A 52,385-nucleotide genomic window follows, 5' to 3' on the forward strand; every position below is an offset into this window, starting at 1 on the left:
GCCTTCGCCAGTTTATTCACGTTAAAATTCATCTTCCTTCCTCTATGTCGTTCTTATTATGATTACATTCAAGATTGGCTCTTGATAGACGGACATATTAGTGAAGAACTCAAACTACATAACGTGATTAAACCCAAACAAAACCATTAAAAACAAACACATAAGAAGATAAAAGAATACGGTCACACATTGCAGGCATACAAAATATTATCGCACTCAATGTTTGTACGCTGAGTCGCTACGCCCCAAAAGTAGCGATGTACGCCCTCTTGTATACCCCGATTAGCATAATCATCATTGCCACCTCACACATTGTGCTTGAATGCTGTTTTTAACCCACAAAAAAACGGGAGCCTASTAGGCTCCCGTTTCTAATTTAAAGGTGACTGATGTGCTTACATCATGCCAGGCATACCGCCCATTCCACCCATGCCGCCCATATCAGGCATTGCTGGTGCATCGCCTTGTGGCTTATCAGTTACCATTGCTTCGGTAGTGATCATAAGACCAGCAACAGAGGCTGCAAACTGAAGTGCGCTACGAGTTACTTTAGTTGGGTCAAGGATACCCATCTCTAGCATGTCGCCGTATTCGCCAGTTGCTGCGTTGTAGCCGTAGCTACCTTCGCCTGCTTTAACGTTGTTTGCTACTACAGATTCTTCATCACCAGCATTTGCTGTAATTTGACGAATTGGTGATTCCATAGCACGTAGAGCAACGCGGATACCGACGTTTTGCTCTTCGTTGTCACCAGTAAGCTCTGTTAGCTTAGATGCAGCGCGAATTAGAGCAACACCACCACCAGCAACTACGCCTTCTTCAACCGCTGCGCGAGTTGCTTGTAGAGCATCTTCTACGCGGTCTTTTTTCTCTTTCATTTCAATTTCAGTTGCTGCGCCAACTTTGATAACAGCAACACCGCCAGCAAGTTTTGCTACGCGTTCTTGAAGTTTTTCTTTGTCGTAGTCAGAAGTTGCATCTTCAACTTGCTGACGAATCTGAGATACGCGAGCGTTGATTGCCACTTCATCACCAGCACCATCGATGATAGTCGATGTTTCTTTAGTGATAGATATGCGCTTAGCTTGACCTAGGTCTTCTAGAGTCACTTTTTCAAGATCTAGACCGATTTCTTCAGAAATCACAGTACCGCCAGTTAGGATAGCGATGTCTTGAAGCATTGCTTTACGACGGTCACCAAAACCAGGTGCTTTAACAGCAGCAACTTTAACGATACCACGCATGTTGTTTACAACCAGTGTTGCCAGTGCTTCACCTTCTACATCTTCAGCGATGATAAGCAGTGGACGTGATGCTTTAGCAACCGCTTCTAGGGTAGGAAGAAGCTCACGGATGTTTGATACTTTCTTATCGATAAGAAGAACAAATGGGCTTTCTAGATCAACAGAACCTGCTTCTTGGTTGTTGATGAAGTAAGGAGATAGGTAGCCACGATCAAACTGCATACCTTCAACTACGTCTAGCTCATCTTGTAGAGCCTGACCTTCTTCAACAGTGATAACACCGTCACGGCCAACTTTTTCCATTGCTTCAGCAATGATGTTACCGACAGTTGCATCAGAGTTTGCAGAGATAGTACCAACCTGAGCGATAGCTTTAGTATCTGCACATGGTTGAGACAGTGTTTTAAGCTCTTCAACTGCTGCAATTACTGCTTTGTCGATACCGCGCTTAAGATCCATTGGGTTCATGCCCGCAGCAACCGCTTTTAGGCCTTCAGTGATGATGGATTGTGCAAGTACTGTTGCAGTTGTTGTTCCGTCACCAGCAGCATCATTTGCTTGAGATGCTACTTCTTTAACCATTTGTGCGCCCATGTTTTGGAACTTGTCTTCAAGTTCAATTTCACGCGCTACAGATACACCATCTTTAGTGATCGTTGGTGCACCAAAAGATTTGTCTAGAACGACGTTACGGCCTTTAGGACCTAACGTTACTTTTACTGCGTCAGCTAGAACGTTGACACCTTCTAGCATTTTGATTCGTGCGTCGTTACCAAATTTAACGTCTTTAGCAGCCATTTTTTAATTCCTTTCTAAATTCGATTCTATTTTTAGTTGTTGATTCAGAGAATGGGGACTTATTCAACAATTGCCATGATGTCATTTTCAGACATGATAAGAACTTCTTTTCCATCAATCTTTTCAGTCTTAGTGCCGTAGCCTTCAGCGAAGATCACTGTGTCACCAACTTGAACGTCTAGAGCTTGAACAGTGCCGTTCTCTAGAATGCGACCTTTACCGACAGCAAGGATTTTACCGCGAGTAGATTTCTCAGCAGCAGAACCAGTTAACACGATGCCGCCAGCAGATTTTGATTCAACTTCTTGACGCTCAACGATAACTCGATCATGTAATGGACGGATATTCATCGATTGATTCTCCTAAATAATGTTTCTAACAAATGATTGCCGTTTCTTGGCTAGTGAAGAATATGTTGGGGGCAATCCGTGTGATCGCAAGGGCCTGAATAGAGTTTTTTATAAAAACTTAATATAAGTGTGCGCTTTGATAACCCACCGTCATTATTACTTCTCTGGTTGAATGTTATGTTACAGGTTATTCTAAGCGCCCATACAGAACAGCAGAATATCAATGCAGCGCGATAAACAAGGGCAAGATAAGCACGGACTACTCACCGCTCCCATAGACAAGGTATTGCGTCAAATGACTCTGCCTATGGTGCTAGGTATTGTTGCTATTTTAATGTTTAACCTTGTCGACACTTTCTTTATCTCACTGCTTGGAACTCAGGCCTTAGCCGCCATCAGTTTTACCTTCCCTGTTACCTTTGCCATGAATTGCATCACTATGGGCATAGGGATGGGGCTCTCCACTTTTGTTGGACGATTATTAGGTCAAAAGCAACCAGAGCAAGCGGCTAGATTTTCTAGTCATGGCATTTTATTGGCATTGGTATTGGTGTGTATTACATCATTTATCGGGCTACAAACTATCGATCCGCTATTTACACTGCTAGGTGCTAAAGCTGAGCTGCTGCCTCTCATCGACCAGTATATGTATATATGGTATCTAACCATTCCACTGCTGGTGATTCCGATGAGTGGCAATGCCGCTATCAGAGCTTGTGGTGACACTAAAACACCGGCAAAGATAATGATAATTGCCGGTGTTATTAATGGCATATTAGACCCATTATTAATCTTTGGTATTGGCCCCTTCCCGGAATTGGGCATCCAAGGGGCTGCCATTGCCAGTGGTATTAGCTGGTTTGGTGCAATGCTCTGTGCGTTTTATATATTAGTAGTTAAGGTTAAGCTGCTAGCCAAGCCGATACCAAAACAGCTATTAAGTGATTGGAAAAGCATATTACAAATAGGCACACCTGCGGCTCTATCTAATGCATTAAATCCTTTAAGCGCTGCCATTTTTATGACGATATTAGCCAAGCACGGAACAGAAGCTGTGGCTGCCTACGGAGCAGCACAACGCATCGAATCTCTGATGCTCATTGTCCTTATGGCGCTTACCTCAGTATTGACCCCTTTTATGTCACAAAACTTAGGGGCGAATAATCCCCAGCGAAGCTTCAAAGCACTGTTTATGTGTATGCGTTTCTCGCTATTTTTCCAGCTGCTGCTGTTTATTATGATGGTGCCACTGAGCAGTCATCTGGCAAACTTATTCAGCCAAGAACAAAGTGTGAATCATCTATTGTGGCTATATCTAGTCTGCGTGCCTGTAGGCTATGGATTTCAAGGGATTATCATGTTGTTGGTGAGCAGTTTAAATGCCATGCACAAACCGATATCGGCCTTTACTTGGAGTTGTTTACGCCTATTTGTATTCACCCTTCCTTGTGCATGGTTAGGCAGTCAATGGTTTGGTATTACCGGCCTATTTATTGGTATCGCATTGGGTAATGTCATTGGCGGAGTTGCGGGGTACTTGTATGCGTCAATGCTGTGTCGCAAAATCCTAAATGAAAAAAGCCCCGCTTAATCACTAAGCAGGGCGACTTGTTTAATCTAAGGATCAGTTCAAGGAAAGATTAAATCCCATCTCCACCGATAAATCGGTGTCCACGACCATTAAAATTTTGGTCCATATCTTCAGCTGGTTTATCGGATTTTGGCTTACCGGTAATTTTGGCAGGAACGCCAGCAACAGTGGTGTGTGGTAGTACTTCTTGCAATACCACAGAACAAGAGCCAATTTTCGCGCCCTCTCCCACTTCAATATTACCGAGAACCTTAGCGCCAGCACCAATCATAACCCCTTCACGAATCTTAGGGTGACGATCACCACCTTCCTTACCCGTACCGCCCAGAGTGACATCCTGCAAGATAGAAACGTCGTTTTCGACCACGGCTGTCTCACCAATCACAATGCCGGTGGCGTGGTCTAACATAATCGCTTTACCTATTTGCGCCGCAGGATGAATATCAACCTGACAAGCTACCGATATTTGGTTTTGCAGGTAAGTCGCCAGTGCAATCCGACCTTCCTTCCATAGCCAGTTAGCAATACGATAGCCCTGCAGTGCGTGATAGCCCTTTAAATACAATAAAGGAATAGAATACATCTCTACCGCAGGATCTCGATTAACCGTTGCACAAATATCACAAGCAGCCGAATCAGTAATGCTTGGGTCAGCGGCTAGGGCTTCATCAATAACATCACGAACCCCCATTGCTGGCATACTTGCTGTTTTTAATTTATTGGCAAGAATGTAACTCAGCGCAGCCGCAAAACTATCATGATTGATGATGGTTGCGTGATAAAAGCTAGCCAACATAGGCTCTTGTTCAGCTTGTTCGCGAGCCTCTTTAACGATGCATTGCCACACCGCATTAGATTCACACTCATCCATTGCAAAAATCCTTTTTAATTGTATTTATCGCTCTGATTTTTTATCACGGGCTAGTAGATCTTGAGCTGCTGCTCTGGCATCTTTACCCTGATAGAGAACTTGATAAATTTGATCAACGATTGGCATTTCTACCCCTTCGCGTCCCGCTAGCATCCATACTTCTTTAGTATTTCTGTAACCTTCGACAACCTGGCCGATCTCTTGTTGCGCAGTGTCTACATCTTGCCCTTTACCTAAGGCTAACCCAAAGCGACGGTTTCGAGACTGGTTATCAGTACAAGTTAAGACTAAATCGCCTAAGCCTGCCATCCCCATAAAGGTTTCAGGTTTTGCACCAAGGGCTGCGCCTAAACGCGTCATTTCAGCAAGGCCACGAGTAATAAGCGCGGTGCGAGCATTCGCGCCAAAGCCAATACCATCAGAGATGCCTGCACCAATCGCAATGACATTTTTCACTGCGCCGCCAAGCTGCATACCAATAAAGTCATCATTGGCGTACACACGGAACGATTTGCTACAGTGAATTTTTTCTTGTAAGTCAGTTGCAAAAGCAGGATCAGAAGAGGCAACCGCGATTGCAGTCGGTAAACCCATGGCTAATTCTTTGGCAAATGTAGGACCTGACAATACGGCTAAAGGATAGTCATCACCCAACTTTTCTTGAGCAACATCTTTTAGCAAACGGCCTGTTTCAGGCTCTAGCCCTTTTGTTGCCCAGCAAATACGAGCATCCGATTTTAAGTGTGGCTTCAAGCTATCGAGTACGATACCGAACACATGACTTGGCACAACCACTAAAAGATCACGATTTGCGGCAACCGCTTTTTCTAGATCACATTCAACAATCAGTGAATCAGGAAAGGGAACGTCGGGTAAAAACTCTTTATTCATACGGTCCGCTTGTAGCTTCTGCATATGTTGTTTTTCATGACCCCAGATCACCACTTTGGCGCCATTACGAGCGAGAGAGATCGCCAATGACGTACCATAAGAACCAGCACCAATGACGGTCATTGATACATCCTTTAGCTCACAATTTGATGATTCCATATTCCAATCCATAATACGTTGTGAAAGTTATTAGCTCAACTCAGCTAATTATTGAACGATAGTATAAATAAAAAATGCACAGCGCATCAGATAATTAGATGCAGTGTGCACTTATATTTCTAAGTAAATTCAATCGAGAAGACTGAATCTATCTCTAATTATGCGTCAGCTTGAGGCTGCTCTTCTTGTTGCTGTTGGCTTTGTAGGTAGTTCATGAACAACGCATCAAAGTTTACAGGTGCAAGGTTTAGCTGAGGGAAAGTACCTTTAACCACTAGGCTTGAGATAGTTTCACGAGCGTAAGGGAACAGGATGTTAGGGCAGAATGCACCTAGGCAATGTGCTAGTTGTCCTGGTTCCATTTCTTCTGCTGTGAAGATACCTGCTTGTTGGATTTCACAAAGGAAAGCAGTTTCTTCTGCGTTTTTAACTGTCACAGTTAGACGAAGAACAACTTCATATACGCCTTCACCTAGTTGAGCACTTTTAGTGTCTAGGTCTAGGTTTACATCTGGTTGCCATTCTTTTTGAAACATTGTTGGAGAGTTTGGCGCTTCAAAAGAAAGATCTTTTAAGAATACACGTTGAATAGTGAAGTTTTGTTGTGGATTTTGAGTTGCTGCTGCTTCAGACATTTTGTTATTCCTTAATTTGTATATCTTTGCATTGGGCACTTATGAGTTATGTGCCCAATCATTTAATTATTCAGTAAGAGCTTTTTGCTTTTTCTTTTTGCGTGGCTCTTTTTTAGCACGCACTAACGGTAGATTTGCATCACTCCAAGAAGATAAGCCGTGTTTCAAAATGAATACTTGTTCGAAACCAGCTTTAGCAAGTAAGTTAGCGTTTTCAACCGCAGTTTGACCTGTTTTACATACCACAATGATTGGGTCGCTTTTCTTATTTTCAAGCGAACCCCAAGTACCTTCTTTGATTTCAGACGGTAAAATGTGAACTGAGTCAGTAATATGACCTTTCTTAAACTCATCCTTGGTACGAATGTCGACTACCACACCATTTTCACGGTTGATTAGTAACGTCAAAGCCTGAGTATCAACTTCTTTATATCCAGCGGTTGTAGATTTGAAGATGTTCATCACCAAGGCCACAATAATACCAGCCCAAACTACACACAGAATCATGTTCTGGCGAACGAATTCGAATATTTCTTGCATCGTCGGATACTCTTTTTAATTCATAAAACAAAAATTTAACCGGCAGTATACCATTACAAACGCAGGATGCGAGATGAGCCCAAGTGTGATTGCTTTTTAAAAAGGAAACATAGATCACGAATACAGCACTATTCACGGTTTCTTTTTAAAGCCAAAAGCTAAGTTAAAGCGAATTTTCATAAACTGAAACCGTCTGTGAAATTTAGTTTCTTATAAAGAAGAGACTTCGGACTCAATCCTCCACCATCAACAACAAGAGCAAAATTAAATTGATCTTAAATGGCTTCAATTAAGGTATTCTGTAGTAAAATTACGTTAATTTAAGCTATTTAAAATTTAAATGAGGTCAAATTATGACAGCTAAGAAGCCTATGGCTCTTGTGATCCTTGATGGTTACGGACATCGCGAAGACAAAAACGACAACGCGATTGCTAATGCAAAAACACCCGTTTTAGACAGCCTTATCGCAAATCAACCAAATACTCTTATTGCCGCATCGGGCATTGAAGTGGGTTTACCTGATGGTCAAATGGGTAACTCTGAAGTAGGTCACACCAACATCGGTGCTGGTCGCGTTGTATATCAAGATCTTACTCGCATCACTAAGTCTATCGCTGACAAAGAGTTCCAACAAAATGAAACTCTTGTAAATGCTATGGATAAAGCGATCAAATCTGGTAACGCTGTTCATATCCTAGGTCTACTTTCTCCAGGTGGCGTTCACAGCCATGAAGACCACATCTATGCCGCTATCGAAATGGCAGCAGAACGTGGCGCAGAAAAGATTTACCTACACGGTTTCCTAGACGGACGCGACACACCACCTCGCTCAGCTGAAGGTTCTCTACAACGTTTCCAAGCGTTGTTTGCAAAACTAGGCAAAGGTCGCGTTGCTTCTCTTGTTGGTCGTTACTACTCAATGGATCGTGATAACAACTGGGATCGCGTTCAACAATCTTATGACCTTCTAACTGAAGCAAAATCAGAGTTTACTTTTGATGATGCAGTTGCAGGCCTAGAAGCGGCTTACGCTCGTGATGAAAACGATGAGTTTGTTAAACCAACAGAAATCAAAACAAGCACTGACGAATCAGCGGCTATCGTTGATGGCGATGCTGTTATCTTCATGAACTACCGTGCTGACCGTGCTCGTGAGATCACGCGTTGCTTCGTACCATCATTTGATGGTTTTGAGCGCAACACATTCCCAGCAGTTGATTTTGTTATGCTGACTCAATACGCAGCAGACATCCCTCTACTATGTGCGTTCCCACCAGCATCTTTAGAGAATACTTACGGCGAATGGCTTGCAAAAGAAGGCAAAACTCAGCTTCGTATCTCTGAAACTGAAAAATACGCTCACGTAACCTTCTTCTTTAATGGTGGCATTGAAGATGAATTTGCAGGTGAAGATCGTCAAATCGTTGCTTCTCCAAAAGTAGCAACTTACGACCTACAACCTGAAATGAGCTCAACAGAGCTAACTGACAAACTTGTTGTGGCAATTAAGTCAGGCAAATATGACGCGATTATTTGTAACTACCCTAACTGTGACATGGTTGGTCACACCGGTGTTTACAACGCTGCTGTAAAAGCAAGTGAAGCACTAGATGAGTGTGTAGGCCGTGTTGTTGACGCAATTAAAGAAGTTGATGGTCAACTGCTTATCACAGCAGACCACGGTAATGCAGAAATGATGGTTAACCCAGAAACAGGTGGTATCCATACTGCGCATACTAACCTTCCTGTTCCTTTGATCTACGTTGGTAATAAAGACCTAGAATTCAAAGAAAACGGTAAGCTTTCAGATCTTGCACCAACCATGCTAAAACTGACTGATATTGAGATCCCAGCAGAGATGTCTGGTCAGGTTCTTGTAAATCTGAAATAATTTTAGCTTAAATCACTTTGCTACAGTGTATGCTGTAGCAAAGAAGCCAAGATATAAGATTTAGGATGAATCTAATTCCTCAAAAAATATCACGATTAAAAAAATTCAACGCCAGTGTCGCATGCGCTGGCGTTTTGTTATGCCTGTCATCTTCCCTATTTACCGCCACAGTATCTGCTAATACAGAGCAACTGAAAGGGGTAAAAGGTGAAATTACTCGTCAACAAAAAAGCTTGTCGCAGCAGCAAAAAGAGCTGGATAAACTGCAAAAGCGATTAAAAAATGACGAGCTAGCCATTGCAAAAGCAAGTAAGAATCTCACTCAAACACGCTCTTCCTTAAAACGTTCTGAAGCTAATCTCAAAATTTATGATAAGCAGCATCAACAATTACTAGATAAGACAAAATCTCAAGCTGATGCTTTGCAAAAGCTAGTGAAGTCTTACTACATGATGCAAACCAACGCTAAAATCGAAAGCTTCTTAAGCCATGAGAGTACCGAAGAGAAAGATAGAATTAGCCAGTATTATCAATACTTAGCTAAGCAACGTGCGGCAACCATTACTGAACTGCAAAATACTAACAATCAGTTAGAACAAAAAAATCAGCAGTTAGTCGCAGAGCAAAAGCAGATAGAATCCTTACTCAATGAGCAAACCAAACTGCTCAGTAAATTAAGATCATCTCAAAATAATCGAAAAACCACGGTTAAAAAAATCAAACACGGCATTGCTGGCGATCATGCTTACCTCAATGAGCTCAAACGTAACGAAGCTCGATTGAAAGCAGAAATAGCCAAAGCGGCTAAACGTAATTCTGTGCCTATGGATGGTTTAGCAAAACAAAGAGGTAAGCTGCCTTGGCCGATTAAGGGCCGAATATTACACAATTACGGCACCAAACAAAGTGGTCAAGTGCACTGGAAAGGGCTGGTTATCAAGGCGCAGTATGAACAACCAGTTAAAGCTGTTTATCCAGGCACGGTAGTATTTGCTGATTACTTACGAGGCTACGGCTTAGTGCTACTTCTTGATCACGGTAAAGGCGATATGACCTTATACGGTTATAACCAAGTCCTCACTAAAAAAGAAGGGGATAAAGTGACAGCAGGAGAAACTATTGCCCTTGCTGGTGATACTGGTGGTCGCTCAACTCCTTCAGTTTACTTTGAATTAAGGCGAAATAGTAAAACCCAGAACCCGCGTTCTTGGTTAACTCGCTAAAGACAGAAACGCCAGCTTAAAAGCTGGCGTTTCTGTCTTTAGCAATTGGAAAGGTAGAAATTATTCTACTTCTTCCATTTTGCCTAGCATGTTGCGAATGCGCTCTTGCCACGCATCATGCTCAGCTTGAACTTGTTGTGCACGTTGTTCAGTTTCTACTTTCTCACCACGTAGCTGCTCAGTTTCATTAGCAAGTTGCTGCTTTTGTTCTTTCAGCTCGTCAACTTCCATTTGTAATAGAGTAATTGTATCTACTGCAGTTTGTACTTTGGCTTCTAATTTTTCTAACACTTCTAAAGACATCATGGCCTACCTAATTCGTTATCCATATATTAAAGACTGGCTTCCTAACCATTCTAACCACACCTATGTATATAAACACACCTAAAAATTTAATTCCGTTCTAAATGCCCAAAAAAAATACGATTCTAATCAAATCCTGACAATAGCAAACCATTTGGCTCGATTCACAAGCTTTGTTACAAAGCAAAATTAGCCAATATCAAATCATAGGCGGAAAGTTGAGCAAATTAAGCAAACGTTACCGTCAAGGTATGATAAGATCTCGGCGATTTTTTGAACCCTCTTAATTGGAGTCGATATGAAGCGCGATTTAGCGATAGCATTTTCTCGTGTAACAGAAGGCGCAGCTCTAGCTGGCTATAAATGGCTTGGGCGCGGAGACAAGAATGCGGCCGATGGTGCGGCTGTTGAAGTCATGCGAACCTTACTGAATAAAACAGAAATTAGCGGTGAGATTGTTATTGGTGAAGGCGAGATTGATGACGCGCCTATGCTATATATCGGCGAACATGTTGGTATTGGCGGTGATGCTGTAGATATCGCAGTCGACCCTATCGAGGGCACTCGCATGACAGCTATGGGGCAGTCAAATGCATTGGCTGTATTAGCCGCGGGTGAAAAAGGCAGCTTCCTGAAAGCTCCTGATATGTACATGGAAAAACTAGTTGTCGGCCCTGGCGCTAAAGGGGTTATTGATTTAACTAAGCCTCTTACTGAAAACTTAGTCAATGTTGCTAAGGCTTTAGGTAAAGAGCTGCATGAGCTAACGGTTATTACACTAGCTAAACCACGCCACGATCAAGTTATTACCGACATGCAAGCTATGGGTGTTCGCGTTTTTGCTGTGCCAGATGGTGATGTTGCAGCGTCTATCTTAACTTGTATGCCAGACAGTGAAGTCGACATGATGTACTGCATTGGCGGTGCACCAGAAGGCGTTGTTTCTGCCGCTGTTATTCGCGCACTTGATGGTGATATGCAAGCTCGTCTTCTACCTCGTAATGAAGTGAAAGGCGATACTGAAGAAAACCGCATCCACGGCAATGAAGAGCTAAAACGCTGTGCTGAGATGGGCGTAGAAGCTAATGTACTGCTCACCATGTCTGACATGGCTCGCAGTGATAATGTTGTATTTGCTGCTACCGGTATTACAAAAGGTGACTTACTAGAAGGTATTACTCGCCAAGGCAATATCGCGACAACTGAAACACTGTTGGTTCGTGGTCGTTGCCGTACTATCCGTCGCATCAAGTCGATTCATTATCTTGAGCGCAAGGATGACGAAATTAAAGAGCATATCCTTTAATTCAAGCATTAAAGAACGCAGCCATGGCTGCGTTCTTTTTAGTTTTTGAAAGGCTCACCGTAATCATTTTTAGTATCACTGCCTTTTAAGAAGCCACACTCTACTAATATCCACAGTCCACAAACTAAAGCTATCAACGATAAAACTCGTGACATCCCTTCCCCAGTTTCGGCCTGCGCAGAAAAAGGCACTAACAATCGTCCGATAATAAGCGGGATATTAAGAAGCAATAGTCGGTTTGACTTATTGCGATCATGCCAGCGTTTAGCTGTTACCGCTAAATCTGGGTATAGCAATAGCAGAGACATCACCGGTATAGCGTATAAAGCTGCGGTTGATGATATTTGTGCGAGCGCTGAACCTACCATCGACAAAAAAAGATAGTAGCTAATATTCCAAATCCAGAACTGCTTGCGGCCAATACGACCGTTAAATGAAAGTAATAAAAACCTAAAGTCCATGCTAGTACCTAAATATTGGTTTGCTTATAAAAACACTCTGCGTCCATCTCTCTAATATTAACGGTTAAGCTTCCAACCCAACTGGCTTGCTCTGTCAGTAATTGAAAAATACCGTGAGATAATAGTTTCTTCTGTTCTGTCGTTCTGCCACCAAGCAGCTCAACCGTGACATGAATAAAATCATGTTGGTCTTCACTATCTCCAATTAGCCATGAATGGCAACGTAAGGGTCTGGATTTTATAGAGTTAATTTCAAATAAATCACTTTCGATCATTACTTGATGCATATCTTGCAATAGAGAGTGGGTATTTAATCTGCCCTCTAAAGCATCTGTGTATTCCATTACTAAACTCGGCATTGTGAAGCCTCCTTGCATCATAGACCATACACTAACTGCATATTCATTCGCTAAGTTAAGCTTCGTTTTTGCCAATGAGATCACCCACGATTCATAGATTAAATTTTCGTGTGTAAGATTTGATTGCTTTCATGATCTCATAACTTTTATCTGTTATATTCTTTACATCTACAACGTATATTTTTTACTATTTTAGAAGGGAGTATTTTATGCGTCATCCTGTAGTTATGGGGAACTGGAAATTAAACGGCACTAAAGAAATGGTTGTCGACTTGCTAACTGGCTTAAATACTGAGCTAGAAGGTGTAACAGGTGTTGATGTGGCAGTTGCTCCACCAGCACTGTTTATTGACTTAACTGAGCGCACTCTTACCGATGCAGGTAGTGCTATCATTTTAGGTGCACAAAACACTGACGTGAATAATCAAGGTGCTTTTACTGGTGATCTATCACCAGCAATGTTGAAAGAGTTTGGGGCAACTCATATCATCATTGGTCACTCTGAGCGTCGTGAATACCATGAAGAATCAGATGAGTTTGTAGCTAAGAAATTCGCATTCCTAAAAGAAAACGGCTTAACTCCTGTTCTATGTATCGGTGAGTCTGACGCACAAAACGAAGCTGGCGAAACAGAAGCAGTATGTGCTCGTCAAATTGACGCAGTAATTAACCTATTAGGTGCTGAAGCACTTAATGGCGCAATCATCGCTTACGAACCAATCTGGGCTATCGGTACCGGTAAAGCGGCTACTGCTGATGATGCACAGCGCATCCACGCTTCTATTCGTGCTCACATCGCTGAGAAAAACGAAGAAGTGGCTAAAAATATTGTTATTCAATACGGCGGCTCAGTTAAACCAGAAAATGCAGCAGCATACTTTGCTCAACCAGACATCGATGGTGCTCTAGTGGGCGGCGCGGCTCTTGATGCGAAAAGCTTTGCAGCTATCGCAAAAGCAGCAGCTGAAGCAAAAGCTTAATCACAATTAAGTTGTGACAAGTTAATCAAAGGTCAGCCTAAGCTGACCTTTTTTATGTCGGTATAAAAACAAAAACCGCTACACATAGGCAGCGGTTTTCTTTATATAATTAACAGTATTTAGAATTGTTAATTAGAACAGCTCATCTGCAACGGTATAGAGGTCGCTACGAACAGGACGACGCATATTTTCAATTGCATCGATAATATCGTGGTGAACTAGCTCTTCTTTTTGAATACCAACACAGCGTCCGCCATGTCCTTCCAATAGAAGATGAACCGCATAGTTACCCATTCTAGAGGCTAATACACGGTCAAAAGCAGTTGGTCGGCCACCACGTTGAATGTGCCCAAGAACCGTGGCGCGAGTTTCACGACCTGTTGCTGCTTCAATATCTTTCGCAAGATCGTTGGCATCAAACATAAGTTCGGTTAAAGCCACAATTGCGTGCTTTTTACCTTTAGCAATGCCTTCTTCTATGCTCTGAATCAGCTCTTCTTTACTCCACTGACGCTCAGGAGTAATGATGTATTCACAGCCACCCGCAATCGCTGACATTAAGGTTAAATCACCACAGTGACGACCCATAATTTCAACAATCGAGATACGCTGATGCGAAGACGATGTATCACGTAGACGGTCAATCGCATCAATAACAGTGTTAAGAGCTGTTAAATAGCCGATAGTGTAGTCTGTACCCGCAATATCATTATCAATCGTGCCCGGTAGGCCGATACAAGGATAGCCCATTTCAGTAAGTTTCTTCGCACCCATGTACGAACCATCACCACCGACAACGACTAGTGCTTCAATACCATGCTCTTTAAGGTTTTCAATCGCTTTAGCACGTACAGCTTCATCTCTAAACTCAGGAAAACGTGCTGAACCTAAAAATGTACCGCCTTTGTTGATCACATCAGAGACACTTGAACGATCCAGTTTTTCGATGCGGTTTTCATACAAACCTTGGTAGCCATCATAAATACCAAAAACTTCAATCCCTTTTGATAATGCGGTGCGTACAACCCCTCGTACAGCAGCGTTCATTCCGGGTGCGTCACCACCACTTGTTAGTACACCAATTTTTTTAACCATGTTGCCCCTCAACTATTGGGATAGATCTAATTTATAATTTAAATTTGCCTTGTCATCGGCAGAAATACTGGCCACTCAGCTAAAGCTCCCTTCCTAGCTTTAGCAAGTAACACTAAATATTTTTCTTGATAAGAGTATTACAGTTTCCTTTATAGTTAAGATTGATTCAAATCAGAATCTGAAAACTTAGCTACCATCGAATAAAGACAGATGATCTGGCTAAATTTCACTCTATACTTGGTGTTTAACACTACCACCAAATGAGTTAACTATTATATTTGCTAATTACAGACATCGGATCTTGGTGTATCAGTACATCACACCCTTGAAAACGTTCCTGTAATTTACTTTCAACCTTATCAGCGATTATATGAGCTTCCATTAAAGGAAGAAGATCATCAAGTTCTAGATGTAACTGAATAAAACGAGTCGGCCCTGACATGCGTGTTCTCAAGTCATGAATGCCGTGCACTTCATCCACCGAAGTCGCAATCTCTTCTATCTCTACTAATTCAGAATCAGGAAGTTGTCGGTCAAGTAGCACTTGCACCGCTTCTGAGATCATTTTATAAGCGCTGAACAGAATAAACACACCGATACCGATAGCAAATACAGCATCAGCCTGCCCCATACCAAACATACTCAATACTAATGCCAATAAGATGGCAGCATTCATATAAAGGTCAGTTTGATAGTGCAGTGAATCGGCTGCTATCGCTTGGCTGCCTGTTTTTCTTACCACGTGCTTTTGGAAAGTTACCAAGGCAAATGTCACAGCCATGGCAAATAAACTAACGTAAATACCAAGCTCTGGCTGATTAAGTTCATGGGGACGGAAGAAACGATCAAAGCCATTTAGAATCAAAAAGAACGCCGACCCTGAAATAAACATGGATTGTGCCAGTGCGGCTAAAGATTCCGCCTTACCATGGCCAAAAGTATGCTCATCATCAGCAGGCTGCAGGGCGTATTTCAATACCACTAGGTTAATGGTTGATGCCGCAATATCTAGCAGTGAATCCACGACCGAGGCCAGTAAACTTACCGAACCTGTAATCCACCAAATAGCAATCTTCACGATTAGCAATAAAGTTGCAACCAATGTGGCTGACCACGCAGCAATGGTGACTAATTTTTTATACTCTGGGCTCATAATTTTTGACGAAATAAATTTGTACAAAGTATACACCGAAACATAACAGGGATGTAATACTCGGCAAAAGACAAGATCAAGGAAAGTGACATGAAGAAGTGGCTGAAAAATCTACTCAATCGATACGATGCTTGGTGCATCGAGTTGGGGTTAACGCCTGAGCATAAGCGTAGTTGCGTTGCTTATCGCTCCGAGCCTAACGACAAAAAGCGCAACCCTTGAGGGTTACGCTTGATATTTTTCACTAATTTAAATGCAGTAATGCCACTTTAATAAAAAATTACTGGCTGTCTTGTTTAGACATTTTCTTTTCCATCTTTTTGTCCATTTTGTTCTGCATTTTTTGTTCGCACTTAGCGGTTCGTTCCGCACCTTTATCTACAAGTTGCTGTTTTTGAGCATCCGTTAATACACTCATCATACGCTGTGTGGTACGCATTTTTTCAACATGCATTTGCGTGCGTTCTGCCACCATAGAAGCGGCTAGTTCATTGGCTTTTGCTTCATCAAAGTTAGGTGCAAGAACCAATTGCTGTTCTTGGGCTTTCATCTCTTTCTTCATTTCGCGGTTAGCATCACGCTTGCCTTTTTTAGACGCTTTCACTTCATCGCGAATTGTTTTTAATTCTGTTTTTTGTGCATCAGTAAGGTCTAAACCACGAAATGCACTTTTACCGTCCAAGTTCATTTCACAAGTTGGTCCGCCTTTATGGCCTCTGTCGCCACCTTTCTTGCCATTAGCAAGTACCGATGCACTACCTAAAGTCAATGGAACCATCATTGCTACTGCTAACCATTTTTTATTCATTGTCATGATACATACCTCGATAATTTAGACATTGCCTACTGTTTTCAGCAGATGCATTTAGAATAATAGCTAGGTTGTAAAGTGCGGTATGTAAAATGTAAAGATAAGTAAAGCCATTCCACGCTTTATACAATCCTCGTACAATCTAATTATCAAAGATAGCAGTAAAAGTGAGAGTTAATTGATGCCACATATATTATTGGTCGACGACGATACAGAACTAACCGCCCTATTAGAGGATATATTGACCTATGAGGGTTTTACTATTTCTATCGCGAACAATGGCATCGAAGGACTGAGTGCGGTCAGCGAAAGTATTGACCTAATTTTACTCGATATAATGATGCCAAAAATGAATGGCATGGAGATGCTGAAACTGCTCCGAGAAAACTGGCAAACACCGGTGCTCTTTCTTACTGCAAAAGGTGAAGAAATTGATCGAGTGATTGGATTAGAATTAGGGGCCGATGACTTTTTACCAAAGCCATTTAGTGACCGAGAACTACTGGCAAGAATTCGAGCTATATTACGCCGCACCCAACATGCCCCAGTATCCTCACAGCCAGAGAATAGCAGCACTACTGATATCAGCATCAATCCCAGCGCTCAAGAAGCTTATTGCCAAGATACTTTACTCGATTTAACCAGCACCGAATTTGCCCTTTTAGAATACTTCCTAAACCATCCAGGAACGATATTAACTAAAGAAAGCATTAGCCAAACTGTGCTTGGTAAACGCTTAGCCGCATTTGATAGAGCAGTCGATATGCACGTATCAAATCTACGCAAGAAATTACCAGAAAGAGAAGATGAGAAACCTCGCATTAAAACCCTGCGAGGCAAAGGTTACTTATTTGTCGAGACAAGCAAATGAACATCTTCAAATTCAATAGCCTTTATGGGCGTATTTTTGCCATTTTCTGGCTGACGATTCTCATCGTGCTACTGACAATGATCGGCTTTCAAAAACTCGATCCACGAGAACCACATGCTATTAATCAAGATTCACTCAATAAGATAAGCCATTTAGTACATCGTGTTGAAAATGATCTCAATGCCGACCCTGACCCCATCAATGCATTAAAATCTCTAGAAAAACGTCGATTTAGCGGCAAGAAATTTCGCCTTTACTTGGCTGATAGTGAAGGAAATTTAATTAGTAAAGAACATGGAATGCGACGCCAAGCGCTGCAATCTATGGCCGCGCAGTACAATGATGCCTTGCAACCTAGCCAAAAACTCTTTGATCGCTATATGGTGGCAGGACCATTTCCTATCTTAATCAATGAGGTTAACTATCGAGGCTATATAGGATTTATCGTCAAACGACCACCGCCATTACTATTATCTCTGTTAGACGCCCCGTTTAAATTAATGTTGTTTATCATGCTTATCAGTACACCATTACTGTTACTTTCTGCTTGGCGTTTAAGCCTACCAGCAAGACGACTTGAGCATGCGGCAAAACGTGTGACACAAGGTGTTTTTGAAGTCGACCCTAGCCTTGAACAAGGCACTAGTGAATTTAAACAAACAGGGGCAAGCTTTAACCAAATGGTGTTATCCGTTAATCAGATGGTCTCTGGGCAACAAAAGCTTCTATCCGATATCTCCCATGAACTTCGCTCTCCTCTTACTCGCTTAAGAATGGCCAACGCACTCGCCACCAGAAAACAAGGCGCTTCCAAAGAGCTAGAGCGCATTGAAACTGAGTCTGAAAGATTAGAGCAAATGATTAAAGACCTTTTAAATTTGTCTCGAATGCAAATCGACAGTCATCATAATCGGGTGCAAGTTAATGCACCTTTATTGTGGAATGAGATTTTATTAGATGCGAAATTTGAAGCAGAGCAAAATCAAATCAGCTTAAACTACCAAGCCATTCCTAATGTTTCATTATTCGGTAGCCAGAAGTTACTGGTCAGTGCTTTTGAAAATATCGTGCGCAATGCCATTCGCTATGGACAATCCAAAATCGAAGTATCATTTTCTGTCGCAGAAGGTCAATTAACCTTTGTGGTTGAAGACGATGGACAAGGTGTACCAGAAGATGAACTGAACAATATTTTCCGTCCCTTCTATCGCGTATCAACCGCAAGAGATCGAGAAAGTGGTGGTACGGGTTTAGGCTTGGCGATTACGGAAAATGCCGTTCTTCAGCATAACGGGACGATTAAAGCGGCATCAAGCCCTTCCCTTGGAGGCTTACAAATGACGGTACAGCTTCCTATCTCGGAATAAATTAAGCCAATATGGTCGGCAGTACATTCCAAATGTGTTTGGGTATATACTGCCTCCATTCAACTTACAGATAGTGATTGCTTAATGTTTGACATCGCCTTATACGAACCAGAAATCGCGCCTAATACAGGCAACATCATTCGACTTTGCGCAAATTGCGGCGCTAACTTACATCTTATTGAGCCGTTAGGGTTTGATTTAGACGAAAAGAAAGTAAGACGTGCAGGCCTAGATTATCATGATCTTGCTCGTGTAAAACTGCATAAAAACTATCAAGCTTTCATCGACTTTTTAAATGAGCGAGATGGTGAGTATCGTATCTTTGCTTGTACAACGAAAACCACTGGGCATCATGTCGACGCTCAATATCAGCAAGGTGATGTATTACTTTTTGGGCCAGAAACACGAGGCTTACCTGCAGACTTAATCGAAGCTTTACCTATGCAGCAAAGAGTTCGTATTCCTATGGTTGCAGATAGTCGCTCACTTAATCTATCTAATGCAGTGGCTATTATTGTATTTGAAGCGTGGCGTCAGATGGGATTTGAAGGCGCTGTATAAAACAGCCCCTTCTTCTTTTATATATTCTAGATTCTAATTTATATAGAAGCTAATTCAGACGGTCTTTATCTTGACCGTCTTTTTCCTCAAATTCACCTTCAAACACATTGCCATCATCTTTGCTTTTCTCTGCAAATGGGTTTTGCTGAAAGTTAGCATTTTGAAAACCAGAGTTCATACCATTCATTTTTACTTTCTTCATCAACTGCTGAGCAATGATTGCTCTAGGTTTTGGTAATAGCACCAACATACCTAAACAGTCAGTCATAAAGCCAGGGGTAAGCAGAAGTACACCTGCAATGGCTAACATCACTCCTTCAATAATTTGTTGAGCGGGCATTTCTCCTTGTTGAAGGCGAGACTGCACCGACAGCAGAGTCGCAAGACCTTGACTACGAACCAAGGATGCACCGATAAACGCGGTCAAGATGCACAAAAATATCGTCGGCCAAACACCCAGAAATCCACCTACATGAATAAATAGACTAATCTCGACTATTGGCACCAATATAAATAACAACAATAAAATAAGAAACACATATCCTCCTCAGAATCAGACGCTCAGTTTAAGCTCAAAAAGGGTACAAGCTCAATTAATATCTGGCGGATATTGAGCAAGCAGATGTAATTACACCTTGTTAATGAAAGAGTCAGAGATCCATCAACAAAATGAGCTATTTTTACATGACAAAAGTGATCTATTCATGAGTTTTTCTGGACGATTTTAGTATGATGAAACTTCATAAAATCTAGTCTGATTTTAAAAAAGTAGCTGAATGGACGCACGAACAGCATTGGTCTCACTCACAAGCACCAGCTGTCAATATAATCCCAAAATAAAGGTCCATACGATGACGACAACTCCTACTCTAGCAGCAACTCGTATAGAAGAAGATCTTCTTGGCCAACGTCATGTCCCAGCAGAAGCTTACTATGGCATTCATACTCTACGCGCAATAGAAAACTTCAACATTTCAACAATGACCATTTCTGATGTGCCAGAGTTTGTGCGTGGTATGGTCATGACCAAAAAAGCAGCTGCGATTGCCAATAAAGAACTGTGCGTAATTCAGCCAGATGTGGCCAAGCACATTATCCAAGCATGTGATTTAATCCTAGATACAGGCTGCTGTATGGATCAATTCCCTTCAGATGTATTTCAAGGCGGCGCAGGCACTTCAGTCAATATGAATGCCAATGAGGTCATTGCAAACCTAGCACTAGAATTAATGGGTAAAGAAAAAGGCCAATATGACATTATTAACCCTAATGATGATGTCAACAAAAGCCAATCAACAAACTGTGCCTACCCTACCGGATTTCGTATCGCCGTTTATAACAGCGTCAATAAACTGATTGAAGCCATCGAATACCTAAAAGGGGCTTTTGATGCGAAAAGTGAGAAATTTAACAAGATACTAAAAATGGGACGTACACAGCTACAAGATGCTGTGCCTATGACTGTCGGCCAAGAGTTTCGCGCATGGTCTGTGACCCTTTCAGAAGAAATTAGAAATCTACAATACACCGCAAAGCTATTATTAGAAGTTAACTTAGGTGCAACCGCAATTGGTACTGGTCTAAATGCTGCCGAAGGCTATCAAGATCTAGCGGTGAAAGCTTTAGCCGAAGTAACTGGGCTGGAATGTGTTGCAGCAGAAGATCTTATCGAAGCTACTTCAGATTGTGGCGCTTATGTCATGATGCATGGTGCATTAAAGCGTCTTGCGGTGAAGTTATCTAAAATTTGTAATGATTTACGTCTATTATCATCAGGACCTCGTGCAGGTTTTAATGAACTTAATTTGCCTGAACTTCAAGCTGGATCATCAATCATGCCAGCAAAAGTAAACCCTGTAGTGCCGGAAGTGGTCAATCAAGTTTGCTTTAAAGTTCTAGGTAACGATAATACGATTTCATTTGCAGCCGAAGGTGGTCAGTTACAGCTTAATGTTATGGAACCGGTTATCGCTCAAAGCATGTTTGAGTCACTAGAAATTCTAACTAATGCTTCGATTAACCTACGCGACAAATGCATTGATGGCATCACAGTAAATAAAGAAGTCTGTGAAAGTCATGTCTTCAATTCAATCGGTATCGTGACTTATTTAAATCCATACATTGGGCATCACGAAGGCGATATCGTTGGGAAAATCTGTGCTGAGACAGGCAAAAATGTACGCGAAGTTGTGCTAGAGAGAAACCTTCTTACAGAGGCTGAACTCGAAGAGATTTTCTCTGTTGAGAACCTAATGAAGCCTCAAGATAGGGCAAAACGCTTTTCCTAACTTTTTGCTATTAACTTAGCCAAATTTTAGTCATAGAAAAAACAATAAATGCATGCCTGATTTAACGATCAGGCATGCATTTCAATATTTAAAGCATCAGGCAATTTTTTATGTTTGAGCACAAATACTCACTTTAATTACGTAAGGAAATCCATCATGGTAATGATAGAACTGCTTGTTGTTCTAATGTTTATATACATAGGTGCCAGAATTGGCGGCATCGGTATCGGCTTAGCCGGTGGCCTCGGTGTCATTGCTCTGTCCCTCGTACTTGGCGTCCCAACTAGCCAGAGCTACATCCCCGTTGATGTTATCTTAATTATTATGTCGGTTATCACTGCAATTGCAGCAATGCAGGTTGCAGGCGGTATGGACTGGTTAGTGCAAATTGCCGAAAACTTTCTGCGCAAAAACCCAGAGAGAATTACTTTCTATGCGCCGATAGTGACTTTCTTAATGACACTAATGGCAGGTACTGGACATACTGCATTCTCAACACTGCCTGTAATTGCAGAAGTTGCAAAAGGCCAAGGTATTCGCCCTTCTAGACCCCTTTCTATTGCTGTAGTTGCTTCTCAAATTGCAATCACTGCATCTCCAATCTCTGCCGCTGTTGTGGCATTCTCGGCAATGCTAGAGCCTCTAGGTGTTGGCTATCTCACTCTTCTTGCGATTTGTATTCCGACCACATTTATCGCCTGTATGGTAGGTGCATTTGTTGCCAACTTCATCGGTTGCCCATTAAAAGACGATCCTGTTTATCAAGAGCGTTTAGAGCAAGGTCTTATCAAGCTGGATACCACTAGCAAGCGTGAGATCCTGCCAACGGCAAAACGTGCTACTTTCATTTTCCTAGGTGCCATTACATTTGTGGTTTTATACGCAGCCGCAATTTCACACTCTGTTGGTTTGATTGAGAACCCCGCTCTAGGTCGTAACGAAGCTATCATGACAGTGATGCTTGGTGCGGCGGCAATTATTGTTCTAACAACAAAAATTGATGCTTCACTTATTCCTGCCGCGGCAACTTTCCGCTCAGGTATGACCGCATGTGTGTGTGTACTTGGTGTGGCTTGGCTTGGCTCAACGTTTGTCAACGCACACGTTGATGGCATTAAAGAACTAGCAAGCTCACTGCTTACTGATTACCCATGGATGCTCGCACTTGTTTTATTCTGCGCTTCTATGTTGTTGTACTCTCAAGGCGCAACAACCGTTGCTCTTATGCCAGCAGCACTTGCAATTGGCGTTGCACCTTTAACTGCCGTTGCTTCTTTTGCAGCCGTAAGTGCTCTGTTTGTTCTACCAACCTACCCTACGCTTTTAGCCGCGGTAGAAATGGATGACACTGGCTCAACACGAATTGGTAAATATGTCTTCAACCACCCGTTCTTCCTTCCGGGTGTGGCGACAATCACAACATCAGTAACGTTAGGCTTTACCTTCGGTAGCTTCTTCATCTAAACATCTGTTTGTTGTCACGATAAAGTTCCCACCTTATTAAGGAGTGCCATAGTGCACTCCTTATTTTTTGAAAACCTGCCAAGCCACCCAGAAAAGTAATAAGCTCTTGATAGTCTGTAGGCTAACGAAACTTATTCCGCTACTATCAGGTCTACTAGTTATCTGAACTTAATTTATACACTACTATGCGCGCAGTCTTACTTTCATTATTGTTCCTTTGTTTCTCGCAAACAGCCCTAGCTGCATTCAACAGCGACTCAACTTCTACGGCTCAAAATAACTTTGAACAAGCCAGTTTTGGTCAGTCTGATTTTGTGCGTGTTGATCAAGCTTTTCCTTTTGATTTTATTCAGCAAGATAACCAAGTCCAACTCAATTGGCAGGTAGCAGACGGCTATTATCTTTATCAATCACGATTTCATGTCACGGCCAATAATGCCAGCTTAGGTGAGTTGTCACTAAAAGATGGAACGCCGTATCAAGATGAGTTTTTTGGTCTGGTAAACATTTATACAGAGCCTGTTACTATTACCGTTCCCATCACAGCTCAAAATGATAATGCGCAGCTTGTCGTTCAGTTTCAAGGGTGCGCTAAAGCAGGGTTTTGTTATCCGCCAGAAACCAAAATCATTGATCTTCAGCCCACAACTGGCGCAAGCGCAGTCTCCACTAGCAAAAATAACACCGCTGCAATCAAGCAAACCGCTACCACTGATACCAACCAAGCCTCGCTACCAAAAAGCGAAAGCGACATGGCGGCTATGCTAGGTGATTCAATTTGGACACCGCTCATATTCTTAGCATTAGGTATTGGTCTTGCCTTTACCCCTTGCGTGCTACCTATGTACCCAATTCTAACCAGCATTGTATTGGGTAACGGCAAGCAATCTCACGCTCGCGCTTTATCACTGTCTTTTGTTTATGTACAAGGTATGGCACTGACCTACACACTTTTAGGTTTAGTTGTCGCGTCCGCTGGTATGCAATTTCAAGCGGCATTGCAGCATCCGGTCGTACTGATAACCATTAGTGTACTGTTTGTATTGCTGTCTCTATCTATGTTTGGTTTATACAACCTGCAATTGCCAAGTAGCTTACAAACCAAGCTTAATGAAATCAGTAATCAGCAAAAAGGTGGCCAGTGGTTTGGCGCTTTTGCGATGGGTGTTATTTCGGGACTGGTTTGCTCACCCTGCACCACCGCGCCGCTCTCTGGAGCGTTATTGTATGTGGCGCAAACAGGCGACCTATTTACCGGCGCAATCACTCTATATGCTCTAGCACTTGGAATGGGTATACCGCTTATTACCCTTGCAGTGTTTGGCAACCGTTTCCTACCCAAAGCCGGCTTATGGATGGATAAAGTCAAAGTACTATTTGGCTTTGTATTACTTGCCGCACCGCTGTTTTTCTTAGAAAGAATCCTTAGCGAACAATGGGTTTCAGCGCTTTGGTCAATTTTAGGCGTAACCTTTTTTGCTTGGCTTTATCACGCAAAAAATCACTTACCATTTGGCAGTTGGAAACAGAGCTTAGTGGGTATTATTGCCGTATTAGGACTCATAGGTTCCGCTCAACCGGTATGGAATAAAATATTGGGCTTAGATAGTCATATCGAAGCGCCTAAAGCGAATATTGAATTTATTAAAGTTTCGACAATTCAAGATCTTCAATATCAACTCGACCAAGCAAAACTGGCCGGAAAACCAGTCATGCTCGACTTTTATGCTGACTGGTGTGTGGCGTGTAAAGAGTTTGAAAAATACACTTTTCATGAAGCCAACGTAGAACAAAAACTACAGCAGTTTGTTTTATTGCAGGCTGATGTGACAAAAAATCAGGCTCAAGATATTCAGCTTCTTGAACATTTGCAGGTGTTAGGACTCCCTACCATCGACTTTTGGGATGCCAACGGACAACGTTTGTCCTCCTCCCGATTGACTGGATTTGTTAAAGCAGAACCTTTTTTAAATCATCTGCAACGCGTTAATCCATAACTGAAAATAATTAACGCTCAAGTGATAAGTAATAGTGATCAGCAATAGTAACAAGCAATAACAGCGCCCATTAATTCATTTAATGGGCGCTTTTTATTGTTCATCGCAGAATGGCGTATAAATAAACATCGATATGACCCAGAGTTTTCATCACTCAATGTTGTTCATTAAACGAAAACTATCAATAATTGAATAGACAATAATTAACGACACGGATAAAAGTGATATGGATGCCACTTACACGATTGTTATCGCGGATGATCACCCGCTATTTAGAAATGCGCTGTTTCAATCGGTGCACATGGCAATTAGTGGCGCAAACTTACTTGAAGCCGACTCACTCACAACCCTACTTGATCTGCTGCGTAAACAAGATGACGTAGACCTTGTGCTGTTAGATTTGAAAATGCCAGGGGCGAACGGCATGTCAGGGTTAATGCAGCTGCGCAGTGAGTTCCCTGATATTGCGGTGGTTGTTATCTCCGCCAGCGAAGAACCCTCAGTGGTTAGCCAAGTGAAAAGTCACGGCGCATTTGGATTTATCCCTAAATCTACCGATATGCGCAGTTTGATTAATGCCCTCAACCAAGTATTAAATGGCGACCCATTTTTCCCCGAAGGGTTAGTTAAACAAGCCGAACAATATAGCGACATCACCGATAAGCTCACCTCACTAACCCCTCAGCAATACAAAGTGCTAGCGATGCTTGCCGACGGTTTGCTGAACAAGCAAATTGCTTATGAGTTGGATGTGTCCGTTGCAACAATCAAAGCGCACATGACCGCTATTTTTAGAAAGCTAGGTGTGACCAACAGAACTCAAGCCGTTATCTTATTACAGCAATCTGAAATCAGCTCTTAGCTCATAGCTCATAGCTGGCAATTCATAGCTACCGATTCATAATGGCGAGTCTATAACGCAAAAATCATAGCCCGAGCAATCAAACTGAGCGATAAAACAATTTATCTAAGCTTAAGAGTATTAGACCTTAGGCTAACATCCTGCGAAACCCAGTTCACACTTCCACACCTAAAAATCATATCTAACTGATTTAATTAAAATTAACACCTACAACCTTCACGACCAAAGTTCAAAAGAGTTATTAGAGCCGCACTGCTATCGTATGCTTGAAACATTTTATTAACAAGCTAGCGTAAGGAGACGGCTATGTCGTTTGAAAGTGAAGAGCGAGCTCAAGCCTACTGGAAGAAAAATGTTCGACTTATGATCAACCTACTGGTGATCTGGTTTGTTGCATCATTTGGCTGCGGTATTTTATTTGTAGATGAACTTAATCAGTTCCAAATCGGTGGGTATAAACTCGGATTTTGGTTTGCACAGCAAGGTGCGATTTACTGTTTCTTAGGCATTATTTTCTACTATTCGTGGAAGATGCGTCAGATTGACCGCGAATTTAACGTAGAAGAATAGGGAGCAATAAAGATGGATCTTAAAACAATCACATATCTGGTAGTAGGGGCGACATTCGTACTCTATATCGGGATTGCCATATGGGCGAGAGCAGGTACGACTAAGGAATTCTATGTCGCCGGCGGTGGTATTCACCCTATAGCAAACGGCATGGCTACAGCCGCAGACTGGATGTCGGCCGCTTCGTTTATTTCAATGGCAGGTCTTATCGCGTTTATGGGATACGGCGGTTCGGTATTCCTAATGGGTTGGACTGGCGGCTACGTTCTGTTAGCTCTACTGCTTGCTCCTTACCTGCGTAAATTTGGTAAGTTCACTGTTCCCGAGTTTGTTGGTGAACGATTTTACTCTAAAGCGGCCCGAGTGGTTGCTGTTGCCTGTCTTATCATCGCATCGGTCACTTATGTTATCGGTCAGATGAAAGGGGTTGGCGTTGCCTTTGGTCGCTTCCTTGAAGTGGACTACGCAACCGGACTTGGCATCGGTATGTGTATCGTGTTCATCTACGCCGTTATGGGTGGCATGAAAGGCATTACTTACACCCAGATTGCTCAATACTGCGTACTCATTCTTGCTTACACTATTCCAGCAGTATTTATCTCTCTACAACTAACCGGTCACGCTCTACCACAAATTGGTTTAGGCAGTACCATGACCGGAACCGATGTCTACTTGCTCGACCGGCTTGATCAGGTGGTGACCGAACTCGGCTTTACCGAATACACCACGCAAGTGCGGGGAGACACACTCAATATGTTTGTGTACACCATGTCACTAATGATCGGTACAGCAGGTCTACCCCATGTAATTATCCGCTTCTTTACTGTACCTAAGGTACGTGATGCTCGTACATCAGCAGGTTGGGCTTTAGTCTTCATTGCCATTCTTTATACAACTGCGCCAGCGGTTGCGGCAATGGCTCGTCTAAACTTAATGGAAACGGTAAACCTTCCATCAGGTCAAAACCTTGTGTATGACGAACGTCCTGATTGGTTTAGAAATTGGGAAAAAACAGGTCTATTAGGCTTTGAAGATAAAAACCAAGATGGTGCGATTCAATATACTTCTAGCGCAGAAACCAATGAGCTAAAAGTGGATAGAGACATCATGGTATTGGCAAACCCTGAGATTGCTAAACTGCCAAACTGGGTGATTGCATTGGTTGCAGCCGGTGGACTAGCAGCTGCTCTATCAACAGCGGCAGGCTTGTTACTTGCGATATCCTCGGCGATATCCCATGACCTGATAAAAGGGGTAATAAACCCCAATATATCTGAGAAAAACGAACTGCTCTCCAGTCGGATAGCAATGGCCGTAGCAATTGGGGTAGCGGGGTATCTGGGACTCAATCCACCGGGCTTTGCCGCCGGTACGGTAGCACTGGCGTTTGGACTGGCCGCCTCCTCCATCTTCCCGGCATTAATGATGGGTATATTCAGTAAATCCATCAACAAAGAAGGCGCGATTGCAGGGATGATCGCAGGTATCAGTATTACTTTGTTCTACGTATTCCAACACAAAGGCATCCTATTTGTTGCGGATTGGAAATACCTAGAAAGCTGGGGTAGTAACTGGTTCCTAGGCATCGAACCTAATGCCTTTGGTGCAATTGGCGCGGTATTTAACTTTGTTGTGGCATTTGCAGTATCGAGAGTAACTAAAGAAACACCACAAGAAGTAAAAGACCTTGTAGAGCACGTTCGAGTTCCAGCAGGAGCGGGAGCAGCTCAAGACCATTAATCGATTAGTTTAACCTAGTCCACAAAAGCCCCTACGGGGGCTTTTTTAATCAACGCAGTCGAGTATGGTAATAACAAGGGTGTTTAGGAAAACAACACCTTATGCCCATCACCCCACTATTTACATTGTCGCTAGGATGCAAAAATGTTCAAAAATAAACACTTTATCGTCGCTCTTCTGGTTGCGCCTATTTTAGCGGTCATCACTTACTTTGGTATTGATATCGCCGTGAGTGAAAAACCACACGCAGCCAAACATGGGGAAAGCTACAAACTGGCCAGTAAATCAAACTGTCGTTATACCAGTGGATTATGCGACTTTGAAAACGGCGAATTTAAGGTGCAATTTCGTTCTGAAAAGCTCACTGACAATACTCTAGATCTGACTCTTAGCTCAAAATTCCCTTTGCAAGGTATCAAGGTAGCACTCACTGGAAGTGAGCAAACGCAACAGCCGATTGCAATGACCTCAACAAACAAAGATATGCGTCACTGGGCAATTTCATTGCCAGTAACCAATATTAAAGACAAAAGTTTACGTGTCGCCATTCAAGCAGACGACACATATTACTATGGTGAAACAGACACTACCTTTGTGGTTTACGAGACACTCTTCACCGAAGAAAAATAGCTTTCAAATTTGTTAAGAAGGGTTCGAAGTTTTAATGGCTTAACAGGCTTAGGTAAAAACTCAAACCCTTCTTGCTGAACCTCTTCCATAATATCTGGGGTTCTATCTGCGCTGATAATAACCCCTTTAAACTCACAGCCAAGTACCTGACGAAAACGCTGCAGTACTTGCAAACCCGTTCTGCCATTTTCTAAGCGGTAATCAGAAAGAATCACATCTGGCTGCCAATGACTGTCAATTTGCAACAAGCTCTGCTCAAGATCGGTTGCCAATCGAATATCACAGCCCCAACGTCCAAGTAAGTTCTCCATTCCCTCTAAGATTGACACCTCATCATCAACACATAATATGCGTAGATGATTAAGAGGGCTTTTGGTTACCACAGGCTTAGAGGCAACGATAGGCGCATTCACTTTTTCAGTAAGAGGAACCGTGATACTAAAAACACTGCCTTTACCCGGCCATGAACGTAGCGCAATGTTGTGTCCAAGCAATTGGGCAATCCCTTTTGAAATTGCCAGCCCCAAGCCTAAGCCTTTATCTGAGCGTATCTGATGGGTACGAGTAAATTCCTCAAAGATGATTTGCTGTTTATTCTCTTCTACGCCAATGCCGTTATCCCATACTTGAATTGATAAGCTATCTCCTGCTCGCCGAGCGCCAAGAACAACTTTGCCTTGCGGGCTGTATCTAAATGCATTGGTAAGAAAGTTCTGAATAACGCGGCGCAGTAATTTAGGATCAGAATGAACAAACAACGAGGTGGGGATGGTTCTAAAATTAACGCCTTGCTCTTCGGCAATTACACCAAATTCAGCATCAAGGTTAGATAGCATCTCACTTAACGCAAATGGCTGTGCATTGGCCTCCAACTTGCCTGACTCTAAACGAGAAATATCCAACAGATCACTAATCAGCTCTTCCGCCGCCTCCATGGCACTTTCAATATGCCGAGCGACGCGCTGAGTTTCGTTATCTTTGGCTATTTCCGATAATGAAGAGGTAAATAATCGAGCCGCATTTAAGGGTTGCATCAAGTCATGACTGACAGCGGCAAGAAAGCGTGATTTTGATTGTGATTCCTGCTCTGAGCGCTGTGTGGCAATCGTTAACTGACGGTTTAACTGCTCTAATTCATAGGTTCGTTCTTGCACTCTTTCTTCAAGAGTGACATTGGCATCTTTTAGCGCCTGCTCAGCTTGGCGATAGACGGTAATATCGGTAAAACTCATTGCAAAACCGCCTCCGGGCATGGGGTTACCCTGCACTTCAATCTCTCGACCATCTAAACGCTGACGAGAAGAAGTATGGCTAGATCCTCTTTCTAAATGCTCGATGCGTCGCCTTACATGAACTTCCGGATCTCCCGGACCACAAAGCCCTTGCTCGGCATTATGTCGTATCACATCCGCGATGGGGCGACCCACTTGAATTAATCCGGCAGGAAATTCAAATAGCTCTAAATAACGCTGATTCCACGCCACCAATCTGAGCTGCTTATCAACCACCGCAATTCCTTGCTCAATATGCTCGATAGCACCTTGCAATAAGCTTCGGCTAAAGTCATACAGCTCGGAAGCTTCATCGACTATGGTCGCCACTTCTTCAAGCTGCATGTTTTTACCCTGCAAAGCAGAAGTAAGCACTAACTTTGCAGATGAAGCACCAAACACTCCGGCCAAGACACGCTCGGTATGACGGATTAATGTTGAAGGCGCATATTGATTTGGCATCAATACCGTATCTTGCTGACTCCAGAATTGATTAAAGGCATTGCGGACTCGTTGCCGACCCACAAACTTAGACGCAACCAACTCCAATTCCGCGACGGTAACACGGCTTTGATAGAGGCTAATATTATCCGAGTCAGGTTGCGGCGATCCAACAAAGGAAGCCGATTGTAAGCGCTCACTAATGTTTGAGCGACTTAATATAGAGACTGCTACATAACAAACACTATTGGCGCTAATGCTCAGTAGCATTCCCCAATCAGAGTTTTTAATATCAAGATGAGCCAAAAATTCTGGCGGCGAGATAATCCAAAGCAGAACATTACTTTGTTCATCCCCTGCCAAAATTCCCGTCTGACTCATCAAAGTCACTAACCACAATACAAAACCAACCACTAAACCGACATACACACCATTGCGATTGCCATGACGCCAATACATCCCACCCAGTAATGCGGGAGCAAACTGAGTGACAGCCGCAAACGAAAGAAAGCCAATAGCCGATAAACTGCCAATACTGTCCAGCACTTGATAAAAGAACCACGCGCCAACAAGTAAGATGACGATAAGCACTCGGCGAATAACCAATAATCGTCCAGAGAAATGCCTAAAATTATGCTGAGAGAGTTTCATTCGGCGAAGAAGTAACGGCATCACTAAATCATTAGAGACCATAATCGCCAACGCGATAGTTGAGACAATGACCATGCCACTTGCCGCCGATACCCCACCAATAAAGGCCAGTAATGCGACACTATCAGCTCCTAATGCTAGAGGTAGACTAATCACATATCCGTCTGCGGGGCTATTGGGTAATAAGCTTGAACCTAGCCATGCGATAGGTAAAACAAACAGGCCCATTAACACTAGATAACCGGGAAATACTCGGCGAGCGGTATGTAAATCTTGAGCGCGTTCGTTTTCAACCACCATGGTATGAAACTGCCTAGGTAAGCAGAAAATAGCCATCATAGTGAGCAGAGTATGAATTAATAAAGTAGGAATATTAGGAGCCGAATAGTTTTGTTTAGCGACCTGCCAAAGCTCGACATCGCCTCGTTGCAGTACCGTCACCACCACAAATAAACCCACAAACAAAAATGCCACCAGCTTAACGATAGACTCAAACGCTATCGCCATCATCATGCCCCGGTGGTGCTCAGTATTATCAATATGGCGTGTACCAAACAGTACGGTAAAAGTGGCAAGGGCGACCACCATCAGCCAAGACACAAGATAAGATTGGCCGCGACTTTCCCCTAATATTTCTGGGGCAGCTAACTCAATTCCCATCATAATGCCGCGCATCTGCAAAGCGATATAAGGCAAAATACCCACCACAGAGATGAGCGTAACAAAGACAGCTAGACCTTGAGATTTACCATAACGAGCGGCAATAAAATCGGCAATGGAGTTAATGTGTTCTCGCTTTGCCACCAAAATCATTCGAGCTAACACTCGCCAGAAAAAGACAAATACGATGATAGGAGCAAGGTAAACGGGCAGGAATGCCCAAGGGTTATTAGCGGCTTGGCCTACGGTACCAAAAAAGGTCCATGAGGTGCAGTAAACGGCAATCGAAAGGCTGTAAACCCAAGGTCGCCAACTGGCTAACCATTGAGGGCGTTTATCTCCGTACCATGCAATTAAAAATAGCAGTACCAAATAAAGCAGTGATGCAGGGACAACAACCCATCCTGGCATAAATAATCCTTAACCTGTCTTACATCAATCGTAATAAGTAACTGTTCAGCCTAAATAGTTACTATGATCGATATTAGCAATTCCATTGCGACCAAATTAAATATGCCTATCAAAAGATAGGCATATCGTTAATGGTATAAGACTAGTCAAGATTCACTTTATAGTTCAATTGGTTAGCTTATTTTTGTGGCTCAATTCCCACTTCTTCAGTATTACCTTTCGCTGGGTCTAATTTTATGAACATCGACAGTAATCCCATGCCTGCCATTGCCCAAAATACATTCGCTCCCCACAACTCATATCCCCAGCCACTAAGTGCCGTCATCGCTGCCATCACCATCCCTAAAGGAATCGCGTTATACAGAGCCTGTAATGCCACCATTTTATGTGATTCTGCATTTTGGATATAACGAATGGCGGCAATATGCGCCAAAGCAAAAGTAATACCATGTAATAATTGAATAAGCACTAAAGCAAACAGCATGGTGGTGGATGCCGTTAAGCCCCAGCGAACCATGACCCCAACAGAGGCGACTAAGAATAACGAACGTAATGTCCACTGACCAAACCAACGCTGGCTAAAGGCAAAAATACATACCTCAGCAACAACGCCCAAGCTCCATAAATACCCAATAATATCTGCGGTATAACCTGCTTCTTTCCAGTAAATAGTGCTAAAACCGTAATAAGCAGCGTGACTACCTTGAATCAAGGCAATCAATGCCATGAACTTAATGACCGGCCATTCACGCAATAGGCTGCTCAGTTTAGGTCTGCTAGTAACAGCATTACCTTGCGTCACCGGCATAGGGTTTGGATTACGCATAGAGGCAATAATAGAGAAAGCAATGCCCGCCAAAGCGGTATACACAATCCAATCAATGCCAAAGTGAGCCACAAGGAAGCCCACCACAGTTGAACCGGCAATAAAGGCAATAGAACCCCACAGACGAGTACGACCATAGTCGAGCATTTTTAGGCGAGCATAGTGATTGGCCATTGCATCCGATAACGGAACAATTGGCCCACAACACAGGTTAAATAGGATTGTTGCAGCAGCCATTAACCAAAAACTTCCCCCAGTAAAAAAGTGGAAAGCAATGAACGCTAACGAGCCCAGATTTAAAATACGCAGTGTAGGAAGCAAATGCTCTACTTTATGTATTCTCGGTGTAATGACTAAATTTGCGACACAACGAGTAGCAAATGCCACACCAAGCAATAATCCAATATCTGATGCTGAAACACCCTGCCCTTTAAACCATAGAGCCCAAAATGGCAGATAAACGCCATAAGCAAAAAAGAACCCCATAAAGTACTGAGAAAGCCATGCAAATGGCGACGGTTTCAACATTGAGCAATCCTAAAATAAAGCTAATTCTGGCGGCAATTATGAAGTGAACCTTGTGGAATAAAAAGGGATAACTGTTATTTCACCTTTTCCTTATTAGACCAAAGTCGTCTGGAGCTTATTTGTAAATTTGTCAAACTAAGCAATGTCGAGGTTTGTCGCGAAAGGATTAAGTCTTCATGCCTGAAAAATTTAATACTCAGCATCCACCGTTTGATCGCTTAACGACTCGTGAAATAGAGCAGTTAAAAGCATCATTAGATATTGCCTATTTTCGCTCTGGTGACACTTTGCTAGAGAGTGGACAAACAAGCACTCACCTGTTTGTTTTAATCAAAGGGGCCGTCGAAGAAAAACACCAACAAGAAGTGTTTGCCCATTATGGTCACGATGATCTATTTGATATCCGCTCTCTATTTGAAGGCAAGGTTCGCCACCAATATATCGCCTTAGAAGATGTGCTGTGCTATTTGCTTCCTAGTGAAGTCTTTTTGGAATTGTTTAATAAGAACCAATCTTTTGCTGACTACTTTGATAGCCGGCTCTCTAAGCGACAGCAGCTAATTAAAGAAGCCAAAAAACAACAAAACTTAGCGGAGTTTATTCTGACTAAAGTGGATGAGTCTATCTATCACCCTCCCCTAATTCTCACCCCTGATACCTCCATTAAAGAAGCAACGGTATTACTCAACAAAGACGATATTGACGCCGCCTTAGTCAAGCTTTCTGCTGATGATCCTCGACGACAAAATAGCCCCTTAGTCTCACCTTACGCAATTGTCACCAGAACCAATTTATTACACTCGCTAGTGTTGCAAGAAATGAGCATGCACACCCCAGTGACCGACATATCTACATTTCCTGTATTTGAGGTACATGAAGGCGATTTTGTATTTAACGCCATGCTGACCATGACTCGTAATAAAATGAAAAGAGTGATGGTAGTGAACGATAAACAAGCCGTTGGCATGCTCGATCTCACTCAGATATTAAGTGCCTTCTCTTCACACTCTCATGTTCTTAGCTTAAGCATTGCCAGAGCTAAAAACATCGAGGAACTGGCTCAAGCTTCCCAACGTCAGCATGATTTTGTAAAAAGCTTATTAATCAACGGAATACGAACTCGATTTATCATGGAGCTAATTTCCGTACTCAATGAACAAATTATAGAAAAAGCCTTCAATATAATTATTCCTCAACATATGCAGCAGCACTGTTGTCTGCTTGTCTTAGGCTCTGAAGGACGTGCTGAGCAGGTTTTAAAAACCGATCAAGATAATGCGCTGATTATAGAAGATGGAATTGAATGGCCAGAATGCCAGTCAAATATGGATCAGTTTAGCGAAACCTTATTGCAACTTGGTTATCCTCTTTGTCCCGGTAAAGTCATGGTCAACAATCCACTCTGGGTTGCTAGCCAAAGTCAGTGGCAAAAGAAAGTCACGCAATGGATTGAAGTCAGTAACGCCGATTCTGTTATGCAATTGGCTATATTTTCCGATGCACTGCCCGTAGCAGGTAATAAACAGTTGTTAGAGCCTATTTTTGACTCTCTACACAGCACGCTTGCAGGTCGTATGCTAACCCTATCTGATTTTGTCAGACCCGCTCTACAATTCTCCGTCCCCCTCACTTTATTTGGCAACGTCAAAAGTAAAAAAGAGGGTTTGGATATCAAGCAAGGGGGTATATTTTCTATCGTACACGGTATTCGAGCATTAGCTTTAGAGCACGATATTCGCCAGCGAAATACCTTTGACCGAATAGAAGCATTACATAAATTGGGTTGCCTAGAAGACGATACTGCTGACAATCTCACAGAATCACTGAAACTGTTCTTTAAACTGCGTTTAGCTCAGCAACTTGCCCACCAAAATGATTCTAACGGCTTATATTCCAACAGATTGGATTTAAATACCCTAGATAGAACCGAGCGAGATTTGCTTAGACACAGCTTACATGTCGTCAAAAAATTTAAGCAGTTCCTTAGTTTTCATTATCAGATTAGGGACTAACCATGAACTGCCTATTTAAGTATTACTGGCATCGAAAGCTAAAAGGCTCTCCCTTTCAAACCCTGTTCACACACAATGACAGCAATGAATATGTGTCTATTGATTGTGAAACCACCAGCTTAGAACCGACAAGAGCCGAGCTTGTCACCATAGCCGCCACCAAGATCATAGATAATCGAATCCTGACCAGTGACCCTTTTCACGTTAAGTTAAAAGCGCCTAAATCTTTAGATGAACACTCTATTAAGGTGCATCAAATTCGCCATCAAGACTTGGGGGATGGTTTAGATGAAAAAGAAGCATTACTGCAACTTCTGGATTTTATTGGTAATAGAACAATTGTGGGTTATCACATTCGCTATGATAAAAAAATTCTCGATAGAGCATTTAAAAAACACTTCGGCTTTCCTTTGCCCAATAGCATTATTGAAGTGAGCACTATCTATCAGCAAAAATTAGAGAAACACCTGCAAAACGCCTACTTCGACTTAAGTCTTGAGGCCATTTGCCGTCACTTAGATTTACCGATCCGCGATCACCACAATGCATTACAAGATGCGATTACCGCAGCTCTGGTCTTTGTTCGCCTAACCAAAGGGGATTTACCGAGCTTGAGCATGCCACACATCAAGTAACATTTAACCTCTCAGTTATCAAAATAAGCCTTTAATTTAACAGCAATAGTTGTCATCTCATCCTAAAGTCTAATTGTGAAAATGATGCAGGTAATAGAGAGTTAGTTAAAACGCCAAATGGAACGTCAGTTAGCGAGCGACTGCCACACATTACAATGGCAGAGTTCACAAGGAGAGAAGCAATGAGTGAAGCCCACATTTATCCAGTTAAAAATAATATTACATCTGTCACCCATGCAGACAATGACACCTACTTAAGCATGTATAAGCAGTCTGTTGAGAACCCTGATGGTTTTTGGGCAGAGCATGGCAAAATCGTCGACTGGATTAAACCCTTCACTAAGGTCAAGGAAACCTCATTTGATTCCGGCCATGTTGGCATCAAATGGTTTGAAGATGGAACATTAAATGTCTCAGCCAACTGTATTGATCGTCACCTAGCAAAGCGCGGTGATGAAGTGGCCATTATTTGGGAAGGCGACGATCCCGCCGATGATAAAACCCTTACCTTTAATGAACTGCACAAAGAAGTCTGCTTATTTTCTAATGCCCTAAAAGCGCAAGGAGTTAAAAAAGGCGACGTTGTTTGTCTTTATATGCCAATGGTGCCCGAAGCGGCTGTGGCAATGCTAGCTTGTACTCGAATTGGCGCAGTGCACACAGTGGTCTTTGGCGGTTTCTCCCCAGAAGCACTCGCAGGACGCATTGATGATTCCGATTCAACTATTGTTATCACCGCCGATGAAGGCGTTCGTGGTGGTCGTGCTGTTCCCCTTAAAAAGAATGTCGACCAAGCGCTCAGTAATCCATGTGTGACCTCCATCCGTAAAGTCATCGTATTCCAACGTACTGGCGCTGATGTGGAGTGGAATAATGAAATGGATATTTGGTGGCATGATGCTATTGCAGATGTTGATGCACACTGCCCGCCCGAAGAAATGAACGCCGAAGATCCTCTGTTTATCCTTTACACCTCTGGCTCAACCGGTAAACCAAAAGGGGTATTGCACACTACTGGCGGTTACCTTGTTTACGCCACCATGACCTTTAAATACGTGTTTGATTATCAGCCCGATGACGTATTTTGGTGTACAGCCGATGTCGGTTGGATAACTGGTCACTCGTATTTAATTTATGGCCCTCTGGCAAACGGCGCTAAAACTATTTTATTTGAAGGGGTACCTAACTACCCAAATACCAGTCGCATGAGCGAAGTGGTAGATAAACACCACGTGACGCTTCTTTATACTGCGCCGACTGCCATTCGAGCACTAATGGCAAAAGGTGATGAAGCGATTGAAGGTACAAAACGAGATAGCCTGCGCATTATGGGCTCGGTAGGTGAACCGATAAACCCAGAAGCATGGGAGTGGTATTACAACACCATAGGTAATGCGCAATCTCCAATTGTCGATACTTGGTGGCAGACAGAGACCGGCGGCATCTTGATTACCCCACTACCCGGTGCAACCGCTCTTAAACCAGGTTCCGCTACCCGTCCATTCTTTGGCGTACAACCGGCTTTGGTTGATAATATGGGTAATATCATTGAAGGCGAGGCCTCGGGTAACTTGGTTATTGTTGATTCTTGGCCGGGTCAAATGCGCACTGTTTATGGCGATCATGATCGCTTTGAACAAACTTACTTCTCTACATTCCAAGGTATGTACTTTACCGGAGATGGCGCAAGACGAGATGAAGATGGCTATTACTGGATCACCGGCCGTGTTGATGACGTATTAAATATATCAGGACACAGGATGGGCACCGCAGAGCTTGAGTCGGCATTAGTCGCTCATAACAAAATTGCCGAAGCGGCTATCGTAGGTGTGCCTCATGATATTAAAGGTCAGGCAATTTATGCTTATATTACGCTCAACGCTGGTGAATACCCTGATGCGGACTTACATAAGGAGGTCAAAGATTGGGTAAGAAAAGAAATTGGCCCCATTGCCGTACCTGATACTTTGCATTGGACTGACTCTCTGCCTAAAACTCGATCAGGAAAAATCATGCGCCGAATTTTGAGAAAAATTGCCACTGGTGATACTAGCAATCTTGGTGATACCTCAACATTGGCCGACCCAAGTGTGGTTGAAAAGCTGATTTATGAAAAAGGTGAACTGGTATAACCAGCATACCTAAAACAATAAGCCGTCACAGTGTGGCGGCTATAAACTTAATATCCAGCAAACATTAAGATCCTTAGAATCAATAACTTATATAATTACTAATACTTAACAACCTTTTCATTCCACTTCAGAACAACAACAAGTTTCTCAATCTGCCTCTCCTGTGATTAGACCAGTAAATTGCTGTTAATTTCGCTGAATTAGCTATAATCAGACGCTAATTTGCTTTTTTACACAATTCTGACTGGAAATTCACAAGAATTCGTAAAATAATTATAAGCAACTGTGAATAACTCACAATAATGGAAGATAGCGACAAGATGACAACAAAATCACGTGTTCTACTCCTAAATGGTCCAAACTTAAACCTGCTCGGTAAACGAGAACCTGAAGTGTACGGTTACGCCACACTTGATGACATAGTTGAAGACCTAAAAAAACAAGCCATGCAAAACGGTATAGAGCTCACTCATATCCAGTCCAATCGTGAATATGAGCTAATAGAGGCTATCCACAATGCTATGGGAGAGATTGATTTTATCATCATCAACCCTGCCGCTTTCACTCATACCAGTGTTGCATTAAGAGATGCATTGCTTGGCGTGAGCATTCCATTTATTGAAGTTCACCTATCTAACGTACATGCCAGAGAGCCATTTCGTCATCATTCCTACCTATCTGATAAAGCAGTTGGGGTGATTTGCGGGCTAGGCGCTCAAGGCTACAATTTCGCACTGTCTGCAGCTAAGCATCATCTGCAGACAAAATAAATCTAAGCCAACTCGATAACCTCGAGCGGCCAACACAGACAAGAGAAAAATCATGGATATTCGCAAAATAAAGAAGCTAATCGAACTAGTTGAAGAGTCGGGAATTGCAGAACTTGAGATTTCTGAAGGTGAAGAATCAGTACGTATTAGCCGTCACGGCAATGCGCCTGTAGCACCATTCCAATATGCAGCGCCTGCTCCTGTAGCCGCTCCTGCACCGGTAGCCGCTCCAGTAGCTGCGCCAGTAGTAGAAGCAGCAGCACCTGTTGAAACAGGTCATAAAGTTCTTTCACCTATGGTTGGTACTTTCTACCGCGCTCCTGGTCCAGACACTAAATCTTTTGTCGAAGTAGGCCAAACGGTATCTGAAGGTGACACTATTTGTATTGTTGAAGCTATGAAAATGATGAACCAGATCGAAGCTGATAAATCAGGTGTCGTGACTGCGATTCTTGTTGACGATGGTGCTCCGATAGAATTTGACCAAGCACTGATCGTTATCGAATAATTGAGGTCCACACTATGCTAGACAAATTAGTCATCGCGAACCGAGGCGAAATTGCGCTTCGTATTCTTCGCGCATGTAAAGAGCTAGGTATCAAAACCGTAGCCGTTCACTCAACAGCTGACCGTGATCTTAAACACGTACTTCTTGCTGATGAGTCAATCTGTATCGGTCCTGCTCGAGGCATTGACAGCTACCTAAACATTCCTCGCATTATTTCAGCGGCGGAAGTATCAGGCGCTGTTGCTATTCACCCAGGTTACGGTTTCTTATCTGAGAATGCTGACTTTGCTGAACAAGTAGAAAAATCAGGCTTCATTTTCGTTGGTCCAAAAGCTGAAACTATCCGCATCATGGGTGATAAAGTTGCAGCTATCAACGCAATGAAAAAAGCTGGTGTTCCTTGTGTTCCAGGTTCTGACGGCCCTCTTGATGACAACGCATCAACAAACAAATCTCATGCTAAACGCATCGGTTACCCAGTGATCATCAAAGCCTCTGGTGGCGGCGGTGGTCGTGGTATGCGCGTTGTACGTGCTGAAGCAGATCTAATTGAAGCAATTGCTATGACTCGTGCAGAAGCAAAAGCGGCCTTCAACAACGACGTTGTTTACATGGAGAAATACCTTGAAAACCCTCGTCACGTTGAAGTTCAGATTATTGCTGATGGCCAAGGTGGCGCAATTCACCTAGGTGAGCGTGACTGCTCTATGCAACGTCGTCACCAAAAAGTAGTTGAAGAAGCTCCAGCACCGGGTATCACTGATGATATGCGTAAGTATATCGGTGAGCGTTGTACGCGTGCTTGTGTTGAAATCAACTACCGCGGCGCAGGTACTTTTGAGTTCCTATACGAAAACGGCGAGTTCTACTTCATTGAAATGAACACCCGTATTCAGGTAGAGCACCCAGTAACAGAAATGGTTACCGGCGTTGACCTAATCAAAGAGCAGCTTCGTGTTGCAGCAGGTCAACCTCTATCATTTACTCAAGATGATATCAAACTGCGCGGCCACTCTATCGAATGTCGTATCAACGCAGAAGATCCTGAACGTTTCCTACCATGCCCTGGTAAAATTGAGCGCTTCCATGCTCCAGGCGGTATGGGTGTTCGTTGGGAATCTCACATCTACTCAGGTTACACAGTGCCACCTCATTACGATTCAATGATTGGTAAACTGATCACCTTTGGTGAGAACCGTGACGTTGCGATTGCACGCATGAAAAATGCATTAAGCGAAATGATTATTGAGGGCATCAAAACAAACGTGCCATTACAACTTGAAATCATGAATGACGAGAATTTCCAACACGGTGGTGCAAACATCCACTACCTAGAGAAGAAACTCGGTCTTCAATAATACCAAGCTAATTTGGTAATACGCTTTAACGCGCAATTATAAGGGTCACAGCCAAGCTATTGGCTGTGACCCTTTTTCTTTCCATAGATGAAGTTGGTTAAAATTACTGCTAAAATCCACGCCAATCATCAAAACTCAGAGTGAACTCCATGCCTTGGATTCAAATCAAACTTAATGCTACTGACAAAAACGCTGAACAAATCAGTGATATGTTAGTGGAACAAACCGCAGCCCTTTCCGTTACTTTCTTGGACGCTAAAGATACGCCTATATTCGAGCCACTGCCCGGTGAAACTCGCTTATGGGGTGATATTGATATTCTTGCGTTATACGATGCAGAAGCCGATACACAATGGATTATCAGCCAGATAAAGGCGAGCAATCTTCTTGAAGATGGATTTGCACATAAAATTGAGCAGCTTGAAGATAAAGACTGGGAACGTGAGTGGATGGATAACTTCCACCCAATGAAGTTTGGTGAGCGTCTATGGGTTTGCCCTAGCTGGCGTGATGTTCCAGATCCAGATGCAGTTAATGTCATGCTTGACCCAGGCCTAGCCTTTGGCACAGGCACGCACCCAACAACATCACTTTGTTTAGAGTGGCTTGAAGGATTAGATCTTAAAGACAAAACAGTGGTCGATTTTGGTTGTGGTTCCGGCATCCTTGCGATCGCCGCGATCAAACTTGGCGCTAAAAAAGTTATCGGGATCGACATCGATCCACAGGCGATCGTCGCTTCAACCGATAATGCTGGGCGTAATGGTGTAAAAGATCAGTTAGAACTATTCTTGCCTCAAGACCAACCAGAAGGGCTGATTGCCGATGTCGTGGTCGCTAATATCTTAGCTGGACCATTGCGTGATCTCTCTGGTGTTATCAAGTCTCTAGTAAAAGAAAACGGCGAACTAGCCATGTCTGGTGTTCTCGATACACAAGCAGAAGACGTAGCAAACTATTACCGTGATCAGTTTGATATAAACCCAATTGCAGAGATGCAAGAGTGGTGTCGCGTCTCTGGAAAAAAGCACTCTAGTTGAGTCACATCAAAATTTGAGCAAAAAACATTCAATTTAACGAATATTTTTTGAAATGCTCAAATATTAGGCTTTTCACGCGACCAAAAAATGCGTAAAATGCGCGCCCTTGCTGTTAATAATGTGACCATGATTTGAAAATCGGTAAATACCAACTTAAGAATAATTTGATTGTAGCACCTATGGCGGGAGTTACAGATAGACCGTTTCGAGAGTTGTGTCTACGGTATGGTGCTGGTATGGCTGTCAGTGAAATGATGCTTGCCAACCCTAAAACATGGAATACGTCAAAATCACTGCAACGAAGAGTACATGAAGCCGAATCGGGCATTCGCTCAGTACAGATTGCAGGATCAGATCCACAATTAATGGCAGCAGCGGCACAATTTAATGTTGAAAGCGGTGCGCAAATCATCGATATCAATATGGGTTGTCCAGCTAAAAAAGTGAACAAAAAACTAGCCGGTTCAGCACTACTAAAGCATCCAGAGCTTGTTCAACAAATTCTGAAAGCGGTGGTAGATGCGGTTGATGTCCCTGTGACACTAAAAACCAGAACCGGTTGGGACATAGAACATAAGAACTGTGTCGAAATCGCTAAAATGGCCGAAGACTGCGGCATACAAGCCCTCGCCTTACATGGTAGGACGCGTACTTGTATGTACAAGGGAGAGGCAGAATATGAAAGCATCAGAGCAGTTAAGCAAGCTATTTCAATACCTGTTATCGCCAATGGCGATATAGATAGCCCAGAAAAAGCAAAGCATGTACTGGAATTTACCGGTGCAGACGCCTTGATGATTGGTCGTCCCGCCCAGGGTCGTCCGTGGATTTTTCAAGAAATCCAACACTATTTAGAACACGGCACCACGATGTCTGAGCCTCCTATACAGGAAGTAAAAGATATCATGCTTGGTCACGTTCATGAGCTTCACCTATTTTATGGTGAGTTCTTAGGTCCGCGCATTGCACGAAAGCATGTGGGTTGGTACTTAAAAGAGCATGAACAAGCGCGTGAGTTTCGCCGTATCTTTAATGCTATCGAAGTTGCTCAAGAGCAATTAGACGCATTAGAAGAGTATTTCAATTCCTATCGCAGATAGGGATATGGTTGCATTATAATTACGAGAAGAGCTAGACTGAATATGTTCGAACAAAACCTGACTTCTGAAGCACTAACAGTTACTACTGTAACTGCCCAAGACCAAATCGCGCAAAAACCACTTCGCGACTCAGTAAAAGTTTCAGTAAAAAACTACCTTGCACAATTAAACGGTCAGGATGTAGACGACCTTTATGAGTTAGTACTAGCTGAGGTTGAACAACCACTACTAGACATGATCATGCAATACACTCGCGGCAACCAAACTCGCGCTGCATCTATGATGGGTATCAACCGTGGTACACTTCGTAAGAAACTTAAAAAATACGGCATGAATTAATAGAAATTATTCAAGCTTATGAATTTAAAAGGTTTATCATTTTTTGATAAACCTTTTTTTTGATCTTAACCAAACAAAAATGATCTTCCAATATTTCATTTTTATAGTTATTGATTTTGCATAAGCAGAAAGCATGCACAGCTGTTCAACCATAATAAACACTAAAAATGATCACCAAGCATTTCATAAATATAGTTATTGAGCTTACCCTACCAAAATAGCTGTACACCTATTTTAGGGGATGGTTACATCATGATCGATGATGCTTTGCTGTTCTCTATCATTCAAAAACCAAGACATAAAAAAGACCTACTGAAATCAGCAGGCCTTAATCCATATCTATGATGGTAATAGCGAGTTAACGACTCAACAGTGCCGTAGCTTTACTAGCGTAATGACGAAGCATAAGAAGCGCTAACACTATCGCAGATGAAATACTTAACCAATGAGGCAATACTTCGTGCTCTCCCGCGCTTAGTGACTGAACAGAGAATCCATAAGTTGAGACTAAGTAGTCTGTTGCAAGGCCAAATACGATTGCAGTACCTACTACCCCAACCAGATAAGCAAATAAAGAACGCATACCTAGCTCTTTACCAACAACACCTAAAGTCGCGACATTCGTTGCCGGGCCTGCCAGCATAAATACTAATACAGCTCCTGGGCTAATCCCTGACATAAGCAGTCCTGCGGCAATGGGTGTAGAAGCAGTGGCACAAATGTACATAGGAACACTAATTGCCACCATGAGCAGCATGCTCCAAATCGTCCCACCCCACTGAGCAAGAAAATCAGTTTCTATGTACGTTTGCACTAAAGCGGCAAAGATCAAACCAATGATCAACCAAGTACTAATGTCCCTTACTAAATCTGTCGCAGCAAAACTGACACCTGACTTAAATTTTTGCACAGCCGATTTATTAGAAACTGTCGATGCAGAAGAACAACCGCCAGATTTTTTTGAGCTTAGATTTGATGAACTCGATTTTGATGAGCTAGAACAACAAGATGATTTAACCGGCTCGGAAACAACTGGAGCTGCAACAGTGGTACTGGGTGATTGGCTTTTAGAAGAACAGCATGATGTTTGTTTTTTAGTTGAGCAGCATGAAGAAGCAGCTGATTCTAATTGAGCTTTAGATTGTTCATCTTCTTTACCCACTAATAAGCCAGCAACGATAGCACTGGTAATGGCGGCAATCGGTCTGATTATCGCCATAAAAGGTCCAAGTAATGCGTATGAGACCGAAACTGAATCTATGCCGGTCTCAGGTGTAGCAACTAAAAACGAGGTGGTTGCACTTTTTGAAGCGCCACTGCGACGTAAGCCGAGCGCCGCTGGTATCACACCGCAAGAACAAAGAGGTAAAGGCGCGCCAATAAAAGCCGCTTTGATTGTAGTTTTGGCCCCTTTACCGCCTAAATGTTTTGCTAATAGATCGGTTGGTACCCACTCTTTTAATAGTCCTGCGACCATTAGTCCTAATAACATCCAAAAGCCTGACTCTATAAACAAGTCGACAAAGTTACCTATAAAATTCACTTCGCTTCCTCTCTAACATCACAATCAGCACTGTCTAATGCTTCTAAAATAGAGCAGTGAGTCGCTGGTTCATCGCCACCACAACAAGAAGCACTTAACTTAGTTAATGAGCTTTGAAATACCTGCAATTCACGTATTTTTTCTTCAACTTGAGCCAATTTAATATCAACGATTTCCTTGGCTTCATGGCAACTATAATCGTCTCGTGCAATTTGGATTGATAATAAATCTTCAATCTCAGTTAGTGTAAAACCCACCTTTTTTGCACGAATAATAAAACCAAGTTTATCCACATCTTTATCGGTGTATACTCGATAACCACCTGCACTGCGCGAGGTAGCTTTTAGTAATCCGTGCTTTTCATAGAAGCGTAAGGTGTCTGGCTTTAAGTTAAACTGCTTTGCCAACTCTCCAATTCTATACATTTTAATACTCATAAATTGACTATCACTACCCTAAGTATAAACCTTAGATGTAACTCCAAGGTCAAGCTTCTATGTAAATAAAAACAGTTAATAAAAACAGCCATTATGTTTAAGTTGTATTTTCTTCACTTTGCACTCCAATGACCCTCAAATGAGAGTTTTTTACAATAAAATGCAAATGCCAAACGATTGCGCGAGCTTTTTAGTAAATTATTCGCTAGAATACGCGCCATTAGAATTGATGAAATTTTGCACGCGAAAGGTTTTTGTCAAAGTAGTTTAATAGTCTTAGTTCAGACTCTATTTTAATAAACATCTTTTCATCCAACTTGATTCCAAAATCAGCAGATGTTGTGAGGATGCGCCATACCATCAAGGTAATGATTCGGGGCTTCTTCTTCACTCTGCGATAGCGGATAATTTTAAGTACTTGAGGAATATGGAAGCATGAGTATCGCTCGCCCAATTCGCCGCGCTCTTATCAGCGTATCTGATAAAACTGGCATCGTAGAGTTTGCTAAAGCACTCGCTGAACGCAATGTTGAACTTCTTTCTACTGGTGGCACAGCTCGCCTACTTGCAGAGCAAGGTCTAGCTGTGACTGAAGTGTCTGACTACACTGGCTTCCCAGAAATGATGGACGGCCGTGTTAAGACTCTTCACCCTAAAGTACACGGTGGTGTACTGGGTCGTCGTGGTCAAGATGATGACATCATGGCAAAACACGACATCAAGCCTATCGATATGGTTGTTGTTAACCTATATCCATTTGCTGAAACAGTAGCAAAAGAAGGTTGTACTCTTGCTGACGCAGTTGAGAACATCGACATCGGTGGTCCAACAATGGTTCGCTCTGCTGCGAAAAACCACAAAGATGTGGCTATCGTAGTGAATGCACACGACTACAGCCGTGTTATTACAGAAATGGATAGCAACGAGAAATCTCTAACACTAGACACTCGTTTTGACCTAGCCATTGCTGCATTTGAGCACACCGCGTCTTATGATGGCATGATTGCTAACTACTTCGGTACTATGGTTCCTTCTTACGGCGACAATAAAGAAGGCGACCAAGAGTCTAAATTCCCTCGCACTTTCAACCAACAGTTCGAGAAAAAACAAGACATGCGCTACGGTGAAAACAGCCACCAAGCAGCGGCATTCTATGTTGAAGCGAATCCAGAAGAAGCGTCTGTATCAACAGCACGTCAAATCCAAGGTAAAGCACTTTCTTATAACAACATTGCTGATACAGATTCAGCACTTGAGTGTGTTAAAGAATTTGATGAACCAGCATGTGTCATCGTTAAGCACGCAAACCCATGTGGTGTTGCACTAGGTAAAGACATCCTAGAAGCTTACAACCGTGCATACCAAACCGATCCAACTTCAGCCTTTGGTGGCATCATTGCATTCAACCAAGAGCTTGATGCAGCAACGGCTACAGCAATCACTGAGCGTCAATTTGTTGAAGTGATTATTGCACCTTCTGTATCAAAAGAAGCTGCAGAAATCGTAGCTGCTAAGAAGAATCTTCGTCTTCTTGAGTGTGGCGAATGGACAAGCAAAACAACTGGCTTTGACGTGAAACGCGTTAACGGTGGTCTGCTAGTTCAAGACCGCGACCAAGGCATGGTATCTCAAGATGACCTTACGGTTGTTTCTGAGCGTCAACCAACAGCAGAAGAGCTAAAAGATGCATTGTTCTGCTGGAAAGTAGCGAAGTACGTTAAATCTAACGCTATCGTTTACTCTAAAGGCGACATGACTATCGGCGTAGGTGCTGGCCAAATGAGCCGCGTTTACTCTGCGAAAATTGCAGGTATTAAAGCCGCTGACGAAGGTCTACAAGTTGAAGGTTGCGTAATGGCATCGGATGCTTTCTTCCCATTCCGCGATGGCATTGATGCAGCAGCAGATGCTGGTATCAAATGCGTTATCCAACCTGGCGGCTCTATGCGTGACCAAGAAGTTATCGATGCAGCTAACGAGTACGGCATGGCGATGATCTTTACTGGTATGCGTCACTTCCGTCACTAATATTTCGACACCTTTAGCACTGCCGTGATAATCATATTGTCACGGCAGTGCTTAGTTATTGAGATACCGCTTTAATTTCTTTCAAGAGTGTCTTTTCAAGCAGCAAAGACAGCAATTTTTGAGTTAAGGATAATATATGAACGTTCTTATTATTGGTGCTGGCGGTCGTGAGCACGCACTAGGCTGGAAAGCCGCGCAAAACCCTAATGTTGAGACGATATTCATTGCACCTGGTAATGCAGGTACTGCTATCGAGCCAAAACTACAAAACGTAAACATTGGCGTTGAAGATATCGATGCATTGGTTGCTTTCGCTAAAGAAAAGAACATCGAACTGACTATCGTAGGCCCTGAAGCGCCTCTAGTTATCGGTGTTGTTGATGCATTCCGTGAAGCTGGCCTACCTATCTTTGGTCCAACTCAAGCGGCAGCACAACTTGAAGGTTCTAAAGCTTTCACTAAAGATTTCCTAGCTCGTCATGATATTCCAACTGGTTACTACTCAAACTTCACTGAAATTGAGCCTGCACTGGCTTACGTTCGTGAACAAGGTGCACCGATTGTTGTTAAAGCTGACGGTCTAGCCGCAGGTAAAGGCGTTATCGTTGCGATGACACTGGAAGAAGCCGAAGACGCAATCAAAGACATGCTTGCGGGTAATGCCTTTGGTGAAGCCGGTAGCCGCGTAGTTATCGAAGAGTTCCTAGAAGGCGAAGAAGCAAGCTTCATCGTTATGGTAGACGGCTCTAGCGTGCTGCCTATGGCAACCAGTCAAGATCACAAACGTGTTGGCGACAAAGATACTGGCCCTAACACTGGCGGCATGGGTGCATACTCTCCAGCTCCTGTTGTGACTCCAGAAATTCATAACCGTATTCTTGAGGAAGTTATCTACCCAACAGTACGTGGTATGGATGCAGAAGGCGCACCTTACACTGGTTTCCTATATGCAGGTCTTATGATTGCAGCTGACGGAACACCTAAAGTTATCGAATATAACTGCCGCTTTGGTGACCCTGAAACGCAACCTATTATGATGCGTATGGAGTCTGACCTTGTTGAACTTTGCCTAATGGCAATCGACGAGAAACTAGACCAAGCAGAATCTAAATGGGATCCACGCGCTTCTATCGGTGTGGTTCTTGCAGCCGGTGGTTACCCAGCAGACTATGCCAAAGGCGATGTAATTTCTTTGCCTACAAGCGAAGTTGAAGGTCAAAAGATCTTCCACGCAGGTACTGCAAACAACGAATCTGGCGATGTAGTGACTAACGGTGGCCGTGTACTTTGTGCAACCGCACTAGGCAACACTGTTTCTGAAGCTCAAGAGCAAGCATACGCCCTAGCAAAACAAGTCAGCTGGAACGGTATGTTCCACCGCAACGACATTGGCTACCGCGCCATTGCTCGTGAGCAACAAAAGTAATTAATACTGACGATTACTAATGCAAAAGAGCCACTTAAAATGAAGTGGCTCTTTTCTTTTTAAGTCTTTATTTTCTAGCTTCATCTTTAAGAGAAAGCGAAAAGATTAGCTTACTCAACAGGCCTTTCAATACACTCAGCACCACCGTGCTGTAGGATCAGTAATTTATCGACCATCACGCTTTTGGCTTTGTATTCTCCAACAAAAGCGGCAAAGTTTTCTTCGTCTCTTAAACGCTCAACCACCACTGGTGGTAATTGATGTTTAAATTTAATGTCTTTAAACACTTTGCCTTCACAGGTCATAAAGACCCCTTCTTTCCAATAGCCCTGAATTAACTCCAGACCTTTTTTTTCTTGAGCCTGATTCATAGCCAAAAGATCATTGGCTTGCTGTTTGATTTCAGCAATGCGGTTTTTATTCATTGGTCGAACTTTGCCATCTAAGCGCAAGCGCTGGTACACAGCTTCACCTTGGCCACTAAAACGCAAAGTCACTTGATAAGGAAGCGTCTCTCCTGAGGCTGAAAGTCTTTCACCAGTGCGCGTCATTTCACGAAGGACATCATTATCCCAAGAGTAATGGCTGCGATACCAAGTATTATTTTTAAACGCGACATGATCTGAGCTTGATTCTGGTGAATTTGCACGTTCAGTCAACCAGTAGAGAGAAGTTTTTGTATCATCAATATTACCGCCTGAATGTTCGACAGGGGTGGCTGATTGACGCAGCGGAGCCGTTGCAGAGGAACAACCCGTTAGGGTTAATATAACTAAAGCAGAACTAATGAGATATTTCATAAAAATACGCCGAGCGATGACACTCGGCGTATTTTACATTAATTAACTGAATCTTTCAGCGCTTTACCAGCAGTAAATGCAGGAACATTTGCTGCTGCAATTTGAATCTCTTCGCCAGTCTTAGGGTTACGACCAGTACGTGCATTACGATGAGATACTTTAAATGTACCAAAACCAATTAGTTGAACTTGGTCGCCCTCTTTTAGAGCATCTGTTACGCCTTCAAGAGTAGCTTCAAGAGCTGCTTTTGCTTGAGCTTTTGATAGATCTGCTTTTTCTGCAATTGCATCGATTAATTGGGTCTTGTTCATTGGGGTTTCCCTTCTAAAGTTTTTGAGAACAAAGCCACTCTAAATCATAAAGGCTCTGTCTGGCAAAGGGTTGCAAGCGATCTTTCGGTTTAAGTGAACATTTTTTAGCTCATTCTGTAGTTCAACTCACAAATTCACCACTGCTATCATGCTCGACGCTTGTATTTCCAACACTTTGAACCTACTTAACAAACTATCTATTGCTGATTATGCCTGTCATAATCAGCTTGTTTTATACACAATTTACTAAGGTACTATGTTACTTCTAACGATCTATATTTCCGTCGCCATTGGCATCTCATTCATTTGTTCAGTATTAGAAGCTGTGCTTTTGAGCATCTCTCCTAGCTACATTGCTCAGCTAAGACAGCAAGGACACCCGGCGGCGAATAAGCTTGGTAAACTTAAGTCTGATATTGACCGCCCACTGGCGTCAATTTTAACACTCAATACGATTGCTCATACGATTGGCGCAGCCAGCGCGGGCGCACAAGCCTCTGTCGTATTTGGTAGTGAGTGGTTAGGTGTCTTTTCGGCTGTATTGACCTTAGGCATACTTATTTTATCGGAAATTGTACCTAAAACTATTGGCGCAACTTACTGGCGACAACTTGCTCCTGCAACCGCAACAACTCTTAATTGGATGGTATGGGGTTTGCGCCCTTTTGTCTGGTTCTCAGAGCAAATTACTAAACGCCTATCCCGTGGCAACATGGAACCAAAATTACGCGATGAGATTTCGGCAATGGCAATTTTAGCCAAAGAGTCGGATGAGTTTGGCGAAGATGAAACAAGACTACTAAACAATTTGTTGAATCTACCTAATGTGCCAGTGACCAAAGTTATGACACCTCGCCCGGTAGTTTTTCGTGTAAATGCCGCACTCTCTATCAACGAGTTTTTAACCACTCATCACGATACCCCCTTCTCTCGACCTTTAGTTTACGTTGAGCAAAAGGATAATATTTGTGGGTTTGTACACCGCTTAGAATTATTTAAGCTGCAACAGCAAGGCCGTGGCAATGAACTGCTTGGTAATGTGATGCGTCCGATTCATGTGTTCTTAAATAACAGCGCTCTGCCAAAAGTTTTTACCAATATGCTGGCGCAAAGACGACATATTACCTTGGTGGTAGATGAGTACGGTACAGTGCAAGGCATTGTGACACTGGAAGATATTTTTGAATTTTTACTCGGCTTAGAAATTATTGATGAAGCAGACAAAAACCAAGATATGCAGCAGTTAGCTCACGACCGCTGGGATAAATGGACCAAACAGCATGGCGTTATTATCAATACTGATGAAGAACCAGACGAAAATAAAGATAATAAGAAAGCCACGGATTCATCAACTGTAAATCCATTAGATAAATAATACCAATCACAGTAAGTAAATGATCAGAAATAGCGCAGGAAAAACACTTGAGAACAAGGCGAATATTTTTGATAAGTAGTTATTCTACAATCAAAAATTTCAACGCGGTTATCAAGTGTTTTAACCAGCTAGGCTGAGGCTGTAACAGATTCTGTGTAACTGACATTTAGTTTATGTGCTTCTCGACACGGTCTTCGAACTCGATGATAAATCGACTCATCGCCTGACGCCAGTTTTGAATGGGCATCGTCCATTTTTTACTAGCATCTTTAATCGCTAAATAAACCATCTTAGTTGCAGCTTCATCATTTGGGAAGATTTTACGCTTCTTCAAAGCCTTACGTATCACGCTGTTGAGTGATTCAATCGCATTGGTTGTGTAAATGGCTTTTCGAATATCTTGCGGGTAGTTAAATAGCGTATTCAAGTTTTGCCAGTGATTACGCCAAGACTTGGTTATTTGAGGGTACTGGGCATCCCAGGTTTCACCGAACCGCTCTAATTCAAGTAACGCTTCGTCTTCTGTTGCCGAACGGTATACTCGTTTCAAATCAGCCGTGACCGCTTTGTAGTCTTTCCAAGAGACGTATTTCAGAGAATTGCGTACCATGTGAACGATGCATAGCTGAATGTGTGTTTCAGGGAACACGGTATTGATGGCATCAGGAAAACCTTTGAGGCCATCCACGCAAGCTATAAGTATATCCTCAACGCCACGTTGGTTAAGCTCTGTCAAAACATTGAGCCAGAACTTTGCGCCTTCATTTTCTG

General features: G+C 42.7%; 49 protein-coding genes (1 of these 49 only partly in view). 28 read left to right on the forward strand and 21 right to left on the reverse strand.

The genetic code is table 11. The annotated features are described in order from the left end of the window. The 3 genes from pulA to A9260_RS05015 form a co-directional block, all read right to left on the reverse strand. Positions 1-32 carry the beginning of a pullulanase-type alpha-1,6-glucosidase gene (pulA, locus tag A9260_RS05005; protein ID WP_068696807.1) on the reverse strand. 3,880 nt of this gene lie to the left of the window's left edge, so the window shows 32 of its 3,912 coding nt (coding positions 1-32); its start codon is at positions 30-32; the stop codon falls past the left edge of the window. Between the two features lie 363 nt (positions 33-395). Continuing rightward, positions 396-2,042, reverse strand: a complete 1,647-nt coding sequence (gene groL / locus A9260_RS05010) for a chaperonin GroEL (RefSeq protein ID WP_068696809.1) — start codon at positions 2,040-2,042, stop codon at positions 396-398. 59 nt (positions 2,043-2,101) lie between these two features. Continuing rightward, on the reverse strand, positions 2,102-2,392 hold the full coding sequence (locus A9260_RS05015) for a co-chaperone GroES (protein WP_068696811.1): 291 nt from the start codon (positions 2,390-2,392) through the stop codon (positions 2,102-2,104). A gap of 223 nt (positions 2,393-2,615) precedes the next feature. On the opposite strand from A9260_RS05015, the gene A9260_RS05020 reads away from it, so the two are divergent. Beyond that, positions 2,616-3,983, forward strand: a complete 1,368-nt coding sequence (locus A9260_RS05020) for an MATE family efflux transporter (RefSeq protein ID WP_068696812.1) — start codon at positions 2,616-2,618, stop codon at positions 3,981-3,983. 49 nt (positions 3,984-4,032) lie between these two features. Here A9260_RS05020 and cysE read toward each other — a convergent pair whose 3' ends face one another. The 4 genes from cysE to A9260_RS05040 form a co-directional block, all read right to left on the reverse strand. Continuing rightward, positions 4,033-4,854, reverse strand: a complete 822-nt coding sequence (gene cysE / locus A9260_RS05025) for a serine O-acetyltransferase (RefSeq protein WP_068696814.1) — start codon at positions 4,852-4,854, stop codon at positions 4,033-4,035. Positions 4,855-4,878: 24 nt separating this feature from the next. Next, positions 4,879-5,904, reverse strand: a complete 1,026-nt coding sequence (gene gpsA, locus A9260_RS05030) for an NAD(P)H-dependent glycerol-3-phosphate dehydrogenase (protein WP_068696816.1) — start codon at positions 5,902-5,904, stop codon at positions 4,879-4,881. A 158-nt stretch (positions 5,905-6,062) separates the two neighbouring features. Then, complete coding sequence (secB, locus tag A9260_RS05035) at positions 6,063-6,539, reverse strand: protein-export chaperone SecB (RefSeq protein ID WP_068696818.1); 477 nt, start codon at positions 6,537-6,539, stop codon at positions 6,063-6,065. A 66-nt stretch (positions 6,540-6,605) separates the two neighbouring features. Beyond that, positions 6,606-7,079, reverse strand: coding sequence for a rhodanese-like domain-containing protein (locus A9260_RS05040; RefSeq protein WP_068696820.1), 474 nt, complete (start codon positions 7,077-7,079; stop codon positions 6,606-6,608). Between the two features lie 353 nt (positions 7,080-7,432). Here A9260_RS05040 and gpmM point away from each other — a divergent pair, with 353 nt between their 5' ends. Together gpmM and A9260_RS05050 are read left to right on the forward strand one after the other, a co-directional pair. Further along, entirely contained in the window at positions 7,433-8,971 is a 1,539-nt protein-coding gene (gene gpmM / locus A9260_RS05045; RefSeq protein ID WP_068696822.1) for a 2,3-bisphosphoglycerate-independent phosphoglycerate mutase, read from the forward strand. Between the two features lie 65 nt (positions 8,972-9,036). Further along, complete coding sequence (locus A9260_RS05050; RefSeq protein WP_068696824.1) at positions 9,037-10,194, forward strand: murein hydrolase activator EnvC family protein; 1,158 nt, start codon at positions 9,037-9,039, stop codon at positions 10,192-10,194. Between the two features lie 60 nt (positions 10,195-10,254). Here the strand turns inward: A9260_RS05050 and zapB are convergent, their stop codons facing one another. Next, complete coding sequence (zapB, locus tag A9260_RS05055; protein ID WP_068696826.1) at positions 10,255-10,497, reverse strand: cell division protein ZapB; 243 nt, start codon at positions 10,495-10,497, stop codon at positions 10,255-10,257. A 298-nt stretch (positions 10,498-10,795) separates the two neighbouring features. Here zapB and glpX point away from each other — a divergent pair, with 298 nt between their 5' ends. After that, complete coding sequence (glpX, locus tag A9260_RS05060) at positions 10,796-11,803, forward strand: class II fructose-bisphosphatase (RefSeq protein ID WP_068696828.1); 1,008 nt, start codon at positions 10,796-10,798, stop codon at positions 11,801-11,803. Positions 11,804-11,841: 38 nt separating this feature from the next. Here glpX and A9260_RS05065 read toward each other — a convergent pair whose 3' ends face one another. Further along, positions 11,842-12,264, reverse strand: coding sequence for a DUF805 domain-containing protein (locus tag A9260_RS05065; protein WP_068696830.1), 423 nt, complete (start codon positions 12,262-12,264; stop codon positions 11,842-11,844). 8 nt (positions 12,265-12,272) lie between these two features. Then, a complete protein-coding gene (locus tag A9260_RS05070; protein WP_068696883.1) occupies positions 12,273-12,623 on the reverse strand; it encodes a 5-carboxymethyl-2-hydroxymuconate Delta-isomerase in 351 nt (116 codons plus the stop codon). Between the two features lie 209 nt (positions 12,624-12,832). Here A9260_RS05070 and tpiA point away from each other — a divergent pair, with 209 nt between their 5' ends. After that, a complete protein-coding gene (gene tpiA / locus A9260_RS05075; protein ID WP_068696832.1) occupies positions 12,833-13,603 on the forward strand; it encodes a triose-phosphate isomerase in 771 nt (256 codons plus the stop codon). 132 nt (positions 13,604-13,735) lie between these two features. Here tpiA and pfkA read toward each other — a convergent pair whose 3' ends face one another. Together pfkA and fieF are read right to left on the reverse strand one after the other, a co-directional pair. Further along, on the reverse strand, positions 13,736-14,698 hold the full coding sequence (gene pfkA / locus A9260_RS05080; RefSeq protein ID WP_068696834.1) for a 6-phosphofructokinase: 963 nt from the start codon (positions 14,696-14,698) through the stop codon (positions 13,736-13,738). A 265-nt stretch (positions 14,699-14,963) separates the two neighbouring features. Further along, positions 14,964-15,851: a CDF family cation-efflux transporter FieF gene (gene fieF / locus A9260_RS05085; protein WP_068696836.1), complete on the reverse strand. Its 888-nt coding sequence runs from the start codon at positions 15,849-15,851 to the stop codon at positions 14,964-14,966. A 90-nt stretch (positions 15,852-15,941) separates the two neighbouring features. Here fieF and A9260_RS17000 point away from each other — a divergent pair, with 90 nt between their 5' ends. Then, positions 15,942-16,073, forward strand: a complete 132-nt coding sequence (locus A9260_RS17000; RefSeq protein ID WP_197485249.1) for a DUF5363 family protein — start codon at positions 15,942-15,944, stop codon at positions 16,071-16,073. A 58-nt stretch (positions 16,074-16,131) separates the two neighbouring features. Here A9260_RS17000 and A9260_RS05090 read toward each other — a convergent pair whose 3' ends face one another. Then, positions 16,132-16,665: a Spy/CpxP family protein refolding chaperone gene (locus A9260_RS05090; protein WP_068696838.1), complete on the reverse strand. Its 534-nt coding sequence runs from the start codon at positions 16,663-16,665 to the stop codon at positions 16,132-16,134. A gap of 178 nt (positions 16,666-16,843) precedes the next feature. Between A9260_RS05090 and A9260_RS05095 the strand changes: the two genes are divergently transcribed. The 3 genes from A9260_RS05095 (at position 16,844) to trmL (ending at position 19,461) form a co-directional block, all read left to right on the forward strand. Further along, entirely contained in the window at positions 16,844-17,533 is a 690-nt protein-coding gene (locus tag A9260_RS05095; RefSeq protein WP_068696839.1) for a response regulator, read from the forward strand. Beyond that, positions 17,530-18,900: an envelope stress sensor histidine kinase CpxA gene (cpxA, locus tag A9260_RS05100; RefSeq protein WP_068696841.1), complete on the forward strand. Its 1,371-nt coding sequence runs from the start codon at positions 17,530-17,532 to the stop codon at positions 18,898-18,900. The genes A9260_RS05095 and cpxA overlap by 4 nt, the downstream gene beginning before the upstream one ends. Before the next feature lie 84 nt (positions 18,901-18,984). Continuing rightward, positions 18,985-19,461, forward strand: coding sequence for a tRNA (uridine(34)/cytosine(34)/5-carboxymethylaminomethyluridine(34)-2'-O)-methyltransferase TrmL (trmL, locus tag A9260_RS05105; RefSeq protein WP_068696843.1), 477 nt, complete (start codon positions 18,985-18,987; stop codon positions 19,459-19,461). Positions 19,462-19,510: 49 nt separating this feature from the next. Here trmL and A9260_RS05110 read toward each other — a convergent pair whose 3' ends face one another. Then, complete coding sequence (locus A9260_RS05110; RefSeq protein WP_068696845.1) at positions 19,511-19,999, reverse strand: FxsA family protein; 489 nt, start codon at positions 19,997-19,999, stop codon at positions 19,511-19,513. A gap of 313 nt (positions 20,000-20,312) precedes the next feature. On the opposite strand from A9260_RS05110, the gene aspA reads away from it, so the two are divergent. The 7 genes from aspA to A9260_RS05145 all read left to right on the forward strand — a co-directional run bounded on the left by aspA (position 20,313) and on the right by A9260_RS05145 (position 29,012). Next, the gene (gene aspA, locus A9260_RS05115; protein WP_068696847.1) at positions 20,313-21,749 is read left to right on the forward strand and encodes an aspartate ammonia-lyase; all 1,437 of its coding nucleotides are present in this window, start codon (positions 20,313-20,315) and stop codon (positions 21,747-21,749) included. A gap of 156 nt (positions 21,750-21,905) precedes the next feature. After that, positions 21,906-23,213 (forward strand): anaerobic C4-dicarboxylate transporter, encoded by a 1,308-nt coding sequence (locus tag A9260_RS05120; RefSeq protein ID WP_068696848.1) that lies wholly within the window; start codon positions 21,906-21,908, stop codon positions 23,211-23,213. A 185-nt stretch (positions 23,214-23,398) separates the two neighbouring features. Beyond that, on the forward strand, positions 23,399-25,210 hold the full coding sequence (locus A9260_RS05125) for a protein-disulfide reductase DsbD (RefSeq protein WP_068696850.1): 1,812 nt from the start codon (positions 23,399-23,401) through the stop codon (positions 25,208-25,210). A 226-nt stretch (positions 25,211-25,436) separates the two neighbouring features. After that, entirely contained in the window at positions 25,437-26,072 is a 636-nt protein-coding gene (locus A9260_RS05130) for a response regulator transcription factor (RefSeq protein WP_068696852.1), read from the forward strand. Positions 26,073-26,378: 306 nt separating this feature from the next. Continuing rightward, a complete protein-coding gene (locus tag A9260_RS05135) occupies positions 26,379-26,642 on the forward strand; it encodes a DUF4212 domain-containing protein (RefSeq protein ID WP_068696853.1) in 264 nt (87 codons plus the stop codon). Between the two features lie 12 nt (positions 26,643-26,654). Next, positions 26,655-28,382: a sodium:solute symporter family protein gene (locus A9260_RS05140; protein WP_068696854.1), complete on the forward strand. Its 1,728-nt coding sequence runs from the start codon at positions 26,655-26,657 to the stop codon at positions 28,380-28,382. A 144-nt stretch (positions 28,383-28,526) separates the two neighbouring features. Beyond that, entirely contained in the window at positions 28,527-29,012 is a 486-nt protein-coding gene (locus A9260_RS05145) for a hypothetical protein (RefSeq protein ID WP_068696856.1), read from the forward strand. Here A9260_RS05145 and A9260_RS05150 read toward each other — a convergent pair. Continuing rightward, on the reverse strand, positions 28,982-32,446 hold the full coding sequence (locus A9260_RS05150; RefSeq protein ID WP_068696857.1) for a hybrid sensor histidine kinase/response regulator: 3,465 nt from the start codon (positions 32,444-32,446) through the stop codon (positions 28,982-28,984). The genes A9260_RS05145 and A9260_RS05150 overlap by 31 nt on opposite strands. Positions 32,447-32,624: 178 nt before the next feature. Beyond that, positions 32,625-33,800 carry a 3-phenylpropionate MFS transporter gene (locus tag A9260_RS05155; protein WP_068696858.1) on the reverse strand — a complete coding sequence of 392 codons (1,176 nt, stop codon included), beginning with the start codon at positions 33,798-33,800 and terminating at the stop codon, positions 32,625-32,627. A 176-nt stretch (positions 33,801-33,976) separates the two neighbouring features. Here A9260_RS05155 and A9260_RS05160 point away from each other — a divergent pair, with 176 nt between their 5' ends. The 9 genes from A9260_RS05160 (at position 33,977) to fis (ending at position 43,694) form a co-directional block, all read left to right on the forward strand. Beyond that, complete coding sequence (locus tag A9260_RS05160) at positions 33,977-35,812, forward strand: DUF294 nucleotidyltransferase-like domain-containing protein (protein ID WP_068696859.1); 1,836 nt, start codon at positions 33,977-33,979, stop codon at positions 35,810-35,812. A gap of 2 nt (positions 35,813-35,814) precedes the next feature. Next, positions 35,815-36,447 (forward strand): 3'-5' exonuclease, encoded by a 633-nt coding sequence (locus A9260_RS05165; protein ID WP_068696860.1) that lies wholly within the window; start codon positions 35,815-35,817, stop codon positions 36,445-36,447. A 182-nt stretch (positions 36,448-36,629) separates the two neighbouring features. Then, entirely contained in the window at positions 36,630-38,579 is a 1,950-nt protein-coding gene (gene acs, locus A9260_RS05170) for an acetate--CoA ligase (protein ID WP_068696862.1), read from the forward strand. Positions 38,580-38,899: 320 nt separating this feature from the next. Beyond that, positions 38,900-39,349 carry a type II 3-dehydroquinate dehydratase gene (aroQ, locus tag A9260_RS05175; RefSeq protein WP_068696863.1) on the forward strand — a complete coding sequence of 150 codons (450 nt, stop codon included), beginning with the start codon at positions 38,900-38,902 and terminating at the stop codon, positions 39,347-39,349. A gap of 52 nt (positions 39,350-39,401) precedes the next feature. Continuing rightward, positions 39,402-39,857 (forward strand): acetyl-CoA carboxylase biotin carboxyl carrier protein, encoded by a 456-nt coding sequence (gene accB, locus A9260_RS05180; RefSeq protein ID WP_068696865.1) that lies wholly within the window; start codon positions 39,402-39,404, stop codon positions 39,855-39,857. A 14-nt stretch (positions 39,858-39,871) separates the two neighbouring features. Beyond that, positions 39,872-41,215 carry an acetyl-CoA carboxylase biotin carboxylase subunit gene (gene accC, locus A9260_RS05185; RefSeq protein ID WP_068696866.1) on the forward strand — a complete coding sequence of 448 codons (1,344 nt, stop codon included), beginning with the start codon at positions 39,872-39,874 and terminating at the stop codon, positions 41,213-41,215. Positions 41,216-41,364: 149 nt separating this feature from the next. Continuing rightward, a complete protein-coding gene (gene prmA / locus A9260_RS05190) occupies positions 41,365-42,255 on the forward strand; it encodes a 50S ribosomal protein L11 methyltransferase (RefSeq protein WP_068696868.1) in 891 nt (296 codons plus the stop codon). A gap of 131 nt (positions 42,256-42,386) precedes the next feature. Continuing rightward, entirely contained in the window at positions 42,387-43,355 is a 969-nt protein-coding gene (gene dusB, locus A9260_RS05195) for a tRNA dihydrouridine synthase DusB (RefSeq protein ID WP_068696870.1), read from the forward strand. Positions 43,356-43,397: 42 nt separating this feature from the next. Further along, positions 43,398-43,694 (forward strand): DNA-binding transcriptional regulator Fis, encoded by a 297-nt coding sequence (gene fis, locus A9260_RS05200; protein ID WP_017027299.1) that lies wholly within the window; start codon positions 43,398-43,400, stop codon positions 43,692-43,694. A gap of 358 nt (positions 43,695-44,052) precedes the next feature. On the opposite strand, the gene A9260_RS05205 is transcribed toward fis, so the two are convergent. Then, complete coding sequence (locus A9260_RS05205) at positions 44,053-45,237, reverse strand: SO_0444 family Cu/Zn efflux transporter (protein WP_068696872.1); 1,185 nt, start codon at positions 45,235-45,237, stop codon at positions 44,053-44,055. After that, positions 45,234-45,662 (reverse strand): Zn(2+)-responsive transcriptional regulator, encoded by a 429-nt coding sequence (gene zntR, locus A9260_RS05210; protein WP_068696874.1) that lies wholly within the window; start codon positions 45,660-45,662, stop codon positions 45,234-45,236. Before zntR ends, A9260_RS05205 begins: the two co-directional genes overlap by 4 nt. A 447-nt stretch (positions 45,663-46,109) precedes the next feature. Between zntR and purH the strand changes: the two genes are divergently transcribed. Both purH and purD read left to right on the forward strand, forming a co-directional pair. Further along, the gene (gene purH / locus A9260_RS05215) at positions 46,110-47,702 is read left to right on the forward strand and encodes a bifunctional phosphoribosylaminoimidazolecarboxamide formyltransferase/IMP cyclohydrolase (RefSeq protein WP_068696875.1); all 1,593 of its coding nucleotides are present in this window, start codon (positions 46,110-46,112) and stop codon (positions 47,700-47,702) included. A 136-nt stretch (positions 47,703-47,838) separates the two neighbouring features. After that, positions 47,839-49,128 carry a phosphoribosylamine--glycine ligase gene (purD, locus tag A9260_RS05220; RefSeq protein WP_068696876.1) on the forward strand — a complete coding sequence of 430 codons (1,290 nt, stop codon included), beginning with the start codon at positions 47,839-47,841 and terminating at the stop codon, positions 49,126-49,128. Positions 49,129-49,238: 110 nt separating this feature from the next. On the opposite strand, the gene A9260_RS05225 is transcribed toward purD, so the two are convergent. Beyond that, positions 49,239-49,928 (reverse strand): DUF1481 domain-containing protein, encoded by a 690-nt coding sequence (locus tag A9260_RS05225; protein ID WP_068696877.1) that lies wholly within the window; start codon positions 49,926-49,928, stop codon positions 49,239-49,241. A 38-nt stretch (positions 49,929-49,966) separates the two neighbouring features. Further along, positions 49,967-50,239: an HU family DNA-binding protein gene (locus A9260_RS05230; protein ID WP_017027289.1), complete on the reverse strand. Its 273-nt coding sequence runs from the start codon at positions 50,237-50,239 to the stop codon at positions 49,967-49,969. Between the two features lie 256 nt (positions 50,240-50,495). Here A9260_RS05230 and A9260_RS05235 point away from each other — a divergent pair, with 256 nt between their 5' ends. After that, positions 50,496-51,614: a CNNM domain-containing protein gene (locus tag A9260_RS05235; protein ID WP_068696879.1), complete on the forward strand. Its 1,119-nt coding sequence runs from the start codon at positions 50,496-50,498 to the stop codon at positions 51,612-51,614. Positions 51,615-51,780: 166 nt separating this feature from the next. On the opposite strand, the gene A9260_RS05240 is transcribed toward A9260_RS05235, so the two are convergent. Continuing rightward, positions 51,781-52,385 (reverse strand): IS256 family transposase (locus A9260_RS05240; RefSeq protein WP_156684003.1); only part of this gene is annotated, 605 nt, incomplete at its 5' end.

The organism is Vibrio sp. UCD-FRSSP16_30 (assembly GCF_001676025.1).
In the GTDB taxonomy this organism is placed as follows: domain Bacteria; phylum Pseudomonadota; class Gammaproteobacteria; order Enterobacterales; family Vibrionaceae; genus Vibrio.

Bases quoted from the DNA above. Each gene is read 5' to 3' on its own strand.
- secB (WP_068696818.1), bottom strand. From the start codon at position 6,539: ATGTCTGAAGCAGCAGCAACTCAAAATCCACAACAAAACTTCACTATT.
- acs (WP_068696862.1), top strand. From the start codon at position 36,630: ATGAGTGAAGCCCACATTTATCCAGTTAAAAATAATATTACATCTGTC.
- A9260_RS05165 (WP_068696860.1), top strand. From the start codon at position 35,815: ATGAACTGCCTATTTAAGTATTACTGGCATCGAAAGCTAAAAGGCTCT.
- trmL (WP_068696843.1), top strand. From the start codon at position 18,985: ATGTTTGACATCGCCTTATACGAACCAGAAATCGCGCCTAATACAGGC.
- A9260_RS05150 (WP_068696857.1), bottom strand. From the start codon at position 32,446: ATGCCAGGATGGGTTGTTGTCCCTGCATCACTGCTTTATTTGGTACTG.
- A9260_RS05235 (WP_068696879.1), top strand. From the start codon at position 50,496: ATGTTACTTCTAACGATCTATATTTCCGTCGCCATTGGCATCTCATTC.
- A9260_RS05095 (WP_068696839.1), top strand. From the start codon at position 16,844: ATGCCACATATATTATTGGTCGACGACGATACAGAACTAACCGCCCTA.
- gpsA (WP_068696816.1), bottom strand. From the start codon at position 5,904: ATGGAATCATCAAATTGTGAGCTAAAGGATGTATCAATGACCGTCATT.
- accC (WP_068696866.1), top strand. From the start codon at position 39,872: ATGCTAGACAAATTAGTCATCGCGAACCGAGGCGAAATTGCGCTTCGT.
- A9260_RS05145 (WP_068696856.1), top strand. From the start codon at position 28,527: ATGTTCAAAAATAAACACTTTATCGTCGCTCTTCTGGTTGCGCCTATT.
- A9260_RS05040 (WP_068696820.1), bottom strand. From the start codon at position 7,079: ATGCAAGAAATATTCGAATTCGTTCGCCAGAACATGATTCTGTGTGTA.
- tpiA (WP_068696832.1), top strand. From the start codon at position 12,833: ATGCGTCATCCTGTAGTTATGGGGAACTGGAAATTAAACGGCACTAAA.
- fis (WP_017027299.1), top strand. From the start codon at position 43,398: ATGTTCGAACAAAACCTGACTTCTGAAGCACTAACAGTTACTACTGTA.
- A9260_RS05050 (WP_068696824.1), top strand. From the start codon at position 9,037: ATGAATCTAATTCCTCAAAAAATATCACGATTAAAAAAATTCAACGCC.
- A9260_RS05155 (WP_068696858.1), bottom strand. From the start codon at position 33,800: ATGTTGAAACCGTCGCCATTTGCATGGCTTTCTCAGTACTTTATGGGG.
- gpmM (WP_068696822.1), top strand. From the start codon at position 7,433: ATGACAGCTAAGAAGCCTATGGCTCTTGTGATCCTTGATGGTTACGGA.
- cysE (WP_068696814.1), bottom strand. From the start codon at position 4,854: ATGGATGAGTGTGAATCTAATGCGGTGTGGCAATGCATCGTTAAAGAG.
- A9260_RS05225 (WP_068696877.1), bottom strand. From the start codon at position 49,928: ATGAAATATCTCATTAGTTCTGCTTTAGTTATATTAACCCTAACGGGT.
- A9260_RS05120 (WP_068696848.1), top strand. From the start codon at position 21,906: ATGGTAATGATAGAACTGCTTGTTGTTCTAATGTTTATATACATAGGT.
- aspA (WP_068696847.1), top strand. From the start codon at position 20,313: ATGACGACAACTCCTACTCTAGCAGCAACTCGTATAGAAGAAGATCTT.
- A9260_RS05130 (WP_068696852.1), top strand. From the start codon at position 25,437: ATGGATGCCACTTACACGATTGTTATCGCGGATGATCACCCGCTATTT.
- A9260_RS05090 (WP_068696838.1), bottom strand. From the start codon at position 16,665: ATGACAATGAATAAAAAATGGTTAGCAGTAGCAATGATGGTTCCATTG.
- A9260_RS05230 (WP_017027289.1), bottom strand. From the start codon at position 50,239: ATGAACAAGACCCAATTAATCGATGCAATTGCAGAAAAAGCAGATCTA.
- purH (WP_068696875.1), top strand. From the start codon at position 46,110: ATGAGTATCGCTCGCCCAATTCGCCGCGCTCTTATCAGCGTATCTGAT.
- A9260_RS05065 (WP_068696830.1), bottom strand. From the start codon at position 12,264: ATGGACTTTAGGTTTTTATTACTTTCATTTAACGGTCGTATTGGCCGC.
- cpxA (WP_068696841.1), top strand. From the start codon at position 17,530: ATGAACATCTTCAAATTCAATAGCCTTTATGGGCGTATTTTTGCCATT.
- A9260_RS05070 (WP_068696883.1), bottom strand. From the start codon at position 12,623: ATGCCGAGTTTAGTAATGGAATACACAGATGCTTTAGAGGGCAGATTA.
- A9260_RS05160 (WP_068696859.1), top strand. From the start codon at position 33,977: ATGCCTGAAAAATTTAATACTCAGCATCCACCGTTTGATCGCTTAACG.
- purD (WP_068696876.1), top strand. From the start codon at position 47,839: ATGAACGTTCTTATTATTGGTGCTGGCGGTCGTGAGCACGCACTAGGC.
- A9260_RS05020 (WP_068696812.1), top strand. From the start codon at position 2,616: ATGCAGCGCGATAAACAAGGGCAAGATAAGCACGGACTACTCACCGCT.
- pfkA (WP_068696834.1), bottom strand. From the start codon at position 14,698: ATGGTTAAAAAAATTGGTGTACTAACAAGTGGTGGTGACGCACCCGGA.
- zapB (WP_068696826.1), bottom strand. From the start codon at position 10,497: ATGTCTTTAGAAGTGTTAGAAAAATTAGAAGCCAAAGTACAAACTGCA.
- A9260_RS05015 (WP_068696811.1), bottom strand. From the start codon at position 2,392: ATGAATATCCGTCCATTACATGATCGAGTTATCGTTGAGCGTCAAGAA.
- A9260_RS05125 (WP_068696850.1), top strand. From the start codon at position 23,399: ATGCGCGCAGTCTTACTTTCATTATTGTTCCTTTGTTTCTCGCAAACA.
- A9260_RS05140 (WP_068696854.1), top strand. From the start codon at position 26,655: ATGGATCTTAAAACAATCACATATCTGGTAGTAGGGGCGACATTCGTA.
- aroQ (WP_068696863.1), top strand. From the start codon at position 38,900: ATGACAACAAAATCACGTGTTCTACTCCTAAATGGTCCAAACTTAAAC.
- glpX (WP_068696828.1), top strand. From the start codon at position 10,796: ATGAAGCGCGATTTAGCGATAGCATTTTCTCGTGTAACAGAAGGCGCA.
- A9260_RS05135 (WP_068696853.1), top strand. From the start codon at position 26,379: ATGTCGTTTGAAAGTGAAGAGCGAGCTCAAGCCTACTGGAAGAAAAAT.
- accB (WP_068696865.1), top strand. From the start codon at position 39,402: ATGGATATTCGCAAAATAAAGAAGCTAATCGAACTAGTTGAAGAGTCG.
- A9260_RS17000 (WP_197485249.1), top strand. From the start codon at position 15,942: ATGAAGAAGTGGCTGAAAAATCTACTCAATCGATACGATGCTTGGTGC.
- groL (WP_068696809.1), bottom strand. From the start codon at position 2,042: ATGGCTGCTAAAGACGTTAAATTTGGTAACGACGCACGAATCAAAATG.
- zntR (WP_068696874.1), bottom strand. From the start codon at position 45,662: ATGTATAGAATTGGAGAGTTGGCAAAGCAGTTTAACTTAAAGCCAGAC.
- fieF (WP_068696836.1), bottom strand. From the start codon at position 15,851: ATGAGCCCAGAGTATAAAAAATTAGTCACCATTGCTGCGTGGTCAGCC.
- prmA (WP_068696868.1), top strand. From the start codon at position 41,365: ATGCCTTGGATTCAAATCAAACTTAATGCTACTGACAAAAACGCTGAA.